The sequence below is a fragment of the Variovorax sp. YR566 genome, from assembly GCF_051992195.1.
In the GTDB taxonomy this organism is placed as follows: Bacteria; Pseudomonadota; Gammaproteobacteria; order Burkholderiales; family Burkholderiaceae_C; genus Variovorax.
In genome coordinates this window covers 3011544-3068444 of the sequence record NZ_CP197092.1, presented here as the reverse complement: position 1 = coordinate 3068444, position 56901 = coordinate 3011544, and the positions used below count along the sequence as shown (strand labels likewise).

General features: G+C 66.7%; 49 protein-coding genes and 1 riboswitch (1 of these 50 cut by a window edge). Of the genes, 17 read left to right on the top strand and 32 right to left on the bottom strand.

What is annotated here, in order from left to right:
* Positions 1–245 precede the first annotated feature (245 nt).
* From ACTG4X_RS14260 to ACTG4X_RS14240, 5 genes are read left to right on the top strand one after another with little or no spacing between them, the layout of a single operon-like run.
* Positions 246–1286, top strand: a complete 1041-nt coding sequence (locus ACTG4X_RS14260; protein ID WP_440534107.1) for a GNAT family N-acetyltransferase — start codon at positions 246–248, stop codon at positions 1284–1286.
* Positions 1283–2134: a PA4780 family RIO1-like protein kinase gene (locus tag ACTG4X_RS14255; RefSeq protein WP_093052559.1), complete on the top strand. Its 852-nt coding sequence runs from the start codon at positions 1283–1285 to the stop codon at positions 2132–2134. Before ACTG4X_RS14260 ends, ACTG4X_RS14255 begins: the two co-directional genes overlap by 4 nt.
* Positions 2135–2155: 21 nt before the next feature.
* A complete protein-coding gene (locus ACTG4X_RS14250; RefSeq protein WP_440534106.1) occupies positions 2156–3085 on the top strand; it encodes an ABC transporter substrate-binding protein in 930 nt (309 codons plus the stop codon).
* Positions 3086–3117: 32 nt separating this feature from the next.
* Positions 3118–4341 (top strand): GAF domain-containing sensor histidine kinase, encoded by a 1224-nt coding sequence (locus ACTG4X_RS14245; protein ID WP_440534105.1) that lies wholly within the window; start codon positions 3118–3120, stop codon positions 4339–4341.
* A gap of 32 nt (positions 4342–4373) precedes the next feature.
* Positions 4374–4856 carry an SET domain-containing protein gene (locus ACTG4X_RS14240; RefSeq protein ID WP_258349956.1) on the top strand — a complete coding sequence of 161 codons (483 nt, stop codon included), beginning with the start codon at positions 4374–4376 and terminating at the stop codon, positions 4854–4856.
* Between the two features lie 29 nt (positions 4857–4885).
* Here ACTG4X_RS14240 and ACTG4X_RS14235 read toward each other — a convergent pair whose 3' ends face one another.
* The 9 genes from ACTG4X_RS14235 to ACTG4X_RS14195 form a co-directional block, all read right to left on the bottom strand.
* Positions 4886–5221 (bottom strand): DUF1090 family protein, encoded by a 336-nt coding sequence (locus ACTG4X_RS14235; RefSeq protein ID WP_093080326.1) that lies wholly within the window; start codon positions 5219–5221, stop codon positions 4886–4888.
* A 44-nt stretch (positions 5222–5265) separates the two neighbouring features.
* Complete coding sequence (locus ACTG4X_RS14230; RefSeq protein ID WP_440534104.1) at positions 5266–5784, bottom strand: vWA domain-containing protein; 519 nt, start codon at positions 5782–5784, stop codon at positions 5266–5268.
* 119 nt (positions 5785–5903) lie between these two features.
* On the bottom strand, positions 5904–6968 hold the full coding sequence (locus ACTG4X_RS14225; RefSeq protein WP_440534103.1) for an ATP-binding protein: 1065 nt from the start codon (positions 6966–6968) through the stop codon (positions 5904–5906).
* Positions 6965–10783, bottom strand: a complete 3819-nt coding sequence (gene cobN / locus ACTG4X_RS14220; protein ID WP_440534102.1) for a cobaltochelatase subunit CobN — start codon at positions 10781–10783, stop codon at positions 6965–6967. Before cobN ends, ACTG4X_RS14225 begins: the two co-directional genes overlap by 4 nt.
* A 12-nt stretch (positions 10784–10795) precedes the next feature.
* Positions 10796–11863: a cobalamin biosynthesis protein CobW gene (gene cobW / locus ACTG4X_RS14215; protein WP_093176521.1), complete on the bottom strand. Its 1068-nt coding sequence runs from the start codon at positions 11861–11863 to the stop codon at positions 10796–10798.
* 82 nt (positions 11864–11945) lie between these two features.
* Positions 11946–12623, bottom strand: coding sequence for an energy-coupling factor ABC transporter permease (locus ACTG4X_RS14210; RefSeq protein ID WP_093176519.1), 678 nt, complete (start codon positions 12621–12623; stop codon positions 11946–11948).
* Between the two features lie 46 nt (positions 12624–12669).
* Entirely contained in the window at positions 12670–14199 is a 1530-nt protein-coding gene (locus ACTG4X_RS14205) for a PepSY domain-containing protein (RefSeq protein WP_440534101.1), read from the bottom strand.
* 11 nt (positions 14200–14210) lie between these two features.
* Positions 14211–16397, bottom strand: a complete 2187-nt coding sequence (locus tag ACTG4X_RS14200; protein ID WP_440534100.1) for a TonB-dependent receptor — start codon at positions 16395–16397, stop codon at positions 14211–14213.
* Between the two features lie 132 nt (positions 16398–16529).
* A riboswitch (cobalamin riboswitch) is annotated at positions 16530–16827 on the bottom strand.
* 79 nt (positions 16828–16906) lie between these two features.
* A complete protein-coding gene (locus tag ACTG4X_RS14195; protein ID WP_093052594.1) occupies positions 16907–17128 on the bottom strand; it encodes a hypothetical protein in 222 nt (73 codons plus the stop codon).
* Between the two features lie 163 nt (positions 17129–17291).
* Here ACTG4X_RS14195 and ACTG4X_RS14190 point away from each other — a divergent pair, with 163 nt between their 5' ends.
* Positions 17292–17696, top strand: coding sequence for a hypothetical protein (locus tag ACTG4X_RS14190; protein ID WP_093052597.1), 405 nt, complete (start codon positions 17292–17294; stop codon positions 17694–17696).
* 23 nt (positions 17697–17719) lie between these two features.
* Here ACTG4X_RS14190 and ybaL read toward each other — a convergent pair whose 3' ends face one another.
* The 3 genes from ybaL to phbB all read right to left on the bottom strand — a co-directional run bounded on the left by ybaL (position 17720) and on the right by phbB (position 21718).
* Positions 17720–19429, bottom strand: coding sequence for a YbaL family putative K(+) efflux transporter (gene ybaL / locus ACTG4X_RS14185; protein ID WP_440534099.1), 1710 nt, complete (start codon positions 19427–19429; stop codon positions 17720–17722).
* Between the two features lie 81 nt (positions 19430–19510).
* Entirely contained in the window at positions 19511–20854 is a 1344-nt protein-coding gene (locus ACTG4X_RS14180) for a dicarboxylate/amino acid:cation symporter (RefSeq protein ID WP_440534098.1), read from the bottom strand.
* 126 nt (positions 20855–20980) lie between these two features.
* On the bottom strand, positions 20981–21718 hold the full coding sequence (phbB, locus tag ACTG4X_RS14175) for an acetoacetyl-CoA reductase (protein ID WP_093052606.1): 738 nt from the start codon (positions 21716–21718) through the stop codon (positions 20981–20983).
* A 204-nt stretch (positions 21719–21922) separates the two neighbouring features.
* Between phbB and ACTG4X_RS14170 the strand changes: the two genes are divergently transcribed.
* Positions 21923–22570 (top strand): DJ-1/PfpI family protein, encoded by a 648-nt coding sequence (locus ACTG4X_RS14170; RefSeq protein ID WP_093080302.1) that lies wholly within the window; start codon positions 21923–21925, stop codon positions 22568–22570.
* Entirely contained in the window at positions 22567–23088 is a 522-nt protein-coding gene (locus ACTG4X_RS14165; protein WP_440534097.1) for a CinA family protein, read from the top strand. The genes ACTG4X_RS14170 and ACTG4X_RS14165 overlap by 4 nt, the downstream gene beginning before the upstream one ends.
* Positions 23089–23092: 4 nt before the next feature.
* Here ACTG4X_RS14165 and ACTG4X_RS14160 read toward each other — a convergent pair whose 3' ends face one another.
* From ACTG4X_RS14160 to ACTG4X_RS14140, 5 genes are read right to left on the bottom strand one after another with little or no spacing between them, the layout of a single operon-like run.
* Entirely contained in the window at positions 23093–24100 is a 1008-nt protein-coding gene (locus ACTG4X_RS14160; RefSeq protein ID WP_440534096.1) for a tripartite tricarboxylate transporter substrate-binding protein, read from the bottom strand.
* Between the two features lie 31 nt (positions 24101–24131).
* On the bottom strand, positions 24132–24986 hold the full coding sequence (locus ACTG4X_RS14155) for an HpcH/HpaI aldolase/citrate lyase family protein (protein ID WP_440534095.1): 855 nt from the start codon (positions 24984–24986) through the stop codon (positions 24132–24134).
* A complete protein-coding gene (locus ACTG4X_RS14150; RefSeq protein ID WP_307614439.1) occupies positions 24983–26164 on the bottom strand; it encodes a CaiB/BaiF CoA transferase family protein in 1182 nt (393 codons plus the stop codon). Before ACTG4X_RS14150 ends, ACTG4X_RS14155 begins: the two co-directional genes overlap by 4 nt.
* A gap of 15 nt (positions 26165–26179) precedes the next feature.
* The gene (locus ACTG4X_RS14145; RefSeq protein WP_440534094.1) at positions 26180–27076 is read right to left on the bottom strand and encodes an FAS1-like dehydratase domain-containing protein; all 897 of its coding nucleotides are present in this window, start codon (positions 27074–27076) and stop codon (positions 26180–26182) included.
* A gap of 12 nt (positions 27077–27088) precedes the next feature.
* Positions 27089–28072, bottom strand: coding sequence for a tripartite tricarboxylate transporter substrate binding protein (locus ACTG4X_RS14140; protein WP_440534093.1), 984 nt, complete (start codon positions 28070–28072; stop codon positions 27089–27091).
* A 113-nt stretch (positions 28073–28185) separates the two neighbouring features.
* On the opposite strand from ACTG4X_RS14140, the gene ACTG4X_RS14135 reads away from it, so the two are divergent.
* A complete protein-coding gene (locus ACTG4X_RS14135; protein ID WP_440534092.1) occupies positions 28186–29097 on the top strand; it encodes a LysR family transcriptional regulator in 912 nt (303 codons plus the stop codon).
* Between the two features lie 449 nt (positions 29098–29546).
* On the opposite strand, the gene ACTG4X_RS14130 is transcribed toward ACTG4X_RS14135, so the two are convergent.
* Together ACTG4X_RS14130 and yghU are read right to left on the bottom strand one after the other, a co-directional pair.
* The gene (locus ACTG4X_RS14130; RefSeq protein WP_093080283.1) at positions 29547–30137 is read right to left on the bottom strand and encodes an NADPH-dependent FMN reductase; all 591 of its coding nucleotides are present in this window, start codon (positions 30135–30137) and stop codon (positions 29547–29549) included.
* Between the two features lie 17 nt (positions 30138–30154).
* Positions 30155–31033: a glutathione-dependent disulfide-bond oxidoreductase gene (yghU, locus tag ACTG4X_RS14125; RefSeq protein ID WP_440534091.1), complete on the bottom strand. Its 879-nt coding sequence runs from the start codon at positions 31031–31033 to the stop codon at positions 30155–30157.
* 28 nt (positions 31034–31061) lie between these two features.
* Here yghU and ACTG4X_RS14120 point away from each other — a divergent pair, with 28 nt between their 5' ends.
* The gene (locus tag ACTG4X_RS14120) at positions 31062–31700 is read left to right on the top strand and encodes a glutathione S-transferase family protein (protein WP_093176502.1); all 639 of its coding nucleotides are present in this window, start codon (positions 31062–31064) and stop codon (positions 31698–31700) included.
* Between the two features lie 149 nt (positions 31701–31849).
* On the opposite strand, the gene ACTG4X_RS14115 is transcribed toward ACTG4X_RS14120, so the two are convergent.
* Together ACTG4X_RS14115 and phaC are read right to left on the bottom strand one after the other, a co-directional pair.
* Complete coding sequence (locus ACTG4X_RS14115) at positions 31850–33028, bottom strand: acetyl-CoA C-acetyltransferase (RefSeq protein ID WP_093052636.1); 1179 nt, start codon at positions 33026–33028, stop codon at positions 31850–31852.
* A 49-nt stretch (positions 33029–33077) separates the two neighbouring features.
* Positions 33078–34841: a class I poly(R)-hydroxyalkanoic acid synthase gene (gene phaC / locus ACTG4X_RS14110; RefSeq protein WP_440534394.1), complete on the bottom strand. Its 1764-nt coding sequence runs from the start codon at positions 34839–34841 to the stop codon at positions 33078–33080.
* Between the two features lie 113 nt (positions 34842–34954).
* Between phaC and ACTG4X_RS14105 the strand changes: the two genes are divergently transcribed.
* Complete coding sequence (locus ACTG4X_RS14105) at positions 34955–35278, top strand: hypothetical protein (RefSeq protein WP_440534393.1); 324 nt, start codon at positions 34955–34957, stop codon at positions 35276–35278.
* On the opposite strand, the gene pgeF is transcribed toward ACTG4X_RS14105, so the two are convergent.
* Genes pgeF through ACTG4X_RS14090 form a run of 3 tightly spaced genes read right to left on the bottom strand, consistent with a single transcriptional unit; the run spans position 35210 to position 37562 of the window.
* Positions 35210–35968: a peptidoglycan editing factor PgeF gene (pgeF, locus tag ACTG4X_RS14100; RefSeq protein WP_440534090.1), complete on the bottom strand. Its 759-nt coding sequence runs from the start codon at positions 35966–35968 to the stop codon at positions 35210–35212. The genes ACTG4X_RS14105 and pgeF overlap by 69 nt on opposite strands.
* A gap of 5 nt (positions 35969–35973) precedes the next feature.
* A complete protein-coding gene (gene maiA, locus ACTG4X_RS14095) occupies positions 35974–36612 on the bottom strand; it encodes a maleylacetoacetate isomerase (RefSeq protein ID WP_093052646.1) in 639 nt (212 codons plus the stop codon).
* 23 nt (positions 36613–36635) lie between these two features.
* A complete protein-coding gene (locus ACTG4X_RS14090) occupies positions 36636–37562 on the bottom strand; it encodes a tetratricopeptide repeat protein (RefSeq protein WP_093052649.1) in 927 nt (308 codons plus the stop codon).
* A 121-nt stretch (positions 37563–37683) separates the two neighbouring features.
* Here ACTG4X_RS14090 and ACTG4X_RS14085 point away from each other — a divergent pair, with 121 nt between their 5' ends.
* The 4 genes from ACTG4X_RS14085 to ACTG4X_RS14070 all read left to right on the top strand — a co-directional run bounded on the left by ACTG4X_RS14085 (position 37684) and on the right by ACTG4X_RS14070 (position 40110).
* Entirely contained in the window at positions 37684–38385 is a 702-nt protein-coding gene (locus ACTG4X_RS14085; protein WP_093176496.1) for a fumarylacetoacetate hydrolase family protein, read from the top strand.
* 17 nt (positions 38386–38402) lie between these two features.
* Entirely contained in the window at positions 38403–38954 is a 552-nt protein-coding gene (locus ACTG4X_RS14080; protein WP_093052657.1) for an NUDIX hydrolase, read from the top strand.
* Positions 38955–38971: 17 nt separating this feature from the next.
* Positions 38972–39454 (top strand): CreA family protein, encoded by a 483-nt coding sequence (locus tag ACTG4X_RS14075; RefSeq protein WP_093052660.1) that lies wholly within the window; start codon positions 38972–38974, stop codon positions 39452–39454.
* A 143-nt stretch (positions 39455–39597) separates the two neighbouring features.
* The gene (locus ACTG4X_RS14070) at positions 39598–40110 is read left to right on the top strand and encodes a murein hydrolase activator EnvC family protein (protein ID WP_440534089.1); all 513 of its coding nucleotides are present in this window, start codon (positions 39598–39600) and stop codon (positions 40108–40110) included.
* Positions 40111–40199: 89 nt separating this feature from the next.
* Here the strand turns inward: ACTG4X_RS14070 and ACTG4X_RS14065 are convergent, their stop codons facing one another.
* The 4 genes from ACTG4X_RS14065 to ACTG4X_RS14050 all read right to left on the bottom strand — a co-directional run bounded on the left by ACTG4X_RS14065 (position 40200) and on the right by ACTG4X_RS14050 (position 44172).
* Positions 40200–41537, bottom strand: coding sequence for a hypothetical protein (locus ACTG4X_RS14065; protein ID WP_440534088.1), 1338 nt, complete (start codon positions 41535–41537; stop codon positions 40200–40202).
* Positions 41538–41554: 17 nt separating this feature from the next.
* Positions 41555–42100: a hypothetical protein gene (locus ACTG4X_RS14060; protein WP_440534087.1), complete on the bottom strand. Its 546-nt coding sequence runs from the start codon at positions 42098–42100 to the stop codon at positions 41555–41557.
* Positions 42101–42220: 120 nt separating this feature from the next.
* Positions 42221–43849 (bottom strand): phospholipase D family protein, encoded by a 1629-nt coding sequence (locus ACTG4X_RS14055; protein ID WP_440534086.1) that lies wholly within the window; start codon positions 43847–43849, stop codon positions 42221–42223.
* 92 nt (positions 43850–43941) lie between these two features.
* A complete protein-coding gene (locus ACTG4X_RS14050; RefSeq protein WP_093053199.1) occupies positions 43942–44172 on the bottom strand; it encodes a hypothetical protein in 231 nt (76 codons plus the stop codon).
* 170 nt (positions 44173–44342) lie between these two features.
* Here ACTG4X_RS14050 and alkB point away from each other — a divergent pair, with 170 nt between their 5' ends.
* Both alkB and ACTG4X_RS14040 read left to right on the top strand, forming a co-directional pair.
* Complete coding sequence (alkB, locus tag ACTG4X_RS14045) at positions 44343–45035, top strand: DNA oxidative demethylase AlkB (RefSeq protein WP_440534085.1); 693 nt, start codon at positions 44343–44345, stop codon at positions 45033–45035.
* A 5-nt stretch (positions 45036–45040) separates the two neighbouring features.
* A complete protein-coding gene (locus ACTG4X_RS14040) occupies positions 45041–46873 on the top strand; it encodes an ABC transporter ATP-binding protein (protein ID WP_440534084.1) in 1833 nt (610 codons plus the stop codon).
* Positions 46874–46918: 45 nt separating this feature from the next.
* Here ACTG4X_RS14040 and ACTG4X_RS14035 read toward each other — a convergent pair whose 3' ends face one another.
* The 4 genes in view from ACTG4X_RS14035 to ACTG4X_RS14020 are tightly spaced (at most 41 nt apart) and all read right to left on the bottom strand, a layout consistent with a single transcriptional unit that may run on beyond the window.
* Positions 46919–47758 carry a hypothetical protein gene (locus ACTG4X_RS14035; RefSeq protein ID WP_440534083.1) on the bottom strand — a complete coding sequence of 280 codons (840 nt, stop codon included), beginning with the start codon at positions 47756–47758 and terminating at the stop codon, positions 46919–46921.
* Between the two features lie 14 nt (positions 47759–47772).
* A complete protein-coding gene (locus ACTG4X_RS14030; RefSeq protein WP_440534082.1) occupies positions 47773–49506 on the bottom strand; it encodes a ShlB/FhaC/HecB family hemolysin secretion/activation protein in 1734 nt (577 codons plus the stop codon).
* 41 nt (positions 49507–49547) lie between these two features.
* A complete protein-coding gene (locus ACTG4X_RS14025) occupies positions 49548–50069 on the bottom strand; it encodes a DUF2247 family protein (RefSeq protein ID WP_440534081.1) in 522 nt (173 codons plus the stop codon).
* On the bottom strand, positions 50066–56901 hold the 3' portion of the coding sequence (locus ACTG4X_RS14020; protein WP_440534080.1) for a two-partner secretion domain-containing protein. The gene runs 1669 nt beyond the window's last position; only the last 6836 of its 8505 coding nucleotides appear in the window; its start codon lies beyond the right edge, outside the window; it ends in the stop codon at positions 50066–50068. The genes ACTG4X_RS14025 and ACTG4X_RS14020 overlap by 4 nt, the downstream gene beginning before the upstream one ends.

Here is a 56901-nt window from a genome sequence, read left to right as displayed (position 1 = left end):
GAAGACGCTGTAATTCATGCCCCCATGCACGTGCGGTTTGTCGGGCCTCATCTGAACAGCTGATCGTTCACGCGTCTATCGCGTAGCCAGTCTGCCCCGCGCGGCCTCCGGCCGTCGCGACGCCCCCAAGCCGCCCCGATTCAAACGCCGCCACCGGCACGCATGTGCCGGCGGCGCCCCGTTCATTTGTCGAATCAAGGCCAACGACCATGCTCGAAACCCGTGCCGCATCCGCGCGGCATACCATGACCACTGTTTTCGATCCCCAGTGCGCGAGCGACGCCGACTGGGGCAACTTCCTCGCGTACTGGCGCCTGCGCGCCGAAGAAGACTTTCCCGGCGACCCCATCGCTCCCGATGCCGACACCCGGCACAACGTGCAGCGGCCCAATCCGCTGTATGTCTTTCATCGCGTGCTGGCCGTCGGCGAGCACGGCGAATTCATCGGCAGCCTGAGCGCAAGTTTTCGCCGCGAAGGCACGCCGGAGTACGAGGCGTTCGTGCCGTTCCTCGAAGCCTGGGGCGGCGTGCTGCGTCCGCACCGGCGCCGCGGCGTGGCAAGCGCACTGCTTCGCACATTGCTGGCGCTGATGGAGGCGCACGGCAAGTCCGTTGCGACGATCAAGGCGCACCTGCCCGAAGGCCACGCCTTCCTGCAGGCCATCGGCGCTGTCGAGAAGCACCGCATCGTCGAGAACCGCATGGCCTTCGCCGGCCTCGACTGGCAGGCGCTCGCGCGCTGGCGTGCCGAAGGCTTCGCACCCGCCCTCGGTCTGCGCGCCGAGGTGCACGCCGGCCGCGTGCCCTTCGAACGGCTCGCGACGCTGATGGCGCCACTATCCGTGCTGCTGAACGACGCGCCCACCACCAACCTCGAACGGCCACCGATGCGCTACGACCTGGAAGACTTCCCTCCCTGGTACGCCGACATGGACCGCCGAGGCGGCGATCACTTTCTCGTGCTGCTGCTCGACGGCGACGAAGTGGTCGCGGTGTGCGACGCCGCCTGGAACCAGCGCTTCCCCGACCGCATGCACCAGCGGCTCACAGCCGTGGCGCGGCGCTGGCGTGGCAAGGGCCTGGCCAAGGGCGTGAAGGCCGCCATGCTGCAGCTCGTGCGCGAGCACCATCCCGAGGTCGCGATGGCCTTTACCCACAACGCCGAGGTCAACGAGCCCATGCTCTCCATCAACCACCGGCTCGGCTATGCCGCGCACAGGCATGATGGGCTCTACCAGATCGGCACGGAAAGCCTGAGAACCTTCCTCCAGGAGACACGTTCATGAAAGCACCCCAGCGACTGCAGGCACTGATCGACGAAGGCCTGATCGACACCGTGGTGCGCCAGCTCATGAGCGGCAAGGAAGCCATGGTCTACGTCGTGCGCTGCGGCGACGAGACGCGCTGCGCCAAGGTCTACAAGGAGGCCGACAAGCGCAGCTTCCGTCAGGCCGTCGACTACACCGAGAACCGCCGCGTCAAGAACACCCGCGAGGCGCGCGCCATGGCCAAGGGCACGCGCTTCGGCCGACAGGTGACCGAGGCCATCTGGCAGAGCGCCGAGGTCGATGCGCTCTACCGCCTGGCCGCCGCGGGCGTACGCGTGCCCACGCCGCACAACTTCCTCGAAGGCGTTCTGCTGATGGACCTGGTGACCGACGCCAACGGCGATGCCGCCCCGCGCCTGAACGACGTGGCCTTCTCGCCCGAAGACGCGATACGCCACCACGCCAGCCTGCTGAAGGAAGTGATGCGCATGCTGTGCGCCGGCATCGTGCACGGCGACCTCTCGGAGTTCAACGTGCTGCTGGCCGAAGACGGCCCCGTGATCATCGACCTGCCGCAGGCGGTGGACGCCGCGGGCAACAACCACGCGCGGCGCATGCTGCTGCGCGACGTCGGGAACCTGCGCGACTTCTTCGGCCAGTTCGCGCCCGCGCTGCTGCGTACGCACTACGGCGACGAGATCTGGCACCTCTACGAACGCGGCCTGCTGCGCCCCGAGACGGAGCTGACGGGCGCGTTCGTGCACGAGACCGGCCCGGTCGACCTGCGCAACGTGCTGCGCGAGGTGGACGACGCACGCGAGGAAGAAGCGGCGCGGCGCCTGCGCATGCAGACGCCGCGACAATAGCGGGCTCACGATGCCCGCCTGATGAACTCTTCCGCCCCGCGCCCGCCCCTTTCCACCACCGCACGACAGATCGCAAAGGCCGCGGCCTTTGTGGCCCTGGGCCTCGGCCCGGCGGCGATGCACGCGCACGCAGCCGGCATCCGCCTCGAGGACGATCGCGGCACCACGCTCGAACTGCAGGCGCCGGCAAAACGCATCGTGTCGCTGATGCCCTCGCTGACCGAAACCGTCTGCGCGCTCGACGCCTGCGAACGGCTGGTGGGCATCGACCGCCACGCCAACTGGCCAGCGTCGGTCAAAGGGCTGCCGCAGGTGGGCGGCATCGATGACGCGAACATCGAGCGCATCGTCGCGCTCAAGCCCGACCTGGTGCTGCTGCGTCCGCGCAGCCGCGCCGCCGAGCCGCTGGAGCGCCTGGGCATCAAGGTGCTTGCGCTGGACGCCAAGACCCATGCCGACATGCGCCGCGTGATGGAAGCCGTGGCCCGCGCCACCGGCCGTCCCGGGGCGGGTGAAGCCTTCTGGCGCAAGCTCGACGCGGGCTTGGACGCAGCCAAGGCGCGCGTGCCCGCCGGCTGGCAGGGCCGGCGCGTGTACTTCGAAGTGCACGGCGGCATGGCCGCGGCCAGCGAAAGCTCCTTCATCGGCGAGACGCTGGCCCGCCTCGGGCTTGGCAACGCCGTGCCCGGTACGCTCGGCCCGTTCCCGAAGATGAGCCCCGAGTTCGTGGTGCGCGCCAACCCCGACGTGCTGATGGTCTCGGCCCTCGGCGAAATCTCGGCCATGGCTTCGCGGCCCGGTTGGTCGGCCATGTCGGCCATCCAGCGCGGGCGCGTGTGCAGCTTTGCCTCGGCCCGCTTCGACCTGATGATGCGCCCCGGCCCTCGGCTGGACGAGGCGGCCGATGCGATCGTTGGCTGCCTGGCCTCGCTGGGCGAGCCCAAGCCTTGACTTCGCGGGCCCTGGCGTACCATTCCAGCACCTTGAACACGCCTGCCGCCCTCTTCGCGCCTGCCGCCGACGTCGACAGCGACGAGGCCATCGCGCGGGACGTGGCCGCCATCGGCCGCATCAGCGCCGTGCCCTCGCTGCTGAAGATCATCTGCCAGAACACCGGCATGGGCTTTGCCGCCGTGGCCCGCGTGACCGACGGCACCTGGACCGCCTGCGCGGTGGAAGACACCATCCAGTTCGGCCTGGAGCCCGGCGGCCAGCTCAAGGTGGAGACCACGCTGTGCAGCGAATCGCGCATGGCCCGCCAGCCCGTGGTGATCGACCACGCCAGCACCGACCCGGTCTACGCCAACCATCACACACCGCGCCTGTACAACATCGAGAGCTACATCTCGGTGCCCATCATCCACAGCAACGGCGACTACTTCGGGAACCTCTGCGCCATCGACCCGCGCCCAGCCATGGTGTCCGATGCCCGGGTGGTGACGATGTTCACCGCCTTTGCTGACCTGATCGCGCGCCAGCTCGAAACCGAAGCCCGGCAGGAGCGCACCGAAACGGCCCTGCAGTCGGCGCAGGACGCAGCCGAACTGCGCGAGCAGTTCATCGCCGTGCTGGGGCACGACCTGCGCAACCCGCTGTCATCGGTGGGCGTCGCGGCCGAACTGTTGATCCGGCGGCAGGCGGAGCCCGACCTCGTCAAGCTCGGAACCCGGCTCAAGGCCAGCACGCGCCGCATGTCGGCGCTGATCGACGACGTGCTCGACTTCGCGCGCGTGCGGCTCGGCTCGGGCATGGGCCTCGCAATCCGCGAAACCGAATTCCTGGCCTCGGGACTCAACGACGTGATCGACGAAGTGCGCGCCGCCCATCCCGCGCTCGACATCCGCGACGAACTCTCGGTCAGCGGCGTGGTGCGCTGCGACCAGGGCCGCATCCAGCAGGTGCTGTCCAACCTGCTCGGCAACGCGGTCGCGCACGGCGCGCCGGACCAGCCGATCGTGGTTCGCGCCGACGTGCGCAACGGCCAGCTCGTGCTGTCGGTGACGAACGGCGGCGACCCCATTCCTCCCGGCGACATCGCGAAGATCTTCCAGCCCTACTGGCGCCCCGAGAACAGCAAGCCCGGCGGCGGACTGGGACTCGGCCTCTACATCTGCTCGGAAATCGCCGCGGCCCACGGCGGCACGCTGGAGGTCACGTCCTGTGCGGACGAAGGCACCTGTTTCGTGGCGAAGCTGCCGATCACTTGATATCTCGACGCCCCCGTTTCCTTCTTTCTCCCATGAAGCATCGCAAGCAAACCTCGTCCACCCCTTTCGTCCGGGTGGGCCCCAGCGGCGTGCACGGCCTCGGCGCCTTTGCCACGCGCGACCTGCCGGCCGAAGCCTTTCTCGGCCTGTACGAAGGCCGCCGCTACACCAAGGCCGAAATCGCCACCAAGGTCTGGGACGACCAGCTCACCTACCTGTTCACGCTGACGAACCACGAGACCATCGACGGCTCCAAGGGCGGCAACGCCACGCGCCACCTGAATCACTCGTGCGAGCCGAACTGCGAAGCGGTGGAGGAATACGACGAGGGCGGCGAACTGGTGCTCAAGTTCCAGACGCTGGTGGCGGTGGACGCGGGCGACGAGTTGTTCATCGACTACTCGCTGACGGCGGACGACGGCTCACCGCCGTCGAAGTACCCCTGCCATTGCGGCTCGCCGGGCTGTCGGGGGACGATGCTGGCGCCTGAAGAAACCGAGGCACCCGCCCCGTAAGCGACCCGTCGTCCGAGGCGGCCTTGCCGTCAGGGCGACTCGTTCTTCAGCTTGCGCAGTTGCTCCTCGGTGCGATCGAGTTCCAGGCGAAGCGCCCGAGCCTCCTGCTCCAGCCTGTCGATGCGGGCTGCGCGGCTCTCGGCTGGCGGCGCGGTCTTGCTGCAACGCAGCTGCAGCGCGCTCAATGCCTCGGCAAGCTCTCGCCGCCGCAACATCTGGCCCCGGGAACGCGCAAGATCGATGTCGCGTTCGAGCAATGCCTCCTCCGCCTGGCAAGTCGCGCCATCCGGCGGCACCGCGGGTTGTGCGAAAGCAGGCAGCGTCACGCTCAACGCAAGGGCCAGGAAGCAGGTTTTGACGCTCATGCCGCACGGTAACGCAACGGCGGTGCAAAAACCGCCGATCAGCCCTACACGGTGAGGTAGCGCGCGTCCCACCGCGCGGCGAGCTGCTTCGCACGGTGCAGCGGCATTCGTGCCGCCTCGAAATCGACCACGCACGCGACATCGGCGGTCTCGGGCCGCGCGGGGCTTTCGCTGCTGCGGCCGTCGGTCAGCAGCCACAGCCAGCGTTGCCGCGTTTCGTTCTTCGCGAGCAACTGGCCGGCACGCTGCACGCCCAGCGCTAGCGGCGTGCCACCACCGGCGGCAATAGGCGCGATCCAGTCGTCGTTCCAGGCACTGGCGCGGCGTGGCGGTAGACGCAGCTCGACCACCTCGCCGGCAAAGCACAGCAGCGCGACGTGGTCGCGACGCTGGTAGGCCTCCTGCATCAGCGCGAGCAGCAGGCCCTTCGCACGAGCGAGGTTGCCGTCATTGCGCATCGAGGCCGAGCAGTCGAGCAGGAAGCAATGGAGCGCGCCGCTGCGCGCTTCTTGCGGGCGATGGCGCAGGTGCCCGGCACGCAGCCGGTCCGCGCCGCGTGCCACTAGGGTGCGCGGCCAGTCGAAGGCCGCGCCCTGCGGCGAGCGGCCCTGCCATGCGTCCCTTTGCGAACCCTGCCTCCGGTCACCCTGGCGTGCGCCAGCGGGTGCGGCGTCCCGGAGGCTCAGGCTTTTTTTGGGGCGGCCTGCGTGCGGTCGATCAGCGGGCGCAGCGGCTTCACGCGCTCGATGCCGACGGGTTCAGGGGGCATGGCACCCCAGTCTTCGTCGCCTGCGCTGTTTGCTTCGTCCTTGCCGTTGGTCGTTCCATCGGGCTTTGCGACTCGAGGCGTCGGGGCCGGTGCCGCAGCCTCGGCTTCAGGCTTGCGCCGATGCAGCAGCACGGCCTCTGCCACGCGCTGCACGTGGTCGGTGGTGATGGCAGCCGAGCCCTCCCATGCTGCAAGTGCCCGAGCCGAGCGCAGCATCACGAGATCGGCTCGCAAGCCATCGACGCCGGCCTCGATACACAGCGCGCCGACCGCCTCGTGCACCGCATCGCCGTACGGCAGCGCCGCTGCATCTCCCACGAGCGCCCGTGCGCGAACCAGCGCAGCAGCCAGCTCAGCCTCTTCCTGCACATGCTTCGTGCGAAAGCCCTGCGGATCGGCATCGAAGGCCAGCCGCGCACGCACGATGGCCTGCCGCTCCGCCGCGCCCCCGATGTTGCGCAGTTGCACGCACAGGCCGAAGCGGTCGAGCAGTTGCGGGCGCAGCGTGCCCTCTTCCGGGTTCATGGTGCCGACCAGCACGAAGCGCGCGGCGTGCCGATGCGAGATTCCGTCGCGCTCCACCACGTTGACGCCGCTGGCCGCCGCGTCGAGCAGCGAGTCGATCAGCGCATCGGGCAGCAGGTTGATTTCGTCCACGTACAGCACGCCGCCATGCGCGCGCGCCAGCAGGCCGGGCGCGAACTTGAGCTCATGGCCAGCCAGCGCCTGCCCGAGGTCCAGCGTACCGACGAGGCTTTCGAGGCTCGCGCCCAGCGGCAGCGTGACGAAGGGGGCACCCGGCAACAGCTCGGCCAGCGCACGGGCAGCCGTGGTCTTGGCAGTGCCGCGCGGCCCTTCGATCAGCACACCGCCCAGGCCGGGATCGACAGCGGCCAGCAGCAGCGCCTGGCGCAGATGCGGCTGGCCCGCTATCGCGGCAAAGGGAAAAGGCACCGGCATCGGGGCGGCAGTGGTCATCGCGGGCTTCCTTCCATCTGCTGCTCGTGGTCGAGCAGCAGGTCTTCCAATTGGTTCTTGTAGTTGCCGGGCGACTGCCACAGGCCGCGCTGCATGGCTTCGAGCAGGCGGCTGAGCATGTCGTGCAGCGCGCGCGGATTGTGTTCGCTCACGAAGTCGCGAGTGGCTTCGTCGAGCACATAGGCGTCGGCCACCATCGCGTACTGGTGGTCGCCGACCACGCGCGCGGTGGCATCGAAGCCGAACAGGTAGTCGACCGTCGCGGCCATCTCGAAGGCGCCTTTGTAGCCATGCCGCTTCACGCCGTCGATCCACTTCGGATTGACCACGCGCGAGCGGATGACGCGGCTGATTTCTTCCTTCAGCGTGCGCACGCGCGGCGCCTGCGGGTTGCCATGGTCACCGTGGTACATCGCCGGCTGCCGGCCGCTCAAATGGCGCACGGCGGCGACCATGCCGCCCTGGAACTGGTAGTAGTCGTTGGAGTCGAGCAGGTCGTGCTCGCGGCTGTCCTGGTTCTGCATGACGACGTTCATGGCGCGCAGGCGGCGAACCAGCGCGTCGGCGGCGGGCACGCCGTCGCTGCCCTGGCCGTAGGCGTGGGCGCTGCCGCCGACGTAGGCCCTCGACAGGTCGTCGTCGGTCTGCCAGTCGCCATGGTCGAACAGCGGTTGCAGGCCCGAGCCGTAGCTGCCGGGCGCGGAGCCGAATACGCGCCAGCCGGCCTGCTGGCGCGCGTCTTCCGGAGAAGCACCTTGCGCCTCCAGCGCGGCGGCCTCGCGGAGGATGCGTGCGCGAATCGGGTTGCGCTCGGCGTCTTCGTCTTCCTGTGCGGCGACGGCCTGCACGGCCGCATCGAACATCTGCACGGCGTTGGGAAAGGCGTCGCGGAAGAAGCCGGAGATGCGCAGCGTGACGTCGATGCGCGGACGGCCGAGGCCGACAGTGGGCAGCACCTCGAAATCGACCACGCGCTGGCTGCCCGGCGCCCACTTGGGCCGCACGCCGATGAGCGCGAAGGCCTGCGCCAGATCGTCGCCGCCGGTGCGCATGGTGGCCGTGCCCCAGACCGACAGGCCCATGGCCACCGGATAGTCGCCGTGCTCCTGCATATGCCGCTCGACCAATTGCGCGGCTGACTTGAGGCCGAGCATCCAGGCAGTAGGGGTGGGAATGGCGCGCGTATCGACCGCATAGAAATTGCGGCCGGTAGGCAGCACGTCGGGCCGGCCGCGCGAAGGCGAACCGCTCGGGCCCGGCGGCACGAAGCGGCCCTGCAGGGCTCGGGAGAGTTGCAGCAGTTCCTGCGCACCGCAGGCATCGAGCGCGGGCGCCAGGCTTTGCGCGATGCGGCCCATCACGGTGGCGGCCTTCGGCAGTTCGGGCGGGCATGCGCCCTCTTCCAGCAGGCGCTGCGCCAGCAGTTCCAGCCGCTCGCGCGTGTCGCCCTGATGCCGCCACGCTTCAGTGCTCACCGATTGCAGCAGCGCGGGGCGCGCGCCCTGCCACGGCCGGGCCGCGTCGATGTCGAGCGGGTCGAAGGCATCGCCCACCAGCAGGTCTTGCGACAGCGCGCCGAGCAGCCCGGCATTCGCGCCCGCACCATCGGCAGCCGGATAGCGCGCAAGCGCCAGCAGCGTGTCGCGCCGCAGCCGCTCGCGCGGCGATGCGCCGAACACATGCAGCCCGTCGCGGATCTGCGTTTCCTTCAGCTCGCACAGGTAGGCATCCACGCGTGCGAGCACCGCATCGTCTTCCGCGCCAGGCATGCCCAGTTCCTCGACCAGATGCTGCGCGCGCACCGCCGCGAGGATCTGCGCGCGCAGCACCTTGGCGCGGCGCGCATCGACCAGCAGTGCGTCGTAGTACTCATCGACCTGCCGTTCCAGGTCCTGCATCGGGCCGTGGTTCTCGGCGCGCGTGAGCGGCGGCATCAGGTGGTCGACGATGACCGCCTGCGTGCGCCGCTTGGCCTGCGCACCCTCGCCCGGGTCGTTGACGATGAACGGGTACACGTTGGGCAGCGGTCCGAGGATGGCGTCGGGCCAGCAAGTCTGCGACAGCGCGATGCTCTTGCCCGGCAGCCATTCGAGGTTGCCGTGCTTGCCGACGTGCACCACCGCGTCGATGGCGAAGGCCTCGCGCAGCCAGAAATAGAAAGCGAGATAGCTGTGCGGCGGCACCAGCTCCGCGTCGTGATAGCTCGCGTAGTCGGCTGCACCCAGCGTGCCCAGTGCGCGCGCAGGCTGGATGCCGACAAACACGCGGCCCAGCCGCAGGCCGGCGATCATGAAGCGGCTGTTTCGCACCATCGGGTCTTGTTCGGGCAGCCCCCAGCGCGCGTCGATGGCCGCCGCCATGCCATCGGGCAGCTTCGCCAGGCATGCGCGGTACTCGGCCAGCCCGTAGCTCTGCCACGCCGGCCGCGCGGCCCATTGCGCGGGGTCGTTCGCGATGCCTTCCTGCAGCCTGCGCATCAGCGCATCGCCATCGGCGGGCATTGCGCCGGGCTCACCCAGCGCATAGCCTTCGGCCGCCATCGCGCGCAGGATCGCCATCACCGAGGCAGGCGTGTCGAGCCCCACGCCGCTGCCCATGCGCCCCTCGCTGCCCGGGTAGTTCGCGAGGATCAGCGCGATGCGCTTATCGCCGGCACGCAGGCTGCGCAGCCGGCACCAGCGGCGCGCCAGCTCGGCGACGAAAGCTATGCGATCAGGCTCGGGCTGGTAGTTCACCACCTCGGTCTGCGTAAGTTCGCAGCGGTGCGACAGGCCCTTGAAACTCACGGCGCGCGTGATGATGCGGCCGTCCATCTCGGGCAGCGCGATCTGCATGGCAATGTCGCGCGGGCGCAGGCCCTGACTGTCGGCCAGCCAGTCTTCGCGATTCCCGCCGCTCACGATCACCTGCAGCACGGGCGCGTCACCGGCCAGCGCGATGCCTTCGCCCTCTTCGTTCTGCGCGCCCTGCCCTAATGCTGCAAAGGCCGTGGTGTTAAGCACGAGCTGCACGTCATGCTCGGCGCACAACTCGCGCAGTGTGGACAGGCACAGCGGGTCTTTGAGCGAATCGAGCGCGACCGGCAGCGGGTTCAGCCCTTCTGCGCTCAATGCGGCGGCGAGCGCATCGAAAGCCACCGTGTTGCCCGACAGCAGATGCGAGCGATAGAACACCAGCGCCACCACCGGCGCGCCCGCATGCCACCCGGCGCGCAAATCGTCGATGCCGGCCACGGTGTGCGCAGCGTCAATGCCGCGCGGCACATGCAGCGCAACCTGCGGCAGGCCGCGCGGCGGCAGCGGCGCTTCGCCGTGACCCAGCCCATGGAAGGCCACCGCGCACAAAAACTGCATCGCATTGCCCGCCCCGCCGCTGCGCATGTACTGCCAGAGCTGGCGGCTCACCGCGCGCGGCGCCGTGCTGCGCGCAAGCAGGTCTTCGTCCTCCTGCAGGTCGCCGGAGAACATGGCGAGCTGCTGGCCCTTGCGCTTCGCGAGCTTTTCGAGCTGCTGGAGCCCGTAGGCCCAGGCCGATTCCGCACCCAGGTGATCGACCACCACCACGCGCGCATGCTGCAGCACTTCGTCGATGTACAGGTCGAGCGACGCAGGCTGGCGCAGGTGCATCAGGTTGGCCAGCCGCAGCGACGGATAGCCGGGGTCGGTGACCGCCAGCGCCGTGCGCGCCGCCGCGAGCAGCGCGAGCGTGGTGTCGGCCGAGCTGAGCACCACGATGTCGCCCGGCGTCTGGTCGAGCCGGGTGACGACGCTGTCGTCTTCGACGAAGCGTCCGGGCTGGGTGCTCAGCAGGTGCATGCGTTCAGGCCGTCAGGCTGCGACCGCGCTCACCTCTTCCAGCGCCTTGCGCAGCACCGCCTCGTCGAGGTCTTCGCCGATGAACACGAGCCGCGTGCGCTGCGCCTCGCCATCGCGCCAGCGACGGTCGAAGTGATGGTCGAAGCGGCGACCCACGCCCTGCACCAGCAGGCGCATCGGCTTGCCCGGAATGGCGACGAAGCCCTTCACACGGTAGATGGTGTGCTGCTCGACCAGCTTGCCCAGCACGGCGAGCAGGCCGTCTCGGTCCACAGGTGGCAGCTCGATCACGAGCGAGTCGAACTCGTCGTGGTCGTGGTCTTCCTCGTGGTCGTGGTGGCTTTCGCGCAGGTGAATGGTGGCCTCGGCCGCGCGGCCCTGCCCCAGCAGCAGCGCGAGCGGCAGCCGGCCTTCGGTGGCAGCCACGATCTTGACTTCGGGCGGCAGCTCTTCGCGCACCAGCGCCTCGACCTTCGCTCGCGCGGCGTCGTCCATCAGGTCGGTCTTGTTGAGCACCACGAGGTCGGCGGCCGAGAGCTGGTCTTCGAACAGCTCGTGCAGCGGCGATTCGTGGTCGAGGTTGGGGTCGGCGCGGCGGGCTTCGTCGACAGCCTCGGGGTTCTCGGCGAACTGGCCCGAGGCGGCGGCCGGGCCGTCGACCACCGTGACCACGGAATCCACGGTGAAGATGTTGGCGATGTCCGGCCACTGGAAGGCCTGCACCAGCGGCTTGGGCAGCGCGAGGCCCGAGGTTTCGATGATCACGGCATCAATGTCGCCGCGCCGCTCAGCCAGTTGCAGCATCACGGGCAGGAATTCTTCCTGCACGGTGCAGCAGACGCAGCCGTTGGCCAGCTCGTACAGCGCGCCTTCGCGCTCGTTGCCCTCGTCGTCGCAGCCGATGCCGCAGCCACGAAGAATTTCGCCGTCGATGCCGAGTTCGCCGAACTCATTGACGATCACCGCGATGCGGCGGCCTTCGGCATTGCCGAGGATGTGGCGCAGCAGCGTGGTCTTGCCGCTGCCGAGGAAGCCCGTGACGATGGTGACGGGGATCTTGGCGTTGCTTGCTTGTGTCATGGGAGATGTTCTTTCAGGCGCGCAAGCGCCCGTGCCGCTCCCCGAGGCAGCACCTCGTGAGCGCGGCGATGCATTGGTTGAATCAGATGGCGCTGTACAGGCGGCGCTCGACGAAGGCCGTGCCCTGCAGACGACGCCAGGCCTTTGCGGCGGCCAACACACCCAGGTCGACCAGCGGCTCGACAAGCACGACCGTCATGTAGGCAGCGCCGAAGCTGGCGATCTGGCTCAGGTTCTCGAGCCCGGTGCCGCGTCCGTAAAGCGCCCAGAAGCCGACCCAGACCACGATGCCGCCCTGGTAGGCCACCGACAGCTTGAATGCCTGCTGGTAGCTGATGTCCACGTAGGCCAGGTTCTGGGGAATGATCCGCCGTGCCAGCGCGGCAGTCGCAAACAGGGGCACCAGCAAGGTGGTGACGTTCATGCCGAACTGCGGCACATCCTGCGGTTCGAAGAACAGGCCCTGGATGAGCAACCCGCCCGCCAGGCCAATGGCCGCAGGCGCCAGGCCGAACACCAGCAGCAGGGTCGTGCCCAGAATCAGGTGCACCTCGGACACGCCCACCGGGTGATGCGGCAACACCTCGAAGAAGCAGAACACCAGCGCAATGGCAATGGCCGAGCGCAGCGCCAGGGCGGCAAGGCCGTCCTTCACGGCCGTATCGAAGGCCACCTTGCCTGTGTAGGCGAGAGCAGCTGCCGCCGTGGCGTAGCTGAGGAAGATCTTGGATCCGTCGACGAGACCTGGTTCGATGTGCATCGAGCACCTCCTGAAATGCACCGCAGTGCGAAAGTTGATTGTTGGTTCATGGGCCTGCTTGCGCAAGCCCCTTCGATATGGCCAATGGTCGAGGCTTGCGCCGCAGCCGTCGCCAGCCGATCACGACGCCGCTGGCCGAGGCCACGATGCCGACGATGGAAAGCAGCCACACCACGAGGTCCCAGGCCGGCCGGTACTGGATGAGCCAGGGAAAGTCGAGGCTGTGCGCCGCATTGAAGAGCCAGCGTCGCAGCCTCGAATTGCTGTCGTTGCTGCCGGCGACCTGCCCGCTGGCCGGGTCGATGTAGATCCAGCTGTGCGCGGGGTCGTCGAACTGCAGCCGCCACACGGGCACGGTGCGCTCGCGGTGGTGGCCGTACCAGTGGAAGTCTTCGCGGGTCTGCAGCGTGGCCTGGGTGATGGCGCCGGGCCGCAGGCGGGCGGCGGCGCGCAGGATGTCGTCCTTGCCGATGACGGCGGGGCTGCCGGTGGCCGCATCGACCACCCGCACGCGCGCCTTCGCGTCGCGCAGCTGCAGCAGCGGCTTGCCGTCGAACCACAACAGCACGGCCTCGCGCGGGGCAGCCTCGCCCTCGCCTGACGGCAACACCGCTGGCGGCCAGGGGAACGGCGACTTACCGGCACCCGTGTAGTGCGCCATCGCAGCCGCGTCGCCCGGCCCGCGCTGGAACCAGCCATTGGGGTTCATCGACAGCCAGCCGCTGATGATCCACGTCAGCACGAAGAAGCCGCCGATCAGCCCCGCGATGTGGTGCCAGGCCATCCATCCGTTGTACGGCGTGACCGCGCCATTGCGGAACCTGCGCCGCAGGCGCACCCGCAGGATGCCGATGACGATGCCCGTCACGGCCGAAACGATGCATGCCGCCGACAGCCACACCACCACGTCATGCCACAGCGGCGGATCGGCGCGCAGTGGCGTGAAGTAGATCCAGTGCGGTACGGAGCCCAGCCAGTTCCAGAAGCGCTCCGCGCGTGTGGTGTCGCGCACCACTTCGCCGTTGCGCGAAGACACGTACAGCTCCATGCCGGCCGCGTCGCCGACTTCGATGCGGTGCAGCGGGCGCAGCGGGTTCAGGCCCTGCGGCACGGTCCACTGGTCGCGCTCCAGTGTCTCGGCCCGATGCGCACTCGCATGGCCCGAGAAGGCCCGTGCGATGGTTTCGGCCTGCGCGGCATCGACCGGGCCGGGCACATGGCCGTCGCGCGCCGAGACCGTATGCCGGCCTCCGCTCGCATCGACGATGCGCCATACGGGCTCGGCGTTGATGCCGCCCTGCATCTCCAGCACCATGCGCCGCGGCTGCACGCGGGCCGCCTGCGGCAGCGCATCGAGTGCAGCGGTTGGCGACACCGCCGCCTGCTCGAAACGCAGCGGCGCCAGCCCCGCAAGCCGCTCTTCGTCCGTGAGGTTGGGATACCCCACGTACATCATCACGACGCCCGAGACGAACCACATGACGAACAGCAGGCAGCCGCCGATGCCTAGCCACCGGTGCGTCCAGTAGAGCCAGTGCCGGATGCCCGGCCAGGCGCGGCGCCATGCGGAAGTCATGGGAGCGCCGCTCAGAAGTTGACCAGAGCCGACAGCTCGAACGAACGCGGGCGGCCCAGCAACCACTGGTTGCCGCCGTTCGAGAACGACACCGCATAGCGGCGGTCGGCCAGGTTGTAGGCGCGCAGCGCAAGCTTCAGCGAAGGATTCGCCTGCCAGCTCACGCCCGCATCGGCCACCGTGTAGGAGCCGATCTTGCGCGAGTTGGCCGAGTCGACCTGGCGCGGTCCGACGTAGCGCACGCCGAAGTCAGCCTCCCACTGCGGCAGGAAGCGCCAGTTGAGCCAGAGATTCGCGGCCTCTTCGGGCACGCCAGTGGGCGTGTTGCCCGCGCGCGAGACGAGGCGCCCGCTGACGACTTCGTTGAAGTCGTCGTAGCGCGCGCGCAGCTTGGCCACGTTGGCTTCGAGCCGCAGCGTCGAGGTGAGCGCCAGGTCGAGCGTGGCCTCGATGCCTTCGGACGACTGCTTGCCGATCTGCTGGGTGATGGTCGGGTCGGTCGCGTCGCGCGAGAGCAGCTTGGTCTTCTCGATGCGATAGGCCGCCACGGTCCAGGCCCCGCTGTTGTCGGCCAGCTGGCGCTTGTAGCCAACCTCGACCTGCCGGCCGGTGCTGAGCTCGAACGGCACCTGCGTGGCCGAGGTGGAGATGAGCGAGGTCAGCGGGTCGGCCGCGCGTGCCACCTGCGCATAGAACGACTGCGACACATCGGGCGCATACACCACGCCGAGGCGGCCGGTGGCGTACTCGAAGGTCTTGCCGAGGTTGTTGGCTGCGTTCTGCAGGTCGGTGCGCGCCACCTTGGCGTGGTCCCAGCGCAGGCTGCCCACCACCGACCACTGCTCGTTGAAGGCCAGCTTGTCTTCGGTGAAGAAGGCGTAGGTGTCGGTCTTGGTCCGGTAGCGCGGCGTGTAGGCCACCGGCGAGACGTAGTAGCCGGGGTTGAAGACGAAGGGGTCGACCACCGAGCGCCCGCCGTACGGTGAATCGTTGCTGTGCTGGAAGTTGATGTGATTCGCGTCGAAGCCCACCAGCACCTGGTTGGCCAGGCCGAACAGGCTGTGCTTGAAGGTCGCGTCGGTGCGGTTGCCGATCTGCTCCTGGTCGTGGCCGATTTCCAGGTAGTCGCCGCGCGTCACGCGCCGCGTGGTGGCGTTGTAGGTGTAGGTCTCGCTGTCGCGCCAGTGGCGCTTGCTCTCCAGCCGGTAGAGCTGGTTGCGCACGGTGACGGAGCTGTTGGGCGTCCACTGGGCGTCGAGCCGGGTCCACTTGTCGCGGTACTTGATTTCCGAATCGTCGACGTTGTAGTTCTGGCGCAGCGTCTGGCTGCTCAGGCGGCCGTCGATCAGCGGCACGCCGAAGTAGCGCTGCGGCGACTGCCGGCCCTCGTCGTGCGACAGCGTGAACTGCAGCTGCGGCGACACGTCGAGCCGCACGGCCGCGCCCACGGCCAGGCTCTCGGCCTGCCCGCGCTGCATGAAGCCGTCGGTCTGGCGGTGGCTGATGTCGAAGCGGTAGGAGAGCTTGTCGTTGATCGCCCCGCCGCTGCCAAAGGCCACCTGGCGGGTGGCGTCGGAGCCCACCGTGACCAGCGCCTCGTTCTGGATCGGGCCGCGCGTCGGCTTCTTGGGCACCACGTTGATGGCGCCGCCGATAGCGCCCTCGCCGTACATCACCGAGGCCGCGCCGCGCAGCACCTCGATGCGGTCGACGGACCAGGTGTCGAACGGGAAGGTGACGGTGCCCGCGCCCGCGTAGAGGCGCGTGCCGTCGAAGAGCTGCATCACCGAGCCGTGGCCCGAGAAACCGCGCGCCACCATCGCGGTGCCGCCGTTGCCGGGGCCGGGCGTGCCGGTGATGCCGGTGGCGCGGGTGGCGGCATCGATCACCGAGACGTCGCCGCGTGCGCGGATGGTGTCGCCCGTCAGCACTTCGATGCTGGCCGGAGTTTCCAGCGGCGTGAGGCCGAGGCGGCTGCCGGTGTGCGAGGGTTCGTCGATGGCGAGCGGCGCATGCCGCTCGGCTTCGACCTGCACCGGCTTGAGGCTCTGGCTGTTGCTGCTGGCTGCTTCACCCGACGACTGCGCGAAGACCGCGGAAGGCCCAAAAACCAACCCCAGACCCAGTGAAAGACCCGAAAGGCGCGTCCAACGCAGCGGCGCGCCCGTGCGATCGCGCGCTGGCGATGCATGACCCATGTAACTTCTCCTCCGACCTGCGTCCCCGCAGGCTCCTGACCGATAGAGGACGCGGCGGAAGAGGCGAAGGGACTGCGACGGTACGCGCGAGCGCGAAGCGGTGGCAGGCCCGGACACGCACTCCCGCAGCGTCCGAAGGCGGTTGCGAAGGCCGGTATCCGGGCTTGCGGAGCGCCGCGGCGTGCCAATCAATCAATGAATGGATGCACACCGCGGCCGAAACCCTCGCCTTCCCACGCCGAAGCGCAGTGGCTGCCCGTGCCGTCTGGGAGGCATGAGCGTGAGGGTTTCCAGATCCGCTGACCGTTGCGGGGGCAGCGCAGGAGTTGCAGCGTCAATCAATCAAGAATGAACGACGCGGCGCACCTGCTTCCCGTTTAACCCCGTGGCCATGAGATGGCGTGCGGGGCACCTTCGAACCGTGTTGCCTGGCGGGATTAATAAGAATTAACGCACCAGAACGGCGGGATTATAGGGAGAGGCCTTCCGCCGAAGGCCTCTGATGGGCCTCAGGCAGGCCTTCCGTCGGGTCCGAACAGCCGCCGCATCACAGCCACGCCCGCCACCAGCGCGTTCGAATAGGTGGCATAGGGATCGTGGGCTGCCTCCAGCGGCACATAGACGTGGGAGGTCTCGCCAGGCGTGTCGTCGACCGCCTCCATCAGCACCCAATAGAACTCGCCCGCCTCCAGTTCATGGACGGTGAGCGCGATGTTTCTCGATGAGGGCATGGAGGTAAGAGTGGCTGACAAGGTTGTCGGTTCTTTTTTGAATGGGCGGGGTACGCACGCGGTTGACAGTGCTTTCGGGTTTCTCCTACAGAGCCCGGTGCCGGTGCGACCTAATGTTGTAGTCAGGGACCTTTCAGAAGCCTTTCCAAGAACAGGAGGCAGCATGAAGCATTTCACTCTTGAACCGGGCATGCGATCGAGCATCGGCGGGGCCTTTTACCCGACCGGCTACTCGATGGTGATGTTTCCGAGTGCGGAAGACGCCGACCGCATCGGCCACCGCCTGATCGAAAAAGGCATGAGTGGCGACGAGGTCTATCTGCTGCCCGCGCAAACGGTGCTGGCCGAAATCGCCCCGACCGCGAAGACATCCGACAACCCCCTGCCCTCCGCCGGCACCGACGCCGCGACGGTACGCGCCTATACCGAGTTGGCGCGCGACGGCCACACGGGCCTGCTGGTGAGGACAAGAGACGGCGCTGCCGCCGAACGCCTGATGGAACTGGTGCGCACCGTGCCCTATTCCATCGCCCAGCGCTACCGCACGCTGGTCATCGAAGACCTCTGAGAAGAAGAGGAAAGCAGGCGTCTTCAAGCCGGCACGGCCATCGACACGGCGCGCTGGACCACATCACGGGCCATGGCCTGGGCGAGTTCGTGCTCGCCGAGGAACACGGTGGCAGAGGTTTCCTGCGTGAGCAGCCGGGCCTCCTGCTCGTTGTGGCTGCGGATCACGGTCTGGATGGTGGGGTTGAGCGTGCGCGCCGTCTCCATCATCTGGCGCACGTTCATGGCGTCAGGCGTGGCCACCACCAGCACGCGGGCGCGCGCGATGTGCGCCTGGATCAGCACCGCCGGGTCGGCCGCGTCGCCCCACACGGCCGGCGTGCCGGCCTCGCGCAGCTTTTCGACAAGCTCGCGGTTCTGCTCGGCCACCACGTAGGGAATGTCGTGCGCGTCGAGTTCGGCCGCAATGCGGCGCCCGACGCGGCCGTAGCCCACCAGCACCACTTGCCGCGAGAGGTACTTGGCCTCGGTGGTCATGGGCAGTTCGGCCAGCGGGTCGTCGCGCGATTCGAGCCCGCGCGCGAAGGACGAACGGGCATGGAGCCACTTCTGCATCGGCCCGATCAGGCTGAACCACAACGGGTTGGTGGCAATGGAAATCAGCGCACCCGCCAGCACCAGGCTCTGGCCCTCCACCGGCAGCAGGCCCAGCGACACGCCCAGCCCGGCCAGGATGAACGAGAACTCGCCGATCTGCGCCAGGCTGGCGCTCACCGTGAGCGCCGTGCCCAGCGGGTAGCGGAACACCAGCACCAGCGCGCAGGCCGCAAGCGACTTGCCCAGCACGATGACCAGCACCACCGCCAGTACCTGCAGCGGCCGCTCGATCAGCACCGAGGGGTCGAACAGCATGCCGACCGACACGAAGAACAGCACCGCGAAGGCGTCGCGCAACGGCAGCGACTCTTGCGCGGCGCGGTGGGCGAACTGCGACTCGCGCATCACCATGCCGGCGAAGAAGGCGCCCAGCGCAAACGACACGCCGAACAACGCCGCCGAGGCAAAAGCGATGCTCACGGCAGCGGCCACCACGCACAGCGTGAACAGCTCGCGCGAGCCGGTCCGCGTGACCTGCCAGAGGATCCACGGGAAGACGCGCCGCCCCACCACCAGCATCAGCGCCACGAAGCCGCCGACCTGCAGCAGCGTGAGGCCCAGCGTCTGCCACAGCGGATCGACCGGCCCGGCCTGCTGCGCACCCTGCCCGCCCAGCGTGCCCGCCAGCGGCGGCAACAGCACGAGCACCAGCACCATCGCCAGGTCTTCGACCACGAGCCAGCCGACGGCGATGCGGCCCGTAAATGAATCGAGGATGCCCAGGCTTTCGAGCGCGCGCAGCAGCACGACCGTGCTGGCCACCGACAGCGCGAGCCCGAACACGAGTGCCGCGCCGGGGCTCCAGCCCCACCACAGGGCCAGCCCACCGCCGAGCAGCGTGGCCACGCCGATCTGCGCGATCGCGCCAGGCAGTGCGATCTTGCGTACGGCCAGCAGGTCGTCGAGGGAAAAATGAAGGCCTACGCCGAACATCAGCAGCATGACGCCGATTTCGGCAAGCTGGGCGGCGATTTCCGCGTCGGCCACGAAGCCCGGTGTGAACGGGCCGATGATCACGCCCGCCAACAGGTAGCCGACCAGCGCGGGCAGCCGCAGCTTGGCTGCCAGGAATCCGAACACCAGCGCCAGCCCCAAGCCGGCGGCAATCGTGTTGATGAGGGAAACGCTGTGGGGCATCGCTCCATTTTGCAGGAACGATGTCTGCCCTTTTATTTCACACGGCCATCTTGTCCGGGGCCCGGCTGTCGTGCCGAGCGATCAGCCGGCCATCTTGCTGGTCCGGGCGGCATCGAGCACTTCGGGCTCTTGCGCCTCTACCCAAGTCTCGTTGTTGAGCCCCGCCTGCAGCCGCGTTTCGTCAAGCTCGTTGGTCCACTTGGCAACCACGATGGTGGCGACGCCATTGCCGATCAGGTTGGTGAGCGCGCGCGCCTCCGACATGAAGCGGTCGATGCCCAGGATGAGCGCGAGCCCCGCCACCGGCACGTGGCCCACCGCCGACAGCGTGGCCGCCAGCACGATGAAGCCGCTGCCGGTGACGCCCGCCGCACCCTTCGATGTGAGCAGCAGCACGGCCAGCAGCGTGATCTCCTGCGTGAGCGTCATCGGCGTGTTGGTCGCCTGGGCGATGAACACGGCCGCCATCGTCAGGTAGATCGAGGTGCCGTCGAGGTTGAACGAATAGCCCGTGGGAATCACGAGGCCCACGCAGGTCTTGTTCGCGCCCAGGTTCTCCATCTTCTCCATCATGCGCGGCAGCACCGACTCGCTCGACGAGGTGCCCAGCACGATCAGCAGTTCTTCCTTGATGTACTTGATGAACTTCCAGATGCTGAAGCCGTGGAACCTTGCTATGAGCCCCAGCACCACGAAGATGAACAGCAGGCAGGTCAGGTAGAACGTGCCCATCAGCTTGCCGAGCGAGAACAGGCTGCCCAGGCCGTACTTGCCGATGGTGAATGCCATCGCGCCGAAGGCACCGATGGGTGCCAGCTTCATGATGTAGTTGACGATGCCGAAAAGCACGTGCGAGCCCTTCTCGATCACGTCGAACACCAGCGTGCCGCGGCCGCCGAAGCGGTGCAGCGCAAAGCCGAACAGCACCGCGATCAGCAGCACCTGCAGGATCTCGCCTTTGGCGAACGCGTCGACGAGCGTGTTGGGGATGATGTTCAGGATGAAGTCGACCGTGCCGGTCATCTTGCCGGGGCCGGTGTAGGAGGCGATCGACTTGGTGTCGAGAGTGGCCGGGTCGACGTTCATGCCCGCACCGGGCTTGAGCACGTTGACCAGCACCAGCCCGACGACGAGCGCGATGCTGCTGACGACCTCGAAGTACAGCAGCGCCAGGCCGCCGGTCTTGCCGACCTTCTTCATGTCTTCCATGCCGGCGATGCCCACCACCACCGTGCAGAAGATGATCGGCGCGATGATCATCTTGATCAGCTTGATGAAGCCGTCGCCCAGCGGCTTCATCGCCTCGCCGGCCGCGGGATAGAAGTGGCCGAGCAGCACGCCGATGATCACCGCGGTGATCACCTGCACGTAGAGCGAACGGTAGAGCGGGAGCTTTCTGGCGGGTGTGCTTGTTGTGTTTTCCATTTTTGCCTCCGGAGGGTTGGACACTGTAGGACGCGTGTTGGCGGCTTTCTATCCGTGGAACCCGCATCGATCAAATGAAAAAACCCGCCGAAGCGGGTTTTGTCGATCAGGTGCAGGTCAGCATGCTTAATGCATGTGCAGGCCGCCGTTGACCGAGAAGTCGGCCCCGGTGCTGTAGCCGCCTTCGTCGGTGGCGAGCCACGCGATGATCGAGGCGATTTCACTCGGCTCGCCCAGGCGCTTGACCGGGATGGTGGCCACGATCTTGTCGAGCACTTCCTGGCGGATGGCCTTGACCATGTCGGTGCCGATGTAGCCCGGGCTCACGGTGTTGACCGTCACGCCCTTGTTGGCCAGCTCCTGCGCCAGCGCCATGGTGAAGCCGTGCATGCCGGCCTTGGCCGCCGAGTAGTTGGTCTGGCCCGCCTGGCCCTTGGCGCCATTGACCGAGCTGATGTTGATGATGCGGCCCCAGCCCTTTTCGACCATGTCGCCCACCACCTGCTTGGTGACGTTGAACATGCTGTTGAGGTTGGTCTCGATCACTGCGCTCCAGTCTTCGGGCGTCATCTTCAGGAACATGCGATCCCGCGTGATGCCGGCGTTGTTGACCAGCACATCGATGGCGCCATGCGCTGCCTTGGCGGCAGAGAAGGCCTCGACGGTGGATTGCCAGTCGCCGACATTGCCGACCGACGCGTGGAACTCGAAGCCTTCGGCTTTCTGTTCGGCCAGCCACTTGGCGTAGTCGCGCGTGGGGCCGCAACCGGCGATCACGGTGAACCCGTCCTTGTGCAGACGCTGGCAGATGGCTGTTCCGATGCCACCCATGCCCCCGGTGACATATGCAACTTTCTTGCTCATAAGATTTCCTTTGTGTACGTAGCAAAAGCCTGAACGGCCGCCTTCACTCTAGCGAGTTTCAAGCCCGCGTCCTCTGAGGAAAACACTGAGCCAAGCTTGCAACCAGCTGTCACGAAGAGCGGCCTTCGTGCCCAGCCTCTATCCTCGCACTGTCTGTTCTTGTGCAAGCCCGTGCAAGCGGCAACACCCAAGGAGTTCGAAAGTATGAATTTCGGGATCATCGTCTTCCCCGACGTCGAGGAACTCGACTTCGTCGGCCCTTGGGAAATGCTCACCATGTGGAGCAAGCTGGCCGCCGGTCCCGAGCACTGCCTGATCGTGGCCGAAAAGCGCGAACCGGTGGTCTGCGCCAAGGGCCTGTCCATCAACCCGCACGTGTCCTTTGCCGATTGCCCGCCTCTCGACTGCCTGCTCGTGCCCGGCGGCATGGGCACGCGCCGCGAGGTCGACAACCCCGCCATGACGCGCTTCCTGGCCGACCAGGCACCGGGCTGCCAGACGCTGATGTCGGTGTGCACCGGCGCTTTCGTGCTGCACGCGGCCGGGCTGCTCTCGGGCAAGACCGCGACCACGCACTGGGGATCGCTGGACCGCCTGCGCGCGCTGGGCGACGTGAAGGTGGTCGAGCAGCGCTTCGTGCGTGACGGCAACGTCTGGACATCGGCCGGGGTATCGGCCGGTACCGACCTGATGCTGGCCTTCATCGCCCACACCGCGGGCGAGGAAGCCGCGGCCCGGGTGCAGCTGCAGGCCGAGTACTACCCCGCGGACACGATCTACGGAGACACGGCGAGCCATGAGCGCGCGCCGGCGTACGTGAAACGGCCCGGTTCCCGTTTCCAGGCGCCATGACCGCACCCTCGCTTCCCGAACCGCTGTCGGTGCTCGCCGCGCGTATCGGCGAAACGCTGCGCGCACGGGGCCAGACGGTCTCGGTCGTCGAGTCTTCCGCAGGCGGCCTCGTGTCGGCTGCGCTGCTCGCCATTCCGGGCGCATCGGCCTACTTCCGCGGCGGCGCCGTCGTCTATTCGCGGCGCGCCGGCCGGGCGCTGCTGGGCCTGACCGCGGAAGACATGACCGGCATGCGCGGCGAAACCGAGCCCTACGCCCTGCTCGTCGCCGGCCGGATGCGCGACACCCACCACACCACCTGGGGCATCGCCGAAAGCGGCGCGGCCGGCCCGTCAGGCAGCCCGTACGGCGATGCGCCGGGGCACGTGTGCATCGCCGTGGTCGGCGCGGTGACGGTAAGCCGCACCATCGAGACCGGCGACACCGACCGGCCGGCGAACATGGACGTGTTCGCGCGGCACCTGCTCGCTCTGTTCGACGAGACGCTGCGGGCTCAGCCGGAGCCGCCGCCCGCCTGAACAATCAATCCGCCTGGACACCCGCGGCGCGGATCACCTTGCCCCACTTCGCAACCTCTGCCGCGAGGTGCGTGCGCAGGCTCTCCGGCGTCTGCTTGTCCAGCGGCACGATTTCCGAGCTGAGTTCGGCAAGCCGGTGCTTGACCATGTCGTCCTGCAGCGCGGCGCGCAGGGCGACGTTGAGCTTCTCGATCACGGCGGGCGGCGTGCCCTTGGGCGCATACATGCCGTGCCACACCCGCACGTCGAAGCCCTTGAGGCCCTGCTCGTCCAGCGTCGGGATGCTGGGCATGCTCGACAGGCGCTGCGGCGTGGTCACTCCGAACACCTTCACGCGGTTGCCGTCCTTGATGACCGGCGCGGTCTGCGTGGTCTGGTCGCACAGCAGATCGACCTGCCCGCCCATGAGATCGTTGAGCGCCGGGCCGGCGCCCTTGTACGGCACGGTCGTCAGCTGCACGCCGATCTGGTTCATGAACAGCAGGCCGCACAGCTGCGACACCGCGCCCACGCCCGCATTGGCCAGCGTGACCTTGTCCTTGTTGGCCTTCACGTAGGCCAGCAGTTCCTGGTAGTTGTTGGCCGGGAAGTCCTTGCGCGACAGCAGCGTCATCGGCACGTCGAGCACCTGGCCGATGTACTCGAAGTCTTTCAGCGGGTCGTAGTTGAGCTTCTTGTAGAGCGCGGGCGCGGTGGCCATGCCCATGTGGTGGATGAGGATGGTGTAGCCGTTGGGCGCCGCCCTGGCCACCCGCGTGGGTGCGATGGTGCCGCCCGCGCCCACGGTGTTCTCGACGATCACGGTCTGGCCCAGCGACTTGCCCATGGGAATGGCCAGCATGCGCGCCACCACGTCGGTCGGGCCGCCGGCGGAGTACGGCACGACCATGGTGACGGGCTTGTCGGGCCACGCGGCTTGCGCGATGGCGGGCGATTGCAGGGCGAACAGGCAGGCGCCGGCCGAGGCCGCGAGCAGGGTCTTGAATTTCCAGGTCGTCTTTGTTGCTGTCACTTCTTTGTCTCCTATGGTTATGGGTGTTCTGTCAGGGCGCCGGCTGGTCTTCGAGCGCCAGCAGGCGTTCGGCCAGGCGCACCACGGGCGCGTCGACCATCCGCCCGTCGAGGCTGACCACGCCGCCGCCCGATGCTCGAATGGCGTCGACCACACGACGGGCCCACGCCAGTTCGTCGGCGCTGGGGCCGAGCGCGGCATGCACCGGCGCGACCTGATCGGGGTGAATGCACAGCTTGGCACCGAAGCCGCCGCGCCGGGCGCGTGCGGTGTCGGCGGCCAGCCGCTGGGCGTCGCGCCGGTCGGGCGTCACGCCGTCGATGGGCGCGGGCAGATTGGCGATGCGCGAGGCGAGCAGCAATGCGAGTCGCACTGGCACCAGCTCGGCTTCGTCCGCGTCGCAGGCCAGGCCGATATCGGCCTGGAAATCGAGATTGCCGAACGCGAGCCGCAGCACCTGCGGGCCGGCCGCGAGTTCATCGACTGCCGCCAGGCCCGCGGCCGATTCGATCAGCGGCACCAGCACGCCCCGTGGACCGACGGCCCCGGCCAACCGGGACAGGTCGGCCGCTCGCTCCGCCTTGGGCAGCACGACGCCCGCAATCAGGCCCTGTGCCACCAGCGCGCCGACTTGCGCGCAGTCATCGTCATGCCACGGTGTGCCGGCGGCATTGACGCGCACCAGCAGGCGTTGCCGGTCGGCGACGGGCAACGCGGCGAACGAGGCGGCGAGCGCCTCGCGCGCCGCCGCCTTGCGTTCGGGCGCCACCGCATCCTCCAGATCGACGATCACGCCGCCCGCCCCGGTGGTCAGCGCGCGCGCATGGCGCTCGGGCCGGTCGGCAGGCACGAAGAGAAAGGCGCGTGCCAGGGCGAGCGCGCTCACACCGCCCTCGCCTCGCGCAGCGCCGCAATGTCCGCCTCGCTGCGCCCGAGGCCGCGCAGGATCGCCTCGGTGTGCTCACCGACCGCCGGAATCGGGTCCATGCGGTAGTCGAACGCACTCTGCCGACCAGCCGGCAGCAAGGCCGGAATCTCGCCCGCCGGCGAACCCACCTGCCGCCAGCGCTCGCGCGCCTGCAACTGCGGATGCGCCCACAGGCCGGCCATGTCGTTCATGCGGGCGTTGGCGATCTGCGCCGTGTCGAGCCGCTCCAGCACCTGTGCCGTGCTCAGCGCGCCGAAGGTCTCGACGATGATCGTGCGCAGGGCCTCGCGGTTTTCATTGCGCCGTGCGTTGCTGTCGAAGCGGGCATCGGTTGCGAGCCCTGCCTGCAGCAGCACCTTCTCGCAGAAGGTGCGCCACTCGCGCTCGTTCTGCAGGCCCAGCATCACGGTGCCGCCATCGCCGGCGGGAAACGGCCCGTAGGGATAGATGGTCGCGTGCGAAGCGGCGCTGCGCGGCGGCGGCGGCGCGCCTTCGTAGGCGTAGTACATCGGGTAGCCCATCCACTCCGCGAGCGATTCGAGCATCGACACGTCGATGTGCGAGCCCTTGCCGGTCTTGCCGCGCTGGAGCAGCGCCGCGAGGATGCCGGTGTACGCATACATGCCCGCCGCGATGTCTGCGATGGAATTGCCCGACTTGCACGGATCGTCCGGCGTGCCCGTGACCGACAGAAAGCCCGCCTCGCTCTGGATCAGCAGGTCGTAGGCCTTCTTGTCGCGGTACGGCCCGTCTTCGCCGTAGCCCGAGATGTCGCAGACGATGAGCCGCGGGTGCTTCGCCTGCAGCACCTGCGCGCCGAGCCCCATGCGCGCGGCGGCGCCGGGCGCGAGGTTCTGCACCAGCACGTCGGCATCGGCCACCAGCTCCTGCAGCACGGCGAGCGCGGCGGGTTGCTTCAGGTCCAGCGTGAGGCTTTCCTTCGAGCGGTTCACCCACACGAAGTGCGAGGCCTCGCCGTGCACCCGGGCGTCGTAGGCCCGCGCGAAGTCGCCCACCTCGGGGCGCTCCACCTTGATGACGCGCGCGCCGAGGTCGGCCAGCTGGCGGGTGCAGAACGGCGCGGCAATCGCGTGCTCGAGCGAGATGACGGTGATGCCGTCCAGGGGTCTTGTCATGTGTCGGTTCTCCCCTCAGGCCAGCACGGCCGTGGCCTGCATCGTGAGCCAGCCGTCGGCGTCTTCGCCCCAAAGGCTGAATGTCTTTCCGTCGGCACCGGGCTTGCCGTGCACGCGGAACGGCGCGATGTCGAAGGTCGGGCGCACCGCGCGGAACTCGAAGCGCGCGAGCTGCGCGCCCGGCACGTTGCGGCGCAGCAGGTCGACCAGCAGCGTCGCTATCAGCGGGCCGTGCACGATCAGGCCCGGATAGCCCTCGACCTGCGTCACGTAGCGGCGGTCGTAGTGGATGCGGTGACCGTTGAAGGTGAGCGCCGAATAGCGGAAGAGCAGCACGTCGTCGGGCACGATGTCGCGGCTGAAGGCGGCGTCCTTCGGCGCGGGCGTGGGTGGCGGGCCCGCTTCACCTGGCTGCGCGGCGGCGCGGTAGACGATGTCGTGCTCCTCGGTCAGCGCAAGGCCGCGCTCGTTGCGCACCTCGTGGCGCACGAGCACGAAGACCAGTTCGCCGGTGCGGCCCGCCTTGTGCGTGACCGATGCGATGGTCGAGGTGCGCGCGATCCTGTCGCCGACCTGCAGCGGGTTGCCGGGCTCCCAGTTGAGCCGCCCCCCGGCCCACATGCGGCGCGGCAACGGCACGGGCGGCAGGAAGCCGCCGCGCTTCGCATGGCCGTCTTCGCCGATTTCGGACTGGCGGTGGTGCGGCAGGAAGTAGAGCCAATGCCACAGCTCGGGCAGGCGCGTGCCGGCTTCGGGCAGGGCATCGTCGCGATCGAGCGTGGCGGAGAGCGCGCGCACGGGCGCGGCGGTGATGTCGTCGGCCAGCGTCTCGCTGCGGCCTTGCCAGGCTTGCAGCTTCGCCAGTGCTTCGCTGTCGATCACGGAGGGTGTCGTGGGAGTTTCGTTGGGCATGTCTTGCTTCATTCAATCGACTGCGGCACCGGAGGCCTTGACGATGCGCGCCCACTTGGCGAGGTCGTCCTGCAGCAGTTTCGAAAATTGATCGGGCGTGGTGGGCGCTGCAATTTCGACGCCCTGCTGGTCGAGCTTGTCGCGCAGGTCCTTCGAGGCCAGCGCCTTGCGCGTGGCGTCCTGCAATGTCGCCAGCACATCGGCCGGCACGCCCGCGGGCGCAAACAGGCCGATCCACAGCGTGCCGTTGTAGCCGGGCACCGCCTCGGCGATAGTGGGCACGTCGGGCAGCACGGCCGAGCGCTTGTCGCCGCTCACGGCCAGCGCGCGCAGCTTGCCGGCCTTGATGTGCGAAAGAGCCGAAGGCAGGCTCGCGAACACGATCGGCAATTGCCCACCCAGCACATCGTTGAGCGCCGGCGCCACACCCTTGTACGGCACGTGCTGCAGCGAGATGCCCGCCATGCTGTTGAGCATTTCGCCCAGCAGGTGGTTGAGCGTGCCGTTGCCGGCCGAGGCGTACTGGTAGTTGGCGCCCTTCTGCCGCGCGAGCTTCAGGAACTCGGCGAAGTTCTTCGCCGGGAACGTGGGGTTGACCAGCAGCACATTGGGCACCGCGCCGACGAGGCCGACGGGCTTGAAGTCTTTCACCGGGTCGAAGCCCGGGTTCTTGTACAGCGCCGGGTTGATGGCCTGGCTGCTGCTGATGGTCATGAGCAGCGTGTACCCGTCCTTCGGGCCCTTTGCCACCAGCTGCGTGCCGATGTTGCCGCCAGCGCCGGGACGGTTGTCGACCACCACGCTGGCGTTGTTCATTACTTCGCCGAGCTTCTGGCCCACGAGGCGACCGACGATGTCGTTGGTGCCGCCGGCGGCTTGCGGCACCACCAGCGTGACGGGGCGCGAGGGATAAGCCTCGGCGCGTGCCGGGCCGGCCTGGACCAATGCCGCGGCGGCGGCTGCGAACGCCAGCAATGCGAAGGCGCGAAATCTCATGATGTGTTGTGTCTCCATGGCCGCATGGTCGTTCGCCCTCCCCCTGCGCGCAATCTGCGATTTCGGAACCCAGCCTTCTGGAATTCCGAAGGCTTGGGGCCTAACATCGCTCGATGCTTTTCGACCTCACCGACCTGCGGCTGTTCGTGGCCACGGCCGAACTCGGCAACCTCACGCGGGCCGCCGAGCGCCAGCACCTGTCGCTGGCCGCCGCGAGCGCGCGCATCAAGGCGCTGGAAACGCAGGCCGGCCTGCAGTTGCTGCAGCGCGAGGCCCGCGGCGTACGGCTGCTGCCTCCGGGAGAAGCCTTCCTGCATCACGCTCGCCTCGTGCTGCATCAAACGGAGCAACTGCGCGCCGATTTGCTCGAATACGGCGGCGGCCTGCGCGGCCACCTGCGCGTGTTCGCCAACACCACGGCGGTGACCGACTTCCTGCCCGAGATCCTGCCGGGCTTCCTGGCGCACAACCCGCGCATCAATGTCGACCTTCAGGAAAAACCGAATGCTCAGATCCCGCGCGGCGTGCTCGACGGCCGCGCCGACATCGGCATCGTCGCCGGCCGCGTCGACACGCTGGGGCTGGAGGCCATCCACTTCAGCACCGACCGGCTGGTGCTCGTCACCTCGCGCAAGCACCGCTTCGCCAAGCGCCGGAAGATTTCATTCGCCGAGACGCTCGATGAAGACGCCATCGGCATGCAGCAGAGCAGCACGCTGCAGACCTTCCTGGCGCAGATCACCGACAACCTCGGCAAGCGGCAGAAGCTGCGCATCCAGCTCGGGAGCTTCGACGCCATGTGCCGGATGATCGGCAGCGGCGTGGGCATCGGCGTGGTGCCGGAATCGGCTGCGCGGCGCAACCAGGAAAGCATGCAACTCGCGCTGATCGACCTCAGCGATGCGTGGTGCGTGCGGGAGCGGTATCTGCTGGTGCGAGACCGGGCGGCACTGCCGATTTATGCGCAGGCGCTGGTCGAAACCTTGTGCCGGCACTACGCCGGGCAACTGGCCGAAGAGAACTGAGCGCGGTGCCCAAAAACATCGACTTGCATGCGTTTGCTGAACAAGTCGATCCAGTCCCCATTTTCCGTGGACAACTTTGGGGGTAACTCATGAGGAGCCTTGTAAAACAGATTTAAGTCATTGTTTTACAAGGGTATTCCTTAGTTTGCTCAAAATTTGGGCGGTGAACAACCTTGGCGGGCAAAACAGCCCTCATGGGCCCGAAAGCAGCTGCGAAGAGAACTTTTTCGCGATTTCCGGCGGGCAGAAAACGTCATTGAATCAGCAACTTGCACGCGATTGCGAAAAGTCCGGTGTCGTCCCCATTTTCTGTGCACAACTTTGGGGGTAACTCATGCGGAGCCTTGTAAAAGGCATGCAAGCTGTTGTTTTATAAAGGGATTAATCACTTTGCCCAAAAAAACAGCGGTGAACAAGCTGCGCCGCCCAACCTGCCGCGAGCGTGCAGCTCAGTACGGCGGCGCCTTGCGCGCCCGCTGCGCCCGCGCGGCCTCGGTCCACCACGCCAGGTCGTCCGCGAACCGGCCGAACGAGCGCTCCAGCGATTCGCCCGCAGGCCCCGTCGGCTTGCCTGCTGCATCCAGCGTCTGCGAGATCGGCCCGACCGCGAGGGTGCTCGACACCACGACCATGCCCATCTCCGACAGGATCGAATGCCACACCGTGCCCGAGCGCACGCCGGAGAAGCGCCCTGCCGAATAGCTGGCAACGGCCGCGGGCCGCCAGAACCACTCTTCGAGGAAGTGGTCGGTCAGGTTCTTCAAGCCGGGTTGCGGGCCCCAGTTGTATTCGCCGGTGACGAAGACGAAGGCGTCTGCCGTGCGGATCTTTTCGGCCAGGGCTTCCATGGCCGCGGGCGCGGTGCCCTTCGGGTATTCCTTGTACATGCGGTCGAGCATGGGCAGGTCGACAGCCTTCGCGTCGATCAGCTCCGCATCGTCGCCACGTGCGCGAAGCCCGGCGACGATGTAATCCGCCAGGCGCACGCCCATGCGATCGGAGCGGTACGAGCCGTAGAAGACCAGGATCTTGTCGCTCATCGTTGTTGCTCCTGCGCTCAGGTTGGCGTTTCGAGCTTGTCCTGGGTGCGGGTCTCGAAGTCGCTGGCGTCGTGGCGCTCGTGCAGCTGGCTGCTCGGCTGGCCCCAGGCGCGATTGACCATGCGGCCGCGCTGCACCGCCGGACGCTTCGCGATTTCATCGGCCCAGCGCAGCACGTTCTTGTACTCGCTCACCTGCAGGAACTCGCCCGATTCGTAGAGCTGCCCCTTGGCGAGCGCGCCGTACCAGGGCCAGACAGCCATGTCGGCGATGGTGTAGTCGTTGCCCGCCAGGTAGCGGCTCTCGGCCAGCCGGCGGTCGAGCACGTCGAGCTGGCGCTTGGTCTCCATGGCGAAGCGGTCGATCGCGTATTCGATCTTCGTGGGCGCGTAAGCATAGAAGTGCCCGAAGCCGCCGCCGAGGTATGGCGCGCTGCCCATCTGCCAGAACAGCCACGACAGGCATTCGGCGCGGGCCGCGCGCTCCGTCGGCAGGAAAACGCCGCCAAACTTCTCGGCCAGGTACTGCAGGATCGCACCCGACTCGAACACGCGAATGGGCGTGTCACCACTGCGGTCCATCAGCGCGGGAATCTTGGAGTTCGGGTTCACCGCCACGAAGCCGCTGCCGAACTGGTCGCCATCGCTGATGCGGATCAGCCAGGCGTCGTATTCAGCGCCGGTATGGCCCAGCGCCAGCAGTTCTTCCAGCATCACCGTGACCTTCACGCCGTTGGGCGTGGCCAGCGAATAGAGTTGCAGCGGATGCTTCCCCACCGGCAAGTCCTTCTCATGGGTGGCACCCGCGATCGGGCGATTGATGTTCGCGAAGCGGCCGCCGCTTTCCTTGTTCCAGGACCAGACGGTGGGCGGCGTGTAGGCTGTCGTGCCATTCATGCGATGAGTTCCAGGAGTTGGACGGACGATGATCATTCTCTACGACTGCGCCACCGCACCCAGCCCGCGGCGCGCCCGCATCCTGCTTGCCGAGAAGGGCATTGCCCATGAGACCGTGCAGGTAGACCTCGCCCGTGGTGAGCAAATGGGCGATGCCTACCGCGCGATCAATCCGCAATGCACGGTACCGGCACTACGCACCGATGACGATGACGGTCTGCTGCTGACCGACAACGCCGCCATCGCTGCCTGGCTGGAGGCCCGCTACCCGCAGCCGCCGCTGATGGGCAGCACGCCACAGGAAAAAGCCGAGATCGCCAGCTGGAACTGGCGCATCGAATTCGAAGGCCTGCTGGCCATTGCCGAAACACTGCGCAACGGCTCGCCAGCCATGGCCGACCGGGCGCTGCCCGGGCCGGTGAACTACGCCCAGATTCCCGAGCTCGCGCAGCGCGGGCTGGCGCGCGTGCATCAGTTCTTCGAGACCCTGAACGAGCGGCTGGCCGGTCGCGACTTCATCGCCACCGACCAGTTCAGCATTGCCGACATCACCGCCGTGGTGGCGGTGGACTTCGCCCGCGTGGTGCGGGTCAAGCCCGGGGAACAGCACCCCGAGTTGCTGCGCTGGCGCGCGGCGATGGCGCAGCGGCCGTCGATGTCACGCTGAGCGACGGGCCGTGGGGCCCGTCGGCAGAGAAGGTGTGAAGAAACCGTCGCGAGTGCCCCGAGGTCGCGTCGAGGACCGGAGCCGTACCCAGGTACGGTGAGGACCGCAGATGCGAGATCGGGGAGCGCAGCAGGTTTATTCGCGCCTTCTCAGCGCTCGATGGTCAGCGCAACGCCCATGCCGCCGCCGATGCACAGCGAGGCAATGCCCTTCTTGGCGTTCTGGCGCTGCATTTCGTGCAGCAGCGTCACCAGGATGCGGCAGCCCGACGCGCCGATCGGGTGGCCAATGGCGATGGCGCCGCCGTTGACGTTCACCTTGTTCACGTCCCAGCCCATTTCGCGGTTCACGGCGCAGGCCTGTGCTGCGAAGGCTTCATTGATCTCGAGCAGGTCGAGGTCGGCGGCCTTCCAGCCGGCGCGTTGCAGCGCCTTGGTCGATGCGGGCACCGGGCCCATGCCCATGATGGCGGGGTCGAGGCCGGCGGTGGCGTAGCTGGCGATGCGGCCCAGCGGCTTCAGGCCGAGGGCGGCGGCCTTCTTGGCCGTCATCACCATCACGGCTGCTGCGCCGTCGTTCAGGCCCGAGGCATTGCCCGCCGTCACGCCGCCGGCCTTGTCGAAGGCGGGGCGCAGGCCGGCCAGGCCTTCGGCGCTGGTCTTGCGGTTGATGAACTCGTCCTGGTTGAAGACGATGGGGTCGCCCTTCTTCTGCGGAATGCTCACGCCGACGATTTCGTCCTTGAACTTGCCGGCATCCTGCGCGGCGGCGGCCTTGGTCTGGCTGCCGAGTGCCAGTTCGTCTTGTGCGGCACGGTCGATGCCGAACTTCTTGGCCACGTTCTCGGCGGTGATGCCCATGTGGTACTGGTTGTAGACGTCCCACAGGCCGTCCACGATCATGGTGTCGACCAGCTTCCAGTCGCCCATGCGCTGGCCGTTGCGCGAGTTGGGCAGCACATGCGGCGCGGCGCTCATGTTTTCCTGGCCGCCGGCAATGACGATTTCGCTGTCGCCCGTGGCCACGGCCTGCGCCGCCAGCATCACGGCCTTCAGGCCTGAGCCGCACACGGCGTTGATGGTGAGCGCCGGGGTTTCCTTGGCGCCGCCGCTCTTGAGCCATGCCTGGCGCGCGGGGTTCTGGCCCGCGCCGGCCGCGAGCACCTGGCCCATGATGGCCTCGCCGACCTGCTCGGCCGTGAGGTTGGCGCGTGCAATCACTTCCTTGATCACGATCGCACCCAGCTCCGTGGCCGAGATGCCGGCGAGCGAGCCGCCGAACTTGCCGACCGCCGTGCGTGCTGCCGAAACGATGACGATGTCTTCCATGAGGTTCTCCGTTGAAGTGATTTGAAATCGAGGTGTAGCGAAGCGAAGGTCAGGCGCGAGCCTTGACGTAGCGTCCCGGAGCCGGTTCGATGGCTTTGTAAGCCTTGCCGTTGCCGTACGCCTTGGGCGCGGGGACCTGTTTGCCCGCGTGCCCCTTGAGCCATTGTGCCCAGTCGGTCCACCAGCTGCCGGGATGCTCCTGCGCGCCGGAGAGCCATTCGGCCTGCGTCTTCGGGAACTTGCCGTCGTCGCGGATCCAATGGCTGCGCTTGTTCTTGACCGGCGGGTTGATCACGCCGGCGATGTGGCCCGACGCGCCCATGACGAAGCGCTTCTTGCCCGGCAGCAGTTGCGTGGAGGCATACGCGCCGCCAATGGGCACGATGTGGTCCTCGCGCGAGCCGTAGATGTAGGCCGGAATGTCGATGCTGCCCAGGTCGATCTTCTCGCCACATACGGTGAGTGCATTCGGCTTGGCGAGCTTGTTCTCGTGGTACGTGTTGCGCAGGTACCAGGCGTAGAACGGACCCGACAGGTTGGTGGCGTCGCTGTTCCAGTACAGCAGGTCGAAGGGCGGCGGGGTCTCGCCCTTGAGGTAGTTGCCGACCACGTAGTTCCACACGAGATCGTTGGGCCGCAGGAAGCTGAAGGTCGAGGCCAGGTCGCCGCCCGGAAGCAGGCCACCCTTGCCGAGCTGCATTTCGCGGTACGCCACCATCGTCTCGTCCACGAAGATGTCGAGGATGCCGGTGTCGCTGAAGTCGAGGAAGGTGGTCAGCAGCGTGACCGACGCGGCCGGCTTCTCGCCGCGCGCCGCAAGCACCGCGAGCGCGGTGCTCAGGATGGTGCCGCCCACGCAGAAGCCGAGCGTGTTGATCTGCTTGCTGCCGCTGATCTCCTGCACCGTGTGGATCGCCTTGATGGCGGCGTTCTCGATGTAGTCGTCCCAGGTGGCCTTGTCCATCGATTCATCAGGGTTGCGCCAGCTCACCACGAACACGCGATGGCCCTGGTCGTTCGCATAGCGGATCAGCGAGTTCTCGGGCTGCAGGTCGAGGATGTAGAACTTGTTGATGCACGGCGGCACCAGCAGGAACGGCCGCTCGTACACCTTGGGCGTGAGCGGCTTGTATTCGAGCAGCTGGAAGAACTCGTTCTCGAACACCACGGCGCCTTCGGTGGTGGCCACGTTGCGCCCCACTTCGAAGGCGCTCTCGTCGGTCATGCTGAGGTGGCCCTGCTTCACGTCGTGCAGCAGGTTCTGGATGCCCTTTGCAATGCTCTCGCCCTGCGTGTCGATGGCCTTCTTCTGCGCTTCGGCATTGAAGGCCAGCGAGTTGCTGGGCGCCGAGGCGGCCATCCATTGCTCGACCGCGAAGCGCATGCGCGCCTTGGTCTTTTCGTCGGCGTCGATGGCCTCTGCCATGCCGAGCATGGTGCGGCCGTTGAGCAGGTAGACGGCCGCCGAGAAGGCCGACAGCGGGTTGTTGCCCCAGGCATCGCCGGCAAAGCGCTTGTCGCCTTCAGGCTTGGCGGCGAAGCCCTGGCGCCAGAGTTCTGTGGCTTCCGCCAGGTACTGCTGCTGGATGGACTGGAGTTTTTCGGGGTCGATGGAGAACTTGGGCAGCTCGGGCATCTTTGCGCCCTGCGGCAATTGCCAAAGCGGCGTCCCGCCGACGTTGAAGGCCGAAGCCCCCGGTACGGTGCCCTGTGCGACGGACTGCTGGAACGACTCCAGCGCCTTGCTCCATCCCTCTGAAAGTGCCTGCTGAAAGGGCGCGAACGCATCGGCCCCCGTGGCTTGTTGCTTCATCATGTCTCCTGGTCCTCGCCTGAAACGATACGGATGGCTTGCGTGTTTTGAGTATCCTGCATTCACAAGGCACTCACAACGCCGCCCCCTTTGCTTACCAACTGAAACTTCTCGTGTTTATCCATCTGATAGTCATCGGTTGGTTGTATGTCGCCGTGATGATGGCGGTGGCCGAAGCCACCAACACCAACGGCACGGTGCTGGGCGCCATCTTCACATTTCTTTTGTACGGATTGGCGCCGGTGGCACTGGTGGTTTACCTGATGGGCACGCCTGCGCGGCGCCGCGCGATCAAACAGCGCGAGGTCGAAGCGCAGGAAGCCGCCCGGCGTGCCGCGGCCGAAGAGACCGCATCGCAAGACGCGGGCTCAGACCTTCCAGACCAGGGCAGCGAAGCGGCCGCTGACGCCGTCGCGCCGGTGCGAAAAGAACCTTGACGGGTTGCCGACGGTGCACCAGCCGTCGCTGCCGTCATTGCCGTGGACGGCTTCGATGCCCACCGCGCGCAGCCGCTGGCGTGCCAATGCGGGCAGGTCGGCCAGCCATTTGCCGGTCGCCGGCGCAGGCCTGAAGCAGGATGCCGCTTCGGGCGCATGCGCTTCGAAGACTGCCTTGACCTCCGGGCCGACCTCGAACGCCTTGGGGCCGATGCAGGGGCCCAGCCAGGCAATGACCCGGGCCGCGCCATCCACCTTGAAAGCCTTGGCGGTCTGTTCGAGCACCCCGCCCGCAAGCCCGCGCCACCCGGCGTGCGCAGCCGCCACGCGGTGGCCCGCTTCGTCGGTGAAGAGCACGGGCAGGCAGTCGGCCACCATGATCGTGCAGGCCAGACCGGTCGCCGTAGCCGTGCAGGCATCGGCAGCAGTACCGTCGCGTACCACGTCCTGTGCGGCATCGAGTGCGACGACGCCAGTGCCGTGCACCTGCTGCAGGAATACGGGGCGCGCGCCGATGGCCATGCGCAAACGGTTCCGGTTCTCTGCCACGAGCGCGAGTTCATCGCCCACGTGATCGCCGAGATTCAGGCTCTCATAGCGCCCCCGCGAAACCCCGCCGTCGCGCGTGGTGCACACGGCCCGCACGTTCGGCGGCGCAGGCCAGTCGGGCACGAGCCAGCGCTCGTTCATGAGGCTCAGGCCTCCGCGTCGGGCGCCTGCGAGGGCTGCGCGCGCTGGAAGGCGTCGAGCTCCATGCAGGCCTCGAAGGCGGCCATGGTGCGCGGCAGGCCGCTGAAGTCGCAGTCGAAGCGGCGGCCGTTGAAGATCTGCGGCACCAGGCAGCAGTCGGCCATGGTGGGCGTGTTGCCCCAGCAGTAAATGCCGGCGGGGTACTGCGCAAGCTGGCGTTCGAAGGCCAGCATGCCGTCGCGCACCCAGTGGCGGTACCAGGCGTTCTTGGCCTCGTCGTCGAGCTTCAGGTCTTTCACCAGGTACTTGAGCACGCGCAGGTTGTTGAGCGGGTGGATCTCGCAGGCGATCGACTGCGACAGTGCGCGCACGTGGGCGCGGCCCACCGGGTCGCCCGGCAGCAGCGCCGGCTCGGGGTGCACTTCGTCGAGGTATTCCATGATGGCCATCGATTGCGAGAAGCGCTCGCCCTCGTCTTCGAGCAGCGGCACCAGCCTGTCGGCCGAGATGGCGGAATAAGGACCGGTGCGATGGTCGCCGCGCGCGATGTGCACGGGAACGTAATCGAAATCGAGACCCTTCAGGTTGAGGGCGATGCGCACGCGGAACGAGGCGGAGGAGCGGAAATAGTTATGCAGCTTCATGATTTCTCAAGCATAGCGCTCCCTCAGGAGCGGGGCGTGGCCGCCAGCACGCAGCGGAAGTCGTGCAGCGTGGCCTTGGGTGATGTGGTGGAGATGGCGTTGCGCCATTCGTCGAGGATGCGGCGCGCGGCCGCCTCCTCGCGCGCGGCGATGCCGATGCGCCATGGCCCCAGCGTGCCCGGCTCCTCGCCGGCCGCGTGGTTGTGCTGGCCCTCGCCGAAGGGTCGGCCTTCGGAGCAGGCGCGGCAGAGCATCTGCATGCTGGTGGTCCAGTTCTCGGCGCTGGCGCCGGCGGCCTCGAAGCGCTGGACGAGCGCGTCGATGTCTTCCCTGGTCGCGTCCTCGACGGTGGCCTCGTAGGTCGAATAGTCCGACGGCGCAATCAGTTCGAGCGCGTCGAACACCGGCACCTCGCGGTCGCCGCGCAGTCGGTAGCCGTTGGCCGCGCCGTCGTGCAGCACGAGGTCGCCGTAGCGGTGGCCGCAGTCCGGCGTGGGCACGTTGCGCAGGATGGCGCGGGCCGGATCGATGCGGTCGGCCCACACCACTTCGCTGGCCTCGTCGCCGTGCACGCGAATGGGCGTGAGTCCGATGAAAAGATCGACCGGGCCTTCGCCGTCCGCCACCTCGATGCCGTACTGCCGCCAGGCGCTGCGCGCCGTCGCCCAGTCGCCCAACGCCGTGGCGGCGATGCCCAGGTTCCATATCGCGCCTTCGTTGCGCGGCTCGCATTGCACGGCCCGGGCGTTGGCCTGCAGCGAGGCGGCCCAGTCGCCGCGGTACTTGTGGATGAGGCCGGCGTTGTACCAGGGGGCCGACCAGTACGGATGCACGGCGCTGGCCTGGGCATAGGCTTGCAGCGCGCCGTCCTGGTCGCCCTCCTCGTCGCGTTGGCGGCCGAGTTCGTTGAGGGCGTTGGCTTTGCCGGCTTTGCCGATTCGGATGGGCATGGTCGAAATGAACGGATGCGGGAAGGCACGGGGCGATAAGGGAGGCGCCTATTGTGAGCCTCCCGCCTCTGGCACACTGCCGGTCTCCCGCTTAGGTTTCGCTGAAAAAGGACACGTCGAAATGGCTTCCGAGTTTGTCTTCGCCCCGCCCGCCACCGTTTCGGTGCCGGTGGCCGGCCAGCCCGCCCGCTTTCCGGTGCACCGCATCTACTGCGTGGGCCGCAACTACGAAGATCACGCCAAGGAAATGGGCTTCACCGGCCGCGAGCCGCCCTTCTTCTTCATGAAGCCGGCCGATGCGCTGGTGGCGGTCGATGCGGGCCAGACCGGCACCATGGCCTACCCCACGCTCACGAAGAACCTGCACCACGAGATCGAACTCGTGGTTGCCATCGGCACCGGCGGCAAGAACATTTCGGCCGCCGATGCGCACAAGCACATCTACGGCTACGCGGTCGGCCTCGACATGACGCGCCGCGACCTGCAGAACGACATGAAGAAACAGGGCCGCCCCTGGGACATCGGCAAGAGCTTCGAGCAGAGCGCGCCCATCGGGCCGATCGTGCCCGTGGCGCAGGCCGGCGACGCCGAAAAGGCCGAGATCTCGCTGCAGGTGAACGGCACCGACCGCCAGCGCAGCAACGTGAGCAAGCTGATCTGGAACGTGGCCGAAACCATCGAGCACCTGTCGGCCGCGTGGGAGCTGCAGCCCGGCGACCTGATCTTCACGGGCACGCCCGAAGGCGTGGCCGCCGTGGTGGCAGGCGACACGCTCGTGGGCGAAGTCGCGGGCCTGCCGACGTTGACCGTCAAGGTCGTCTGAAGACGGCGGCCGGTTTCATGCTCCTGCGCGTACCCATCAAGCACTGCAAGAACTGTGGCACCGCGGTGGTCTACCGCGTGCCGGACGACGGCGACACCAAGCAGCGTGCCGTCTGCCCGGCCTGCCACACCATCCACTACGAGAACCCGTTGAACGTGGTCGGCACCATTCCGGTCCTGGGCGACAAGGTGTTGCTGTGCAAGCGCAACATCGAGCCGCGCTGGGGCAAGTGGACGCTGCCGGCTGGCTTCATGGAACTCGAGGAAACCACCGCCCAGGGCGCGGCCCGCGAGACCGACGAAGAGGCCGGCGCCAACTACGTGATGGAGGGACTGTTCTCCGTCATCAGCGTGGTGCGCGTGGGGCAGGTGCACCTGTTCTACCGCGCCCGCCTGCTCGACGACAAGTTCGACCCGGGCCACGAGACCATCGAGGCGAAGCTCTTCACCGAAGAAGAAATCCCCTGGGACGAGATCGCCTTTCGCACCGTGCGCGAAACGCTCGAGCACTACTTCGAGGACCGGCGGCGAGGCAGCTTCGACCGCGTCCACACGATCGACATCGTTTGAAAAAACCGCACACACCCATGACGCTTCGCTCCACCCTGCTTCGCGCCGCGCTCGGCTTCGGGTTCATCCTGGCCGCGACGGCACACGCGGAGACGGTGGGCGACGTCGACACCGCATTCAAGCTCATCGGGCCCGACCACAAGATCGTGATCGAGGCCTACGACGACCCCAAGGTCACTGGCGTTACCTGCTATGTCTCGCGCGCCAAGACCGGCGGGCTGGCCGGTGCCTTCGGCGTGGCTGAGGACAAGTCGGAGGCCTCCATTGCCTGCCGCCAGGTCGGCCCCGTGAGCATCACGCAGCCGCTGCCCAAGCGCGAGGAGGTCTACAGCGAACGGCTGTCGGTGCTCTTCAAGCGCCTGCGTGTGGTGCGCATGGTCGATGCAAAGCGCAACACGCTGGTCTACCTCACCTACTCCGACCTGCTGATCGACGGTTCGCCCAAGAACAGCGTGACGGCGGTGCCCATCGACCGCGGTACGCCGATCCCGCTGAAATAGCCTCGGCCGGCCTTCAATGGCCACTTCGCGCCGGGTTGCTCTTCGAGCGCCGACGCATGAGTTTGCTAGCATCTGCCGCTTGGCCCGCCCGGCGAGCCAGACCGCAGGAACCCTCCGCAACGAACCCGTTCCAACAGAGCGCCATGCACCTTCAGACTTTTGTTTTACGTACCGGCGCCGCAGCGGTGCTTGCCGCGAGCCTCGCGGCCTGCTCCACGGTCGACCTCAACACCCCGTGGCCGGCCCCGGCGGTCAAGCCACCACCGGTCCAGCAACGCCCGGCAGCCCTGTTCATCCGCCCCGCGAACGGCGCGACCATCGCCCGCTTCGACGGCGACCGCATCAAGGGCATCGACATCGCCGGCAACCTCGGCGATCCGGTCGTCGCCTCGGCCGATGGCCGCGTGGTGTACGTGGGCGGCGAACTGCCGGCCTACGGCAACATGGTCATCGTGAAACACAACGAGACCTTCCTTACCGCTTACGCGCACGTGCAGACCATCCTCGTGAAGGAAAACGCGGTGGTGCGCCAGGGCGACAAGATCGCCGAAATGGGCCGCAGCAATGCCGACCGCGTGAAGCTGCGCTTCGAGATCCGCAAGAACGGCACGGCCGTCGACCCCGAGCCGTACCTCAGCGGACGACTGCAGCAGTAGCCTCCGCGCAGCAGCCCGCCTGCTGGCGCCGTACCCATGAAAAAGCCCCCTCACGGGGGCTTTCGGCTTTGAGGGGTGCCCCCGGGGCCTCAGTTCTGGTCGCGAAGCGCCAGTTCGCGCCAGTTGGCGTCGTACGTGCTGACGTACATATTCCTGAAGACGACGGAACCCTGTGCCGGCAGATTGAACGTCTTCGAAGCCGTACCCGCAGCCGACGGCGCGACGTCGGCCCGGTCCTCCGCGCCGGCGGAAGGGCCGGACGCCAGGTTCAGGAAGAACTCCGCGGCAAAGCCGGGGTTCAGGTCCGTTGCGCTGACGGCGAAGTCGCTGCCTCCTGCGTAGGACGCGAAGGCTGGCGTGGTCGAGAAGCCCGGGTAAGTTGCGGCTGCCGCCTCCGCCAGCGTCATCGGCCGGCCATGGAAGCGGTGCTTGTAGACGATGTCGAAGCCACTGAACTTGGCCACCGTCGAGCCGTCGCTTTCGTAGGCCGTGAAGGTGTACTCGGGCGTGGCGGAAATCGCTGCGATCGCGCTGTCGCTCAGGCCGGCGGTCGACAGGCCGCTGCAGTTCGACGTCAGGTAGTAATAGTTGTTGTTGGAGGAGCCCTGGATCGGCCAATCGCCGCCGCCCGAAGGACGCATGTGGCGCAAGCCGCCCACGGGCAGCCCCGGCCCGGTAACGACAACCGAGGCGACGTTGCCGCTGTTGCCGGTGTTCGTGTCCTGGATCGCGAACTGCAGCGAACTGCTCACGCACCCCGTCGCCTTCTCCTTGGTGGCGTGGATGTGCGGGTTGATGTCCAGCACGCGCCCGTCGCCGCGCAGGCGCCACGTGCCGTCCGTGCCCTTGACGATCTGCATGCCCTGGTTGTTGCTGAAGGCGACGCCGTTCTTGTCCTTGTGCGTGAATTCGACAAACGCGCGCGGGCTCGTGTTGTTCGCGTCGATGGTGTAGTTGATCCGCTGGATGACCACGTCCGTGAAGCTCGCGCCCACGAGGCTGGGGTCCGACGCCGCGTCGCCGGCGAACTGCGCCGCGTTCAGGTCGGAGGACCGGAAGCCATAGGTTCCGGTGGCAGGGTTGCTGCCATCGGTCATGAGGGGCAGCAATTCGGCCGGCGCGGGCAGTCCGTTCGCGAACTTGCCCACGAAGTCCGACAACACCTTGCGGATCAACGTGATGTCGTCCGCCGCCGTGCCCATGCCGTCGCCGCTCAGCGGCGTCGTGGAGGTCTCGGCCGCAGCCTTCACTGCCAAGTCGTCGGCAATCTGCTGCTGCGTGACGATGTTCGTGATGGTTGCCACGTTGGTGGCCGGGTCCACGCTCACGCGCAGCACGTCGAGCGCCTTGTCCAGCGCGCTCGACAGCGGCGTGAAGGCTGTGCGCAGCAGGTCGATGCTCGCATCCACGCCCAGCGCCAGCAGCACCGGCAGCAGCTTGGCCTTCAGGCCGTCGGATTCGGCTTTGACTCATCGGCCGTGAGCGAGGCGAACTCGCCGCCATCGAAGTACTGCTCGGCCAGCCGGCCCGCGATGTTGGCCACCACGAGGTCGGTCAGCGGCGTGATGTTGATGGTGCCGTTGGTATCTGCGGCGGTCGCGGCCGAATGGATCACCGTGCGCTCGCCGCCCACCGTGCCTTCGGCGCGAAAGACGAAAGGCGCCGTCATGCCGCTCACGTCGATGTTGTAGTTGCCGTCGACCAGTGCCACTGTCTTGGTCACGCCCTTGGCGTCCTTGACGGTGACGGTACCCACCAGGGGCAGGCCAGAGGCTGCGGTGCCCGAAAACGTAACCGGCGTGGATGCGGCCGGCGGATCGCTGGCCGGCTTCCCGCCCGCGGCCGGGAAGCCGGCGAACCCGCCGCCACCGCCGCCCCCACCCCCGCCGCAGGCTGCGAGCGAGATCAGGAGCGCCACTGCGCATGCGGAACGCGTCGTCTTGAAGAAAAGCGGGCTGGAAGCCTCGGCGGTCGCGAAGTTTGTTTTCATGGATGGTTTTTCAGGTGAAAGGGCAAACAAAAGAATCAACTCGTAACACGAGCGTTGCGATTCTTCTGTGCCCCTCCCTTCCTCACCATCCTCTGTTTTGAGGATGCGGACCCGTGCCGGCTAGAGCAGGCTCTCGGGTACCAGCGGCGCCAGCAGTTCCAGCTTCCAGCGCGACCAGAAATCCGTTTCGGGCTCCTGGTGCAGGATGGTGTCGGCCGCGTCCCCCGAGGCCGGGCTCACCCACTCGATGGCGCCCGTCGGCCCCAGCTGCAGCTGGTAGGCGCCGTCCAGCCGGAGAAAGCCGATCAGGCTGGTGAGCTGCTGAGTAATCTGCGGGCTGAAGATGAAGATGCCTACCTCGGTGTTGTGCAGCATCGAGCGCGGGTCGAAGTTCATCGAGCCGATGAACACGATCTTGCGATCGACCACCGCCGACTTGCCATGCAGCCGCCCGCTGGCCGAGCCGTACATGCCGAAGCGTTTGGTCTGCTCCACCCGCTTGGGGCTCAGCTCGTACAGCTCCACGCCCAGGCGCAGCATTTCGGGGCGGTAGCGGCGGTAGCCGATGTGCACCAGCGACTCGTCGGTGGCCGCCAGCGAATTGGTGACGATGGTGTAGGCCACGCCGTTGCCACGCACGAGACGAATCGTCTCCATGCCGCCTCGGCCCGGAATCAGGTAGGGCGTGGTCTGCATGACCTCGTTCTCGGCGCCGCGCACGTAGCGCCGCACGTTGTAGAGCACGCTGTCCTTCGACTCGTCGGCGGGCGGGCCTCGGGCTTCTTCGGTTGGCCCGAGCGCCTTGGCCGGCGGGTCGGCGTATGCCTCGGCGCGGGCCCACACCAGCTTCAGCGCGCCCGCGTCCAGGTCCTTGGCCAGCGGGTTGTTGCCCAGCAGGTCGGTGGAGTCGGGCTCTTCCGGGTGCAGCTGGTCGGGGCCGGAGGTCAGCCGGTCGAAGCGCTCGCGCAGCTGCTGCGGGGTTTCGCCGGTGGGCGGCACCAGCGACTCGATGGGATACACGTAAGGGCTGTTCCAGTACATGTCGAACAGCGACGACAGCTTGGGCACTACGGCGCCGGCCACCAGCGTGTCGATGTCGATGAAGTTCGAGCCACCGTCGCGCAGGAAGTACTCGTTGGCCATGTTGCGCCCGCCCATCACGCCAATGGTGTTGTCCACCACATAGAGCTTGTTGTGCATGCGGCGGTGCACGCGGTCGAAGTCGAGGATCGACCAGGCCCAGCGCGTGCCGAAGCGGTCGCGCCCCGCGGGGAACGGGTTGAAGAGCCGCACCTCGACGTTCGGATGCGAGGCAAAACTGGCGAAGAGCGGGTCGGCGCCGGCGGTGTAGAGGTCGTCCACCAGCAGCCGCACACGCACGCCGCGGTCGGCCGCGTCGCGCAGGGCGCGCAGCAGGTAGCGGCCGGTCTCGTCGTTCTGCACGAGGTAGTACTGCACGTCGATGGAGCGCTGCGCGCGGCGCGCAAGCTCAATGCGTGCGTGCAGCGAGAACTGCGGCATCGGCAGCAGCCTGAACCCGCTCAGCGGCTCGCCGGGCGGGGCAGCCGCCTTCACAAGGCGGCCGAGCGTGGTGTCCGCGCCGTCGCTGATTGCGACGGAGGGTTTGCGCTGCACGTCGACGGGCAGTCCGGCGCAGCCGGCCATGCACAGCGCGACGATGCCGAGCAGCAGCCACGACAGCCACCGGGCGCGCGGTCTGTCAGCAGCCCGACAAGGAGAGTTCGGCATTGGAACGACGAGGCGTGGGTTGGAGCATGGATCGAAAGGCTCGCGGTTTCTACCACGCGCCTGCCGACCTTGCCGCGCCGCACGCGTTCAGTTCAATGCTCGCGAGTCGGCCCCCATTGCCTGACGAAATGGTCCGCCCGCAGCGTTGCCCGCTCGATCGCCGCGTCCCATGTCAGCTGCTGGGTAATCACCAGGGCGCAACGCGGAATGCCGCGCAGACTCAACTCGCAAATGCCGGCATAGGTGCCGCTCGGCGTGCGCATGAGTTCGAACCAACCCGTCCAGCCTTCTGGAACGCTGAGGGGAAGTCGAGCGCTGTCCATGATGAGCACACCGTATTCCTTTTATTGCGCAGTTTCAAGAATTGAAACCCTAAGCACTACTTATGACTGGGGAGCCGAGGCTAAGTGCAACACCGCCAAACGACATCACCCGAACATGGGAGCTCCGGCGAATTGGGCCCCAGGCGGCTTTTCGGCAAAGATCGAGGGGCATGAACTCAACGACGAGCTCCCGAAACTCCAGCAGCGGCGGATCCGCCACCCTCTCACTGTTCGACGACCCGCCGCGCGAGGCGCTTGAACGGCTCGGCCCCGGCGCCTTCGTGCTGCCCGGTTTCGCCCTGCCCTTCGCCGACGCACTCCTGCCGGCCATCGAAACGCTGGCGGAACGCGCGCCGTTCCGCCACCTCGTCACACCGGGCGGCTTCACCATGTCCGTCGCGCTGACCAATTGCGGCGCGCTCGGCTGGACCAGCGACCGGCGCGGCTACCGCTACAGCGCCACCGACCCCGACAGCGGCAAGCCCTGGCCCACCATGCCCGAGCCGTTCACGCGACTGGCGCGCGAGGCAGCCTCGACGGCCGGCTTCGACGGCTTCGCGCCCGATGCCTGCCTGATCAACCGTTACGCGCCGGGCGCGCGGCTGTCGCTGCACCAGGACAAGGACGAGCACGACTACGGCGCGCCCATCGTCTCGGTGTCGCTCGGCATGCCCGCCGTCTTTCTGTTCGGCGGGCATGCGCGCAGCGACAAGACGGTGCGCGTACCGCTGGTGCACGGCGACGTCGTGGTCTGGGGCGGCGAAGACCGGCTGCGCTACCACGGCGTGCTGCCCCTGAAAGACGAGCCGCACCCATTGCTGGGCGCGACGCGCATCAACCTCACATTCCGCAAGGCGGGCTGACACGCATGCAGGCCAGCGACAAGACGAACAAGAAGACCGGCCCCGGCAACGCCATCCGCGAGCTCTATGCCGCCCTGTGGCACTTTGCGGAAGGCGCGCGCGGACAGCTGCTGGCGGCCACTGCGCTGCTTGCAGCTTCGCAGCTGATCCGCCTCACGCTGCCGTACCTCGCGGGGCAGGCCATCAACGCACTGCAGCGCGGCGAGCTGAACACAGCCGGCCACTGGATCGCGGCACTGGTCGGGGTGGCCGTTGGCGCATGGGTGCTGCACGGCCCGGGCCGCATTCTCGAACGCAACGTCGGCGTGAAGGTGCGCGAGACACTCGCCGACCAGCTGTACGCACGCATCGCAGCCGCACCTCTCGCCTGGCACGATGACCACCACTCCGGCGAGCTGCAACACCGCGTGCATCAAGCCGGCCGCGCGCTGTCGGACTTCGCGCAAAACCAGTTCATCTGGCTCACCAACGCCGTCAACTTCGTCGGGCCGCTGGTCGCGCTGGCGCTGCTGTCGCGCACCAGCGGCGTGACGGCCCTCGCGGGCTACGTGCTGATCGGCCTCGTCATCGTGCGCATCGACCGCGCACTGATGAAGCTCGCGCGCGCCGAGAACGATGCCGATCGGCGCTATGTGGCTGTGCTGCTCGACTTCCTGGGCAATGCCTCGACCGTGATCGGCCTGCGCCTGCAGGGTGCTTCGCGGCTGCTGTTGCGGCGACGCATGGCCGCGATCTCGCTGCCGCTGAAGCGCACCGTGGTTCTCAACGAAGGCAAGTGGTTCGCCGTCGACCTCATGGGGCTGGCGCTGACCTGGGGGCTGGTGGTCATCTATGTGTGGCAGGCGCGCGCGCCCGGACAGGCCGTGATGCTGGGCGCGGTGTTCATGATTTATCAATACGCGCAGCAGGCCGCCGGCGTCGTGACTTCGGTCGCAGCCAACTTCAGCTTCTTCGCGCGCATGCACACGGACTACAGCAGCGCCGAGCCGATCTGGCAGGCGCCATCGGGAAACGAAGCGATGGCCACGCCGCCCGAGCAGGTGCCCGAGCGAGAGCGGATAGAGGCCGATGCGCCGTGGCGGCAGTTGAGCATCCAGGCGCTGCAATGGCGCTACGCGCAGCGCGGTGCTTCGGCCGAAGAAGAACCCGGGGTTGCCGAGCCCGTGCGCAGCGGCCTGCACGACGTGGCGCTGACACTGCGCCGCGGCGAACGCGTCGCCCTCGTCGGCCCGAGCGGAGGCGGCAAGAGCACCCTGCTGCGCGTACTAGCCGGGCTATATCCGCCCGACAGCGGCACGCTGCTGCTCGACGGCCAACCGGTCGACTGGGCACAGCTGCGCCGGCTCGCCACGCTGATCCCGCAGGAGACAGAACTGTTCGAAGCCAGCGTGCGCGAGAACCTCGCCTTCGGCCAACCGCGCGACGACGCGCTCCTGCAGGCCGCGCTGCACACGAGCACTTTTGACGAAGTGCTGAAGGCGAACCAGGGCGACCTCGACACCGCCGTGTCGGAGCGGGGCTTCAATCTTTCAGGTGGGCAGAGACAGCGGCTGTGCCTTGCGCGCGGCGTGCTCGCGGCGCAAGGCAGCTCGCTGCTGCTGCTCGATGAGCCGACCAGTGCGCTTGATGCCAGCACAGAAGCCCGCGTGCTCGGGCGCATCGCCGATGCGTTTCCGGATGCTTGCCTGATCGCGTCGGTCCACCGGCTGAGTTTGCTCGAGCGGTTCGACACCGTGGTGCTGATGGAGGCGGGGCATGTGCTTGACCATGGGCCGTGCGAGGCGGTGTTGGCGAGGCAGCCGCTGTTGCGGCGGATGACGACGGCTACCGCCCACTAAACGGAGCACACCTCGAAAACTCGCAGGAGTGCGAAGAAGCCTCCGTCACCACAGCCTTGCTTTGGTTTGCACAAGCGTATCGACACACTGCGCCAAAGCCTTGGCGCGTTCCTCGCGAATGCGCTGCCAGTTGTCGGCCCGCCAGGCGGCCCAATCTGCCGGCTCGGAACGATAAGAGCAATTGGCTGGAATTGGCGGAAGGCCGAACCGCAGGCTCGCCAAGGCCAGCCCGGCGCTGAACTGTAGGCGATACAACTCGTCGGTGCCCGACAGATTCTCATAGACCAGTCGCCACACGCCAGGATTGATCGGTGCATCGGCCTCGGCCGGCAACTGCGCCGCAGACTCCATGTCTTCACGCGTCCATCCGCTTTCGCGACGGCCGCGCTCCAGTTCAGCCCACGCCCGGGCAGCATAGACGCGGGTGGCGACCTCACCGAGCGCTTCGGGCAAATCCTTCAAGCCCGGGTTGGTAGCCCATGGTCGGCCCACGAGTTCCGGGACCGGGTCACCGACCAGATCATCCTTGGAGAAGCCCTGCACCGTACCGATCACAGGTCTCCCCACGATGGCCGAGGCACCGACGCGAAGCGCCACCTGCGCGGCAACGGCATTGCCCGTGTGATCGCGGCGCACCACTCGCAACGGCTCGAAGTCTTCGGGATAGGACTTGCCACGCAAACGCACCTGCGTTTTGCCCACAGGCACGATGCCATCGGGCGCTGCATAGACGCTCAGGGCGGGCGCCGAGGCGGCCGCTTCGCCTGGCTGGCTCGCGTTGAGCGGTGGCTGGGTCACGCATGCGGACAACAGGAGCGCGATGCCCAGCCCTGCGAATCGCGTGGCAACAACTTTCGCGCGCGCCTCTTCCTTCGTTGCTCTCACTGAAATTCCCCTAGTTAAAAACTTGCGTTCAGATTGAAGCCGAGCGTCACCTTCGCAGTGCGATATCCCTCGGGCTTGCTGATCGGCGCACCGACGAAGAAGTCGTAGCTCAGCTTGCTCCACTGGCCGCGCACGCCGATGACTGCGCCGGCAAGGCTGCGGCCCAGAAGATCAATCGTCGACCGTCCGCCAACATGGCCGTAGTCCATGCCTGCATACAGCTCCGCCCCGCTCTGCCCCATGGCCCACCCGATGTCGTTGCGGATGAGCCAGCCACGCTCGCCCAACAGACTCGTCTCGCCATCGAAGCCGCGCACCGTGTAGCGCCCACCGATGGCGAAGCGGTCTTGCGGCGTCAACGGCGTGCGGTTCCACTGGGCGCGGATCAGGCCCGAGTAGCGCATCTTCTGCTCACCGAGCTTGAACGGGGCATTGAGAGTGACATCGGCCGTGTACAGCTTCAGGCGCGAAGTGCCCTCGCCGAACTCTTCTTCCGGTGCGACGCGCGAGCCGAAACCGCCGGTGCCGCGCTTGTAGGCCAGCGTGCCTTCCAGCGTTGCCTCGCCGATGTACTCCTTGTGGTTCAGGCTGAACTCCCAGCCGCCGACCACGCGGTGCTGCACCTCGACTTCCGTGTCGTCCACGAAGTTGCGAGACTCGCGGCGCCAGCCCTTGATGGCCACCGTGGTCTTGCGGCTCTGGTCGCGGTAGAGCAGGCGCGAGAGCTTGACCTCGGCATTGTTGGTCTTGCCGGCGTAGACATAGTCCTGGTTCAGGCCCGCCACGCTCTGGTGGTACTGGCTGTTGGAGGCGGTGAAGCCCAGGAGCCAGTAGCCGTAAGGCAGCGAGTAGTGAACGGTCTGGCCTTCGGTGCCCTTGGCCGGGTCGCTGAAGACGTGGTTGTTGATGTTGTGGTTGGCGCTGACGTAGAACAGGTCGTTCAGGCCGAAGGGGTTGTCCAGGGACAGGGTTGTGCCGGCCTGGTAGCGGCCTGTGGCTTCGGTGCCGCTGTCGTCGAGGCTCAAGGTGACGCGCCACTTCTTGGATTGGACGTACTTGACGACGAGGTCGCTGTCGCCGGGCTTAGCGCTGGGCGCGGTCGAGGGCTCGATCTGGATGTCGGCTTCGGCCGTGGGGGCGCGCTTGAGGTTCTCCAGGCCCTGCTCGATGTCGCGCAGGTTCAGCAGATCGCCGGGGCGTGTGGGAATGGCTGTGGCCAGCAAGGCGGAGTTGCCGAGCAGCGTGGACGAAGAGTCGGGCGTTGTCCGAATGGCTGCAATGCGGCCGGGCACCAGCGAGAGGGTCAGTGTGCCGGCAGAGAGATCCTGTGGCGCAGCCAGCACACGGGTGGTGACGTAACCGCGCGCAATGACAGCCTGCTGCGCACGCGCGAGGACTACGTTGACGCCAGCCGTGCCGAGGCAGCGGCCAGCGGGTGAATCATCGCCCTCGGGGCCTGACAGATCCGCAACGGCCCATTGGAAGGATTCGGACTGCTCACCGACCAACAGCACGCGGTCAATGCGAAAGCACGGGGACTCGGATTCGGGGATGCGTTGAGCCGGCACGGGCGGCGCTGCCTGCGGACGCTGGTCAACGGTGCGCTCGTTCTGCTCGCGCAGGGCGCGCTCGCGCTCTTGTTGGCGCTGCTGCTCGACGAAGGGCTGGGGTGTGGTCGGAACTTGCGCCAAGGCAAGCAGGGGGCTGGCCAGGATAGTGACCAAGGGCACTCGCGAGATCACTGTCATTTTTCCTCAGGATTTTTCTAATTGCAGCGCTGTATTTCGCTTTACTTCAATGCTGCCATCTCATCTATCAACCATTTTTCGTGCTCGCGAACAATGTGATCAAAATTTGATGCAGAGTGATAGTCTTGCTCCGGCAAGGTCTTCGCGCCGGCAAGCATCGACGATGGCGCATCAGCAGGCCAGTCCCAACTTGACCAAAATTCTGACAGTTTTATTAACCCATAAAGCGGGTCTGAATCTAGATTCGCAAGAACTTCTTCCAGTGCAATAGCCCGCCATATTCGCTTGGCTCGCTGCATGTCCAGATTCTTGGATTCGCAAATTTTCTGCAATTGTGAAGAAAGCTCAGATGCAGGCAAGTCGCTATCAACGGCCAAACTAGAAATCAAATCCAGCAAGGGGTCATCAATGCTGATCTTCTCAAGCTCGACGTTCGCAAAATCTTCCACGCAAGATGGTGGTAAGCGCCCCAAATAGCCAAGATTGCCGTTGACGCCTTGAAATACAACGGCCCAGTCAGCCAAGCCACACTCGGAAATTCGATCAAATATTGATTGCATCATGGTTTTACAGGAATACCGTTAACAGCTCCATTTGGGACAAACATTCTGTGTGTTACGCCTCCAAGATTCGGGTCAATGATCCATTCAAACCGACCCGCCACGCCATTGTAGCTACCGGCTACCTGGTAAAGCGAAGCGCCATTGTTGAGAGGGAATTTGGTTGCACTGTTTGCATAGTTGTCGACAATATTGGGAAATCCATGAGCAATTGGAGTCGACGGAAATTCTTGTGTGGCGTAGGGGCCATTTGGCTTCACTGGATAGACAGGTATTGCGTTTCCATCTGCACCAACAACTTGTTGATTGGGTAGTTGATCTACCTTGTTTCCGCTACCTTGGCCCTTCGTCCCATTGCCGATGCGTGTTTCAAGCAACACATCATTTGTAAGCGTCCTACTTGGCGGCAGGCTCAGCGAAGTCGGCAGTGCATTGCCCGCCGAGTCCGTCATCGTCATGTTGCCGTACTTCATTCCGGCACTGCTGTAAGGGCTGTTGGCGGTGCCATCGGCGGGCGCCCCCGCCGATGGGGCCTTGGTCACGGAGGTCCCCCACTTTGCCGCCACCACTCCTCCGATGGCCATACTTGCGTAGGGCAACGAACCGAGGATCGCGGTCTTCAGTCTGTCGGCAAAGCCAGCCGTAGACTGCTGCTGACCCAACGCGTCATACATCGTGGTCATGTCCTGGACCTGCCGGTCGATCAAGCCAGTCACTAGTGCCTTCTTCTCGGGCGTGTCCGCGTAGAAATACGCCTGCATGAGACTTGTCAAGGTCTGATTCGCGTTATTGGCCGCCCCCGTACACCCGCTCAAATTTCCTGTGTCGCTGCACGCGCGCGTGATGTTCGCGGCCTGCCTCTCGCTATCGCGCGTCATCTCCTCGCGCAATTTGTCCATATCGCAGCTCTTGTTCGTCCCACCGGAACAGGCGCGCAATTCATCCATCAACTTGCCCGCCCCGCGCAAGCTCAACGCATTGTTGATGGCTGCATTGGCGCTGGAGTTCGCAGCGATGGAGATACCCTGGGCATCGAGTCCAGCCATCGCGCCCGCGATGGCCGCGAGCACCTGGGTCATCTCGACCATGTCAGGCAACACATTGCCGTATTCATCGCGACCGAATGCACCGGCCGTGAGTTCCCCGATGACCGCCCCCAGCGCGCCAGCGGTGCATCCACTCGAATTGGATGCACGCGCCGCGCCAACCGCGCATCCTGCGATGGCGTGCAGAACGTTCTGCGTGAAGGCGTTGATGTCTCCGTTGTATGCCAATGTCCCAATGCCGTAGGCGCTCTGCGCCGCTACGGTGTTCAGGAGTGCATCCGTTAACCCGGCGCGCAATTCGTCCTCCAGACTGGTGCCTTTGATCGCACTGCGCACGACCGCGCTGGCTGCACCGTCGATGAGTTGACGCTTCAACTGGTCCGTGAATTTCGCCGAACCGTTGGTCGCGGTAGCAAGGTTCTGCGGCAGCACTTCACTCAACCCCTGGAGCACGCCTGCGGTGACCATGGCCGTGGCGATGTTCTTGACGCCCTCGCTGCTGCCCATCTCCTTGAGCACCTTGCCGATGTCGCCGTTGTTGTTGATGAAGCTCACCGTAGCCCGGCTGGCCAGAGCGGTGACGCCGGCTTGCACTGCGGCCCCCACGCCCGCGGATACAGTCGTTCCCATGCCCGCGCCCGCCGCCGCCCCGCCGGCGGCTGTCCCCGCCTGGGCGGCGACGGGACCGGCCGCCATCCCCACCACCACGCTGACCACGATAGCCGCCACCGGCCCCATGCTGGTCTGGCTCTGGGCCCACTTCTTGTGCTCCTCCTGCACCCGCTGCCACTCGACGCTGTTGGCGAAGGTCGGATCGTTCGCCAGTTGGTTCACCCAGGCCATGCCAGGCTGTTGCGCCAGGGCCCCGAGGGCATCGTTCTGCCCCAGTTGCACCGTCACCCCGCCGCTGGCCTTGATGTTCAGGTTCTGGACGTTGAACAGGTTGTACTGGCTGGTCTCGTCCTTGTGCCCCGCGCTCTGAGCCGAGACCCAGGCGCCGTCGCCATCGGTTTCCGAGCCGCTGAAGGCGCTGGTAGTCTTCTGCGTGAGCAGGTTCAATTTGCCCCCGGCATCGATGCCAAGGTTCTGCGCATTGACCTCGATGGCGCTGAGCGTCATGTCGCCATAGCTCTTGAGCTGAATGTCTTTGGCCGTGAGCGTAGTGCGCGCCAAGGTGGTCTCCTGGCTATCGGCATTCGCGCTCGAATGGCTCAGACCATCCTTCTGCGAGTCCTTCGTGGTGGTCGAGGTCGAGTTCTCGCCCGCGCCCAGGGTGAGCTTGTCGCCCGCACTGAGCTTGAGTGTCTCGCCTGCGCGCAGGTCGGCCGCGATCCCGGTAAGGTTGCGCCCAGCGCCGATGCTCACATTGCCATCACCGCTGATCGTGGTTCCGGTTTCCTTGCTCGTCTCATCCTTGCGCGTATTGTTGGAACTCCAGCGAATGTCCTCCGTGCGGCCCGTCGTCACGGTGCCGAGGTTCACGTCACGTCCTGCAGCAATCGCCGCATCCCCCGCGCTCTTGACTTCAGCGCCGATCAGATTGGCGTCGCGCATGGCCACGACGTTGAGGCTTCCCCCCGGATTCGTGACGTACAGCCCCGCCACGCGGTCCAGCGTCGTAGCGCTGAGGTTCACGCCGCTCGCGGCGTCCGAACGTGCCAATTGGTCTGCGTCGCTCTTCGAATCACGGGTGGTCGTCACCACGTTGATGTCGCGCCCCGCGATGGCCGTCAGGCTCTTGCTCGCATCGATCTGTGCGCCGATGACATTGATATCGGTCCTGGCAGACACCGTGACGTCCTCGCCGGTGATGCGCCCCGCGAGGTTGTTGATGTTGTCCGCTGAGAGCGCGACCACATGGCGCCCGGCAATCGTGCCTCCCGAATTGGCGAGATCGCCCGACAAGCGCATGTCCACGCTGCGACCCGAGAGCACCGCGCCGGAGCCGTCGATATCGCCCGGCTTCACACGCACATAGACCTGCGGCACCAGCACGCGCTGCGTGCTACCGTCGGGCAGGGTCACCGTCTGCTCAACCAGCCAGACGATATCGCTCGTGAGCTGCGCCATCTGCGCGGCTGTCAACGCCACGCCAACGCGCAGTCCGTACTGCTGCGCGAAGGCCGCACCGGCATTCATGAGGGCCGTGTACTGCGCGTCGTCGTCGCTGAAACCATCCAGATAGCGGAAGCCGGTCAACTGGGCCACCTGCTCGCGGATCAGGCGTTCCTCGTAGAAGCCGTCACCCAGCCGCTTGAGCGTGGTGTTTGGATCGAGCCCGAGGTTGTTCAGCAGATAGTCACTGCTGAGCCAGTTCCGATAGTTCGCAAACCGGGGATCGGTCTCGATCAGGTAGCGGCTCGAAGGATTGGCAAGCGTCCTGAACAGGCTCGCGGTGGGAATACCGACGTTGGGGGTGCTGGTGCGCACGACCGTGGCACCGGCAACGCCGGCCGTTGCGCCAGGCCCGCTGGTTGCCGACACCTGGATGATGGGGTTGACGCGGGTGTTGGGGTTGACAACGCCCGAGCCCTGCGCGGCCGCACCGGTCTGGCCCGGCGTCAGCGTGCCTGTGCTCGTACCACTGCCCACGACCGACACATTTCCCTCCTGGCGCGCCGCCGAGAGCACGGCGGTGGAATTGGTCGTGAGGTTGTAGGGCGCGAGCTGGTAGACGCGTTCGTCGTCGCTCGTGCTGTGCGCATTGATGGTGCTGTGGACGACCACGCCGGTCTGGACCGTGGGGGCATCGACGGTCAGGCCCACATTGTCGATCTTGCCGCCGGTGACGTTCAGGGCGCCGCCGGCGAGGATCTGGCTGTTCTCGTTGGTGCCGCTGCCCACGGCGATGTTCATCGCCCCGCCCGAGATGATTCTGGCTGGTGCGGAGCTTTGCAGCACCGGCGTGGACGTGGTGACCGTGTAGACGTAGCCGTCGTAGACGGAGGCCATGCGCCCGGGCTCGTACTCGGTGCCTGTCTGAGACGTATACCCGGCGATGACGTGAATGAACTTCAGCGTGGCCGTGTCCAGGGCCGCGTGCGCCTGACGGTAGTTCTGCCACTGATCGTATTCGGCCTGGGTGACCGGATGGTCGAAGGGAACCCACTGGTCATGGTTGGTTTCATCGAGAACCATAACGCCGGCCTGGCCCACGGTCATGTCCGGATACTTCCGGCCGATGAAATCCATGGGCAGGTCCACGCCAGGCGGCGTGATGCCGAAGGTGGCCCAGATGGGGTCGGTGCGCGAGTACCAGGCACCGGGGACGGGCACGGCCTTGCAGGTGCTGTCCTGCCCGACGGTGCACTCCTGGATGGTCCGGTCCTGGCTGCTGTCGGGGCTCTGGAGGTAATAGGCACGGTACCGGGCCAGCGGGTAGTCCGGCGACGGGACCATCAGGCGGACGTTGGACTCGCTGCCGGGCGCCATGGGATCGGTGGCGGGCACGCCCACCCAACTGTTCCAGCCGGTGTCGGGGAACTGCTGGAAGCCGCCGATGCTGAAGAGGACTTCATCGGCCTTGTAGCGCTGAGCGCTGCCGGGGAGCGCGTATTCGACGACGCCCTGGGGTGTGCCTGGCTGCATTGTCCAGGTAACGCCGCCATTGGTGTTGGAGAGCGTCGCTGTCTTGATATCGACGTTGCCCGTTGCTTCGATGGTCGCAGCGTGGTTGTTGATGCTGGAGGTCGTGCCGGTGGCGCGGCCGAGTGCATCGAGGCCACCGCCGATAAAGAGGTCTCCATCGCTGAAGATGAGGGCCCCGTCCCGGTTGTTGACGGTGCTGGCCCCAATGTCCAGACGCTGTCGCGCAGCGATGGCGGCGGCGCTGGTGGTGCCGTTGACGGTCTCAGCGAGGTTGTTGAGGGTGCCGACGCCAATCGCGACGTGGTCGCCGTAGATGCGGCCGGTGCCGATGTTGGTCAGCGTGCCCGCGTCGATGCGCGTCACAACGCCGTCGATCACGCCCCGGTTGGTGATCGTGCCCGTGGCGCTCAGTCGGGTGGTGGTGCCCTGGATGTCGCCGGTCGCATTGTTGTCGATGTTGGCGGCCGACAGCGATAGATCCTTGCCGGCGCCGATTCGGCCGCTGTTGGAAATGTTTCCGCTGGTGACGATGCTCAGGTCGCGGTTGGCGATGGTCTCGCTGCCGGTGGCGAAGGTGGTGTTCTGTGTCAGCGCAAGATGCATATCGCCCTGGGAGAGCAGCTTGCCGCTGCTGTTGAGCGAAGCCGCGTTCACCGCGAGCGTCTTGCCGGCAAGCATGATGCCGCCGGAGTTGGACACGCTCAGAGTCTTCGCGGTCGGATTTGCGGCATTGGGATCGACGACGCTGACGGTATCGCCTGCGGAAATCAAACCACCGGTGCCGTTCTCGACGAGAGCTGTGCTCGTCAAAGTGGTGTTCACGTCGGCACGGATAGCGCCAGTCGTGTTTTTGACAGTCGCAGCCGTGATGGCAACGTTCTGGCCTTCGATGCCTTGATCGGTCCCGGAGGTGGCGATGTTGTCGAGGCTTGCGGCGCTCACCGTGGTCTTGGCGCCCGAACGGATCAGGCCGCCTGAGTTCTTCGTGGCACCGGCTCCGGAGTCGACTAGCAGGTCGCTCGCCGCCAGTGTCTGGCCGCTGCGGTTGTCGTAGTCGGCGCCTTGGGTGTTGACGGACAGTGTCGATTGGCTCAGCACGATGCCGGCATCGCCGTTGACGAATTCGCTGGTCTTGGCGGCCAGCGCATTCTTCGAGCCAATGAAGCCGGCGCTGTTGTCGGCGCTACCGCTCTTCAGCGTGAGCGTGTCGCCGCTGACGATGCCGCCCAGGCCGTTCGCATAGCCTGCGGCGTTTGTGTTGACCAATGTGCTGCCATGCGTGTCGATGGCCATCGCGCCGCCCGACTGGATCAGGCCCGCGTCGTTCGAGATTGCGCCGGAGTTCACGTCGACGGTGTTGCTTGCGGTCAGGGTTCCTCGTGTGTTGTCCAGCGTGCCGCTGTGCATGTCGATGGCAAGACTGCTACCGCTGGCTTTGCCATCCGTGTTGGTCAGGCCGTTGTTCACAAGCACGACCGCACCCGAAGCCAGCAGGCTGCCCGAGGTGTTGTCGGTCGTGCCGGTGGTCGTGACATGAAGGTCTCCCACCACGGCGGCAATCGCTCCGGAGGCGTTGTTCAGGCTCGCGGCATTGACTGTGGTGCCGCCGTTGGAACCCAGTGTGCCTCCGATATTCGACAACGCACCGGCTACCGTGACGCTCAATGTGCCGGGGGTTGTGACCGTTGCCCCGTTGGTGTTGACATCGCCCAGCGTAGCCGCGATGGCCACGTTGCCACCGTTGGTCTTGCTGGCCGAGAGATCGACGCTTGCGCCTTGGAGCACGGCGCTGCCTGCCGCCAGATGGGTGCCGTTGGCTGCCAGCGTGCCGGAGGAGGTGACGCGCAGGTCTCCAGCGCTGGCCAGCGTGCCGTCGCTCTGGATGCCGGCGCCGAGCACGCCTGCCGTGCTGCTCTGTACGCTGGCGGCTGCGATGGTCGTATTGCGACCGGACGTGATGTTGCCGTCGTTGATGAGTGCGCCGGAGGTAGCAACACTTGCATCGTTCGCGCCGCGCAAAGTTCCGCTGTTCGTGAGGGTGCCTGCCTGAACACCCAGGTCGGTGGCTGCGTTGATCGAACCGCCGCTGCCGTTGACGAGTTGGCCTGTCACGCCGAGCTGTACACCGGCCTGCGCCGATTGAATGCTGCCTTGCGTGTTCTCCAGCGAGCCGGTGTTGAGCGTCAGGCCTTGATTGGAGG

Bases quoted from the DNA above. Each gene is read 5' to 3' on its own strand.
- ACTG4X_RS14200 (WP_440534100.1), bottom strand. From the start codon at position 16,397: ATGGGTCATGCATCGCCAGCGCGCGATCGCACGGGCGCGCCGCTGCGT.
- ACTG4X_RS14080 (WP_093052657.1), top strand. From the start codon at position 38,403: ATGCTCCTGCGCGTACCCATCAAGCACTGCAAGAACTGTGGCACCGCG.
- phbB (WP_093052606.1), bottom strand. From the start codon at position 21,718: ATGAGCAAGAAAGTTGCATATGTCACCGGGGGCATGGGTGGCATCGGA.
- ACTG4X_RS14225 (WP_440534103.1), bottom strand. From the start codon at position 6,968: ATGACCACTGCCGCCCCGATGCCGGTGCCTTTTCCCTTTGCCGCGATA.
- ACTG4X_RS14170 (WP_093080302.1), top strand. From the start codon at position 21,923: ATGAATTTCGGGATCATCGTCTTCCCCGACGTCGAGGAACTCGACTTC.
- ACTG4X_RS14060 (WP_440534087.1), bottom strand. From the start codon at position 42,100: ATGAAAACAAACTTCGCGACCGCCGAGGCTTCCAGCCCGCTTTTCTTC.
- ACTG4X_RS14180 (WP_440534098.1), bottom strand. From the start codon at position 20,854: ATGGAAAACACAACAAGCACACCCGCCAGAAAGCTCCCGCTCTACCGT.
- ACTG4X_RS14240 (WP_258349956.1), top strand. From the start codon at position 4,374: ATGAAGCATCGCAAGCAAACCTCGTCCACCCCTTTCGTCCGGGTGGGC.
- ACTG4X_RS14235 (WP_093080326.1), bottom strand. From the start codon at position 5,221: ATGAGCGTCAAAACCTGCTTCCTGGCCCTTGCGTTGAGCGTGACGCTG.
- ybaL (WP_440534099.1), bottom strand. From the start codon at position 19,429: ATGCCCCACAGCGTTTCCCTCATCAACACGATTGCCGCCGGCTTGGGG.
- ACTG4X_RS14210 (WP_093176519.1), bottom strand. From the start codon at position 12,623: ATGCACATCGAACCAGGTCTCGTCGACGGATCCAAGATCTTCCTCAGC.
- ACTG4X_RS14165 (WP_440534097.1), top strand. From the start codon at position 22,567: ATGACCGCACCCTCGCTTCCCGAACCGCTGTCGGTGCTCGCCGCGCGT.
- ACTG4X_RS14130 (WP_093080283.1), bottom strand. From the start codon at position 30,137: ATGAGCGACAAGATCCTGGTCTTCTACGGCTCGTACCGCTCCGATCGC.
- ACTG4X_RS14250 (WP_440534106.1), top strand. From the start codon at position 2,156: ATGAACTCTTCCGCCCCGCGCCCGCCCCTTTCCACCACCGCACGACAG.
- phaC (WP_440534394.1), bottom strand. From the start codon at position 34,841: ATGAAGCAACAAGCCACGGGGGCCGATGCGTTCGCGCCCTTTCAGCAG.
- ACTG4X_RS14070 (WP_440534089.1), top strand. From the start codon at position 39,598: ATGCACCTTCAGACTTTTGTTTTACGTACCGGCGCCGCAGCGGTGCTT.
- ACTG4X_RS14145 (WP_440534094.1), bottom strand. From the start codon at position 27,076: ATGCCCAACGAAACTCCCACGACACCCTCCGTGATCGACAGCGAAGCA.
- ACTG4X_RS14085 (WP_093176496.1), top strand. From the start codon at position 37,684: ATGGCTTCCGAGTTTGTCTTCGCCCCGCCCGCCACCGTTTCGGTGCCG.
- ACTG4X_RS14050 (WP_093053199.1), bottom strand. From the start codon at position 44,172: ATGGACAGCGCTCGACTTCCCCTCAGCGTTCCAGAAGGCTGGACGGGT.
- alkB (WP_440534085.1), top strand. From the start codon at position 44,343: ATGAACTCAACGACGAGCTCCCGAAACTCCAGCAGCGGCGGATCCGCC.
- ACTG4X_RS14115 (WP_093052636.1), bottom strand. From the start codon at position 33,028: ATGGAAGACATCGTCATCGTTTCGGCAGCACGCACGGCGGTCGGCAAG.
- ACTG4X_RS14260 (WP_440534107.1), top strand. From the start codon at position 246: ATGACCACTGTTTTCGATCCCCAGTGCGCGAGCGACGCCGACTGGGGC.
- ACTG4X_RS14090 (WP_093052649.1), bottom strand. From the start codon at position 37,562: ATGCCCATCCGAATCGGCAAAGCCGGCAAAGCCAACGCCCTCAACGAA.
- ACTG4X_RS14205 (WP_440534101.1), bottom strand. From the start codon at position 14,199: ATGACTTCCGCATGGCGCCGCGCCTGGCCGGGCATCCGGCACTGGCTC.
- ACTG4X_RS14140 (WP_440534093.1), bottom strand. From the start codon at position 28,072: ATGAGATTTCGCGCCTTCGCATTGCTGGCGTTCGCAGCCGCCGCCGCG.
- cobN (WP_440534102.1), bottom strand. From the start codon at position 10,783: ATGCACCTGCTGAGCACCCAGCCCGGACGCTTCGTCGAAGACGACAGC.
- ACTG4X_RS14190 (WP_093052597.1), top strand. From the start codon at position 17,292: ATGAAGCATTTCACTCTTGAACCGGGCATGCGATCGAGCATCGGCGGG.
- ACTG4X_RS14150 (WP_307614439.1), bottom strand. From the start codon at position 26,164: ATGACAAGACCCCTGGACGGCATCACCGTCATCTCGCTCGAGCACGCG.
- pgeF (WP_440534090.1), bottom strand. From the start codon at position 35,968: ATGAACGAGCGCTGGCTCGTGCCCGACTGGCCTGCGCCGCCGAACGTG.
- ACTG4X_RS14120 (WP_093176502.1), top strand. From the start codon at position 31,062: ATGATCATTCTCTACGACTGCGCCACCGCACCCAGCCCGCGGCGCGCC.
- ACTG4X_RS14025 (WP_440534081.1), bottom strand. From the start codon at position 50,069: ATGATGCAATCAATATTTGATCGAATTTCCGAGTGTGGCTTGGCTGAC.
- ACTG4X_RS14030 (WP_440534082.1), bottom strand. From the start codon at position 49,506: ATGACAGTGATCTCGCGAGTGCCCTTGGTCACTATCCTGGCCAGCCCC.
- ACTG4X_RS14040 (WP_440534084.1), top strand. From the start codon at position 45,041: ATGCAGGCCAGCGACAAGACGAACAAGAAGACCGGCCCCGGCAACGCC.
- ACTG4X_RS14075 (WP_093052660.1), top strand. From the start codon at position 38,972: ATGACGCTTCGCTCCACCCTGCTTCGCGCCGCGCTCGGCTTCGGGTTC.
- ACTG4X_RS14255 (WP_093052559.1), top strand. From the start codon at position 1,283: ATGAAAGCACCCCAGCGACTGCAGGCACTGATCGACGAAGGCCTGATC.
- ACTG4X_RS14055 (WP_440534086.1), bottom strand. From the start codon at position 43,849: ATGCCGAACTCTCCTTGTCGGGCTGCTGACAGACCGCGCGCCCGGTGG.
- ACTG4X_RS14135 (WP_440534092.1), top strand. From the start codon at position 28,186: ATGCTTTTCGACCTCACCGACCTGCGGCTGTTCGTGGCCACGGCCGAA.
- yghU (WP_440534091.1), bottom strand. From the start codon at position 31,033: ATGAATGGCACGACAGCCTACACGCCGCCCACCGTCTGGTCCTGGAAC.
- cobW (WP_093176521.1), bottom strand. From the start codon at position 11,863: ATGACACAAGCAAGCAACGCCAAGATCCCCGTCACCATCGTCACGGGC.
- ACTG4X_RS14195 (WP_093052594.1), bottom strand. From the start codon at position 17,128: ATGCCCTCATCGAGAAACATCGCGCTCACCGTCCATGAACTGGAGGCG.
- maiA (WP_093052646.1), bottom strand. From the start codon at position 36,612: ATGAAGCTGCATAACTATTTCCGCTCCTCCGCCTCGTTCCGCGTGCGC.